The organism is Tepidanaerobacter sp. EBM-49 (assembly GCF_001896645.1).
Taxonomy (GTDB): domain Bacteria; phylum Bacillota; class Thermosediminibacteria; order Thermosediminibacterales; family Tepidanaerobacteraceae; genus Tepidanaerobacter; species Tepidanaerobacter syntrophicus.
Genome location: NZ_MPPE01000029.1, coordinates 1 through 54,379, shown reverse-complemented (window position 1 = coordinate 54,379; position 54,379 = coordinate 1). Strand labels below are relative to the sequence as shown.

The following is a 54,379-nucleotide window of genomic DNA, read 5'->3' as shown; positions in this document are numbered from 1 at the left end:
TGGGTCCTGAATTTTGAAAGCAGGCTTTTATCCGGAAGGGCATCTTCAGGATTGAGGCCTAAAAAATACAGGTAGGCAAGGTTTAAGCTTGCTTCCTCTGATAAAATGACAAAGGCATTTCATAAATTAACAAGAAGAAAATCTTTTGAAGGAGCAATTAAAGGCTATTTTAGAAGTTTGGAAATTATATACAATCATGGAGAAAACACTTATCACCCTCATTTTCATTTGATTTTAGCTGTTGCACCCAGTTATTTTAAAGACGGCAAGCAATATATTTCTCAAAAAAGATGGTGAGAGCTTTGGAAGTCTTGTTTAAAAGTCGATTATGAACCGGTGATTGATGTTAGAAAATTAAAAGAAAACAATAAAAAAGAAATCGCTGAAGTAGCTAAATATACAGTAAAAGAAAGTGATTATTTGATTAGAGATGAATTTGATAACATTGATAAAGAATCAACTGATGAAGTTGTAAAAACATTAGATAACGCACTTCATAGAAAAAGGCTTATAAGTTTTGGATTTAAGTTTAAAGAAGTTCATAAACTTTTAAATCTTGACGATAGTGAGGACGGAGATTTAATAAAAACGGATAACGAAGAATTAAGGGAAGATTTGACGGAAATTATTTTAAGATATCAATGGAATATTGGAATAAAGAACTATCAACTCATAGAAATTCTTGAAGAAAAAAAGATGACTCAAATTAAGGAGGGTTTTTAATGAAAAAAGCTTTTATTGCAATGGGATTAATGGCTTTATTAATGATTGTCGGTGGTGGTCTTATTAGTATGATATTTACTTCTTTAGTTGGTGGTGGCATAGAGCAGAGTTATATTTATCCAATTTATGGTGGGATAATTGTATTAACAGGTGTAGTTGTTGGTGCATCACAATCAGTTATTGAGGAAATTAAAGATTTAAAAGAATTGTTAAAAGATAATATTTAAGATTTTATAGCATGCCCATTACCAAGAAGAATACGACCGAAAGAAATTGATATAGAAATTGATATATCTAATCCACCACGGATAGAATATCCAATACTTGCCATTCCTTGTTGGTGACTAACACGAGATATAGTTTCTAAATGCGAACGGGATTGTCTTTTTAGTACAAAAATACTATATCCTTCGCTTGCGTAGAAATAATTATCTTGTAATGCAGCTGAATATTGGTATCCACTACCATAAGAAGTCATACCACCTTCAGGTGGTTGATAAGTAGGTGATTGCCAAAAAGAACTTTGTGGCCCGTATATATGGTTATATTTTACATTTGCGGTTTTCCCTGTAATTTCCCAATTATTCCAAGAGGTAATTAAGACACCTTTCATTTTGAAAGCAGGAACACCTTGCCATCTAAATTCACTTCTAACTCTTCTATTTGTACCTGTGTAATTATCAATTGATGAAGTAGTAATACAGGTAGCTGAAAGTAAAATTTTATCATTTGTAGTTGCTTCTAAAGGATTATATGATTATTACCAAAAACTATAGTTTTTGGTAATAATCATTGTTTAGCCTAATTAAAAAATGAACTCTTTTCGCCTGCAAATAGAGACCGCTACAGCATGTTAAATGTGAAGATAGAAGATATAAAATCCACCATTTTTCTCATGAGGATTTCATAAATTTTTATAGGCCAAGGCTATAAAGGAGAAAAAGGTGAAGGTAGAGGAGTTGGAAACTGCACTAGAGGCTTTACACAAAACGTGCCGGGATGTCCTCCTACGGCCAAGGACATACTTGAAGTATTAGAGAAGAACCTTTAGATAAAGTTTTATTTTGTATTGGCCTGTGCGAAAAATAACTCTTATGCAGTCGGAATGTTTTGCTAAAATTGTGACTAGACTGGTATAATATTAACAGGAGGGGTGCGCCAGTTCGGTGGCAGATATTTAACTGGTGGGAATCCAGTCTGGTAAGGTCTAGCAAACCGCCAGTACCGAGTCTTTGGAGCCTTAAAGGCTAACAATAAGGTTTAAGCGTAGGACAGGGAGCAGGAACGCCGTAATGCGAAAGCGTGAAGTGATAGAGTTCCGTCATAGAATCGATTGTATGGGATGGTCTGATACCTCCGAGGGTCATCAACAAGGAATAATCGTTAAAGCGAGATTATGAGAACATACCGGAATCCGAGAGCACGGCATACCTGACATCGTGATATCTGACATACCTGGGAGACCTGGGTGGTTCTGCCAAAGAGCAGTAGGAAGCATCGACCAATGCAATGGTGAGTGTGGACGAAGACCACTGAGGAGTCGGATTAGTCCATAGTACCAATGAAAGTAGTAATGACACTGGAGGAAAGGGACTAACAGTAAGAAGCTTCTGCAGACAAAACATAGGAGGCACTAAGAGGCAAAATGTCTATGGAAAAAGAGAAAGCGGAAATAGCCAAATTCGTAGAGAAACATGAAAAAGTACAATCGTTGATGAGATACGTCAACAAAGAAACACTGTCCGAAATATACCAAAAACAACCGAAGAACAAAGCCGTTGGAATCGACCAGGTAACGAAAGAAATGTATGGGGAAAACCTGACAGAAAATTTAGAAGACTTATTGGCAAGGATGAAGAAATTTTCCTATAAACCGTATCCGGTACGAAGAGCCTATATACCTAAGGGAGACGGCAAAGTCAGGGGACTGGGAATACCATCCTTTGAAGACAAACTCGTACAAGGGGCATTTAAGGAAATACTTGAAGCAATCTATGAGCCAAAATTCAAAGACTTCTCGTATGGATTCAGACCTAACAGAAGCTGTCATGACGCAATCCAGAAAGTGAATAAGCATATCATGGCAGATAAGGTGAACTATGTAGTTGATGTCGATATCAAAGGTTTCTTTGATAACATTAACCACGAGTGGATGATGGCATTTCTTGAACACGACATAGCAGATAAGAACTTTCTAAGATACATCAAGAGATTCTTAATAGGCGGTGTCATGGAAGACGGAAAACGATTAGAGACAGACAAAGGAACAGTACAAGGGGGGCTTATTTCACCAGTGATGGCAAATGTCTACCTACACTACGTACTAGACCTATGGTTTGACTGGGTTAAGAATCGGGAGTTCAAGGGCGAGATGTACATGGTTAGATACGCAGATGATTTTGTCTGCATGTTTCAATACGAAAATGAAGCACATAAGTTTTACGAACTTCTTAAAGAGAGATTGAAGAAATTCGGTCTGGAGATTGCAGAAGATAAAAGCAAGATAATCCCCTACGGAAAATTTAAAGGGACAAAAGAATCTTTTGATTTTCTAGGTTTTACGCATTACAATGCGACAAGTCATTGGGGTAAATACTGCCTTTTGCATAGGACAAGTAAAAAGAAGTTAAAGCTAAAGAGAAAGGCAGTCAAGGAGTGGCTAAGAGAACACATGCACGAAAGTATCCCTGAAACAATCAGGAAACTGAACACTAAGCTTTTAGGTCACTACAGGTACTACGGTATCTATGGTAACTTCATGGGAATGAAGAAGTTTTACTACTATGTAAAATGGGAGTTATACAGAACCAAAAGAAGACGTGACCAGTCTTGTTGGCTTACATGGGATAAGTTCAAGGCAATCCTCAAGATACACCCTATTGCCTACCCTAAAATATATCTTAAAAGTGCTTATTAGGCGAATGACTTACTGAAGAGCCGTATGCCTTAATTGGGCACGTGCGGTTCCGTGAGGGGCTTTTGAGACTCACCCTTCACATACAAAGAAATTTCCTTTGGAAGGAGGGAAGTCGAGACAGAGTCTACTCGACGCTGCCATGCAAAAATTACTTATAGTAGATGATAATAAACAGATAACCTCAATACTAGAGGAATATGCAAAAAAAGAAGGTTATAATACAATAATTGCCTTAGATGGGGAACAGGCAATAGAGTTATTTAATAAAGAAAACCCTGACATAATCTTACTGGATGTAATGATGCCTAAAAAAGATGGATTTACAGTAGTCCGAGAGATTCGCCGCACATCAAATGTGCCTATTATTATGATTACGGCCCGTGGAGAAGATTTTGAACGAATTATGGGCCTGGAAATTGGTGCAGATGATTATATCGTAAAGCCGTTTTCTCCGGGAGAAGTTATGGCAAGAATTAGGGCTGTAATGAGACGTATTGTGCGGGAAGATGCAAAGCCTCAAATTTTTACTTATGACAATCTGACTATTTCTCTTGACGATTATTCAGTTACTATTGGTGATGAAAAGATTTCTTTGACGAAAAAAGAAATTGAAATTTTGTGGACCCTTGCTACTTCAAACAAGGTATTTACTCGGGAAAACTTACTGGATATAGTATGGGGGCAGGATTATTTCGGCGATACCAGGACGGTAGACAGTCATATTAAAAGATTACGAGCGAAACTGGAAGAACACGATCATCCTTCTTGGGACATAAAAACAATATGGGGTGTAGGATATAAATTTGAGGTAAAATCAAATGAGAAAAAATAGAATTGCTATAAAGCTTAGTGTAAATTTTGCCATAGCTTTATTGACGTTTTCAATAATAATCGGAAGTATGTTTTTTTATCTTTTTAGGAATTATACAATAGAAATTCACAAAAATGAACTTCTTAAATATGCCACGTCCTTATCAAATATATTATCAACAGAGGAAAATCGCAATTTGTCAAGAGGCATGGGCGGCTACGGTGCATATCTTCGTTTTATTGTGGATGTTGCAGATACCGATGTTTGGATATTAGACAAAAATATGGAACTTACTACTGCCGGCAAAGGGCCGGGAATGATGAGCGGCAAATATAACTTATCTGCACTGCCGCCGAACGCAGAAGAACTTATTTTGCAAGTTCTACAAGGGAAAACAGCATTTAGCGAGGGCTTCAGCGAGACTTTGGCACAGCCTACTCTGACGGTCGGTACACCTATAAAAAATGAAAGCGGTGAAATTATTGGCGCAGTTCTGCTCCATTCGCCCATAGAAGGAACAAAATCAGCAGTAAATAAAGGGTTTTCCATTCTCATAACAAGCATGCTTTTAGCTCTTGCCATTACATCAGTGCTATCGCTTTTTTTCTCTTACTCATTTACCAAGCCGTTAAACAAAATGAAAGAAGTGGCATTGCAATTATCCGCCGGCGATTATGCCGCAAAGTGCAATATAAATCAAAATGATGAGATAGGGGAACTGGCCAATACCATAGACTCGCTTGCGGTTCGTTTAGATGAAGCAAGTAAAGAAAGCAGCAAACTTGAAAAACTGCGCCGTGAATTTGTGGCAAACATTTCTCATGAGCTCAGAACTCCTATAACTGTTATTCGAGGTTCGTTGGAGGCTTTGCATGATAAAGTGGTCACTGATTCGGATAAAGTTGAAGAATACCAGATTCAAATGATTAATGAAGCAAAATTTCTGGAGCGTCTTGTAAGCGACTTGCTTGATTTATCTAAACTGCAAAATGCGGAATTTGCAATAGATAAGAGCACTATTAATATTAATAATGTGATATCAGACGTAACAAGAAGCGCTACTCAGCTTGCAAATAAGAAAAACATAGAAATAAAAACAAAATTTGAATATGATACGATTAATATTCAAGGAGATTATGGCAGACTAAGACAAATGTTTCTGATTCTTATAGATAATGCCATAAAGTTTTCGCCTAATAATAGCACGATTGAAATTTTAGCTACAAAAGAAGAGATTTCGATTCGAGATAATGGGCCCGGTATAGATGATGCTGATCTTCCGTATATCTTCGACCGGTTTTTTAAGACCCATGGAGAAGATAATAAATCCGGCACAGGTCTTGGACTTGCTATTGCAAAACAGATTGCAGAACGACACAATATTATGCTTACAGCTGAAAACAATCCGGATGGTGGAGCAAAATTTATATGCAAATTACCAAGTGATTAGAAATGCTTGTAATGACACAACTATGAGCTTTAAATGCCCCTAAAATATTTAAAAAATGACATTGTTTTGCCATATATATCTTATATATTTAAATCACAGTAGAAGACATTCTACAAATAAAAAAATTGGGGGTAATGAAATGAAAAGCTTAAGAAAAATATTTATAGTGGGAGCAGTAGTTTTGTTAGCAGGAGCAACATCTTTGACCGCATTTGCAGCATCGAATTACGATACACCTGCACAAGCAGTTGCAGGTATAACCGGACGCACGGTTGAGAGCGTTGTGGAAGAAAGGATTAATTCAAACAAAACATATGGCGCAATAGCATCAGAGGCAGGGAAGCTGGATGAATTTAAATCAGAAATGCTAGAAATGAAGAAAGAAATATTAGCAGAACAAGTGGCTGAAGGGAAAATTTCCCAAGAAGAGGCAGACGAAATAATTGCAAGGATTGAAGAAAACCAAAAGAATTGCGATGGCACAGGCGGCGCGCGACTTGGACGCAATTTTGGTGCAAGCTTTGGATTTAACGGACAAGGTCTCGGTAGTGGTGGAACAAAAGGTGAAAATGCCACAGGCAGAAATCAAAATGGCACAGGCGGCATAGGAAACGGTGGAGCAAGATTGCGTGATGGTTCATGCAATACTGGTAATTAACAACAATATAAAAAAATACCTCTGGAATGTTCCAGAGGTATTTTTATGTGAATGATTTATGCTTATAGTCTAAATAAGTTAGAATTTTTATGGTGTTAGAAGGAATTATTTAAGTGAATGTAGAACTCTATAGTTGGAATGAGCCCTTATCTTTGGATTTTTAAAAAATAAATTATCAGAGGGAGGTATAAGCAAATGAAGGGCAGAACGAGAAGACATGAGCGAGCAACATCACCTGAGACTTTAGTGTTAAGCGTGCTTATGGCAGCTTTGTCCGCTATCATCTGTATGCAGATCATCGGCAGGATCGGAATTACTCCTAACACATCAATAATTGGGGCAGTAGTAGCTATGGCGTTGGCGAGAATTCCTGCTGAATCAATGAAAAAATTTCGTTCTCTAGAAAGGCAAAACTTAGTTCAGACAATGACATCAGCAGGAGGTTTTGCTGCTGCAAACTGCGGTCTTTTGGCGGTAGGTATAGTTTATTTGTTTGGTGAGCCCAATTTAGTTATTGCGATGCTGATTGGATCTACTATTTCAACATTAATTGGCATGAGTTTTGTATATAGCGTATTTGATTCGGATTTGTATCCGGGGGATTACCCGTGGCCGCCCGGAGTAGCTACAGCCCAAGCGATTATAGCGGGTGATGAAGGTGGGAAAAAGGCCAGGAGATTAATAGAAGGAATTTTAGCCGGCGTGATTGGAACGCATTTTAATCTTCCTATGGCTGGCATCGGTATTGTTTTTATTGCTAATATATTTGCTATGGCATCACTGGGGATAGGGTTAATATTGCGCGGATACTCTCAACAAATCTTCAGCATGGATTTAGGCCAAACATATATACCTCATGGCGTTATGATCGGTGCCGGAATAGTCAGCTTAATTCAAGCAATCCTTGTTATTCAGCGCGAATCTTCGTCAAAGACAGAAGAAAGGGAGGACTTGGCAAGACAAAGGACAGTTACTCCCCCTCAAGTAAAAAGAAATATGTCATTACATTTAGGACTTTATATCTTAGGTGCTATAATATTAGCGCTAATTAGTGGAATTTTTGCCAATATGACATTTGGCAGTATAGTACTTTGGACATTATGGTCTGGAGTTTCTGCGTTAATTGCAGCTATACTTGTGGGACTTGCAGCCATGCATTCAGGTTGGTTTCCGGGTTTTGCGATAACCATTATTTTTTTGACATTAGGTTTATTTATGGGTTTTCCCGGATTGCCCTTAGCACTTTTAAGCGGATATGTGGCAAGCTCCGGCCCATGTTTTGCTGATATGGGTTATGATTTAAAGACAGGTTGGATTTTGCGAGGAGAAGGCAAGGATACCGAATATGAGTTAGAAGGCCGCAAAGAACAAGTGATATCCGAATTAATCGGCGGCATTGTGGGAATGATTGTAGTCGGACTATTTATGAATATGCATTTTGAGTTGAACCTGCTGCCGCCTGTTAGCGGAGTTTTTGCTACAACTATTAAGGCAGGTGCAGAGCCTGGCATTGTTCGACAGCTAGCCCTTTGGGCTATACCGGGCGCGATCTTGCAAGGCATAGGCGGATCCGGCCGCAGCATGGGGATCCTTTTTGCTACAGGGCTGCTAATTAATAATCCTATTTATGGTATCGGAGTCCTAATTGCTGTAGCTGTAAGACTTATCATAGGCACTGAACCTATGGAAATCAGAGAAGCAGGATTAATTGCAGGTGATGGTCTGTATGGTTTCTTCTCGGCATTAGCGAAAACATTCTTTTAGAATTGAAACTATTTAACAAGAAAAGAGTTTAATATTGGAGGTCTTATTATGGCAAGGCTAAAACTTACCAAAGACTTGATAGACGCTGCCGTCTTAGGCGGATGCGTACTGGGAGGCGGCGGTGGGGGTTCGATGGAAGAAGGCAGGCAAATTGCAAATATCGCATTGAGTTTATCTTCGGTAGAGCTTGTAGACATAGAAGATATGAACGATGATAATATCTTAATAAATGTATCTGCGGTAGGCGCGCCTTCTGCTAAAGATGCTTACGCAGAACCGATTCATTATTTGCAAGCTGTAGAGCTTATGAAAAAAATAAGCGGTATAGAACCGGACGGAGTTATTACTAATGAAATGGGCGGTCTTGCAACGGTAAATGGATGGCTTCAAGCTGCAATGCTGCAAGTGCCAATTGTCGATGCGCCGTGTAATGGAAGGGCGCATCCCACGGGAGTCATGGGAGCTATGGGATTGCATAAGGATCCGAACTATAAATCTTATCAGGTGGCAGTCGGGGGAAGAAAAGAAAAATCTTCCTATATAGAAGTAATTGCAATGGGAACGGTGCAAAAAGCCTCGGCTTTAATAAGGCAGGCAGCGGTGCAGGCAGGAGGTCTTGTTACTGTGGTAAGAAATCCTGTAACTTGCAAATATGCAAAGGAGAATGCGGCATTAGGTGCAGTAAAACAAGCTATAGAGCTTGGAAACAGAATGCTTGAAGGCAAAAAAAGCGGTTCTTCAAAAGTGATCGAAAATATTTGCGACTTTCTCAAAGCAGATGTAGTAGCAACTGGCACTATAAAAAGCATTGAATTAAGCATGGAAGGCGGTTTTGACGTAGGAAAGTTTGAAATGAACGAAGATATAGAGGTAACTTTTTGGAATGAGTATATGACACTAGAAAAAGGTAAAGAGCGTATAGCAACTTTTCCGGACTTAATTATGACAATCGATGCAGAGACCGGAATGCCTTTAACGTCAGCTGAAATCAGAGAAGATAAAAAAGTAGCTCTCATTAAAACAGATAGAAAAAATCTAAAACTTGGCGCAGGAATGAAAGATCCGAAGCTTTTAGCTGATTGCAGCAAGATTATAGGTAAGACAATTTGTTAAATAGGCAGGTGGATAAATTGAATCTTAAAGTAGGCTTAATCAGGGTGCTTACAACTGAAGATAGAGATTTTTTAGACAAGCATGGCAAGATATTGCAAGAACTTTTTCCGAATTTACAGATTGAATCAAGATGTATTCCGGATCAACCGGAAGGAATACACGACGATGAAACTGAAAAACTTGCACTGCCTAAAATACTAAGTCTTGCTAAAGAATTTGAAGAAAGTGGTAAGGATGCAGTATTCATAAGCTGTGCAGCAGATCCCGGTGTTATAGAAGCAAGAAAAAGCTTGAGGATACCGGTAATTGGCGCAGGTTCTTCTTGCGCATCAGTAGCTTTAAGTTTGGGCAATAAGATAGGTGTATTGGGAATTACTAAAACAGCACCTGCGGTAATGGTAGAAATTTTAGGCAAAAGGCTTGTTAAATCAGTGAAACCTAAAGAAGTGGACACAACATTAGATTTGAACACATCTCAAGGAAAAAAGAATGCATTAATTGCCGCAAAAGACTTAAAAGATTCCGGCTGCGATGTTATTGCATTAGGATGTACAGGAATGACGACTATAGATATTGGAAAAGATATAGAGGAACAAGTTGGCATAAAAGTGGTTGATGCTGTAAAAGCTGCAGGTTTAATATTAGAATATCTGACTTTATAAAATAAAAATTATTGAGGTGATAAGCAATGTTAAAACAAGTAATAGAAATGATAGAACTCTTGGATGATTCCGGAGTAAATGGAGAAAAAGTAAAGGACTTTCTTACAAAAAGAGGATTGGAAGATATTTCAGTTAAAGAAATAAAAGGAAAAACCGGAAAAACAGATTTTATAAAAATCGTAATCCCGGGTAAAAATGGAAAAATAAAAGGAGGGGATTGCCCCACACTTGGTATTATAGGCAGATTGGGCGGAATTGGAGCAAGACCCGAAAGAATCGGCTATGTATCCGATGGTGACGGAGCATGCGCGGCTCTTTCCTGTGCATTAAAGCTTGGCGATATGAAGCAAAAAGGCGATATACTTGATGGCGATGTTATAATTTCAACACATATTTGTCCAAACGCCCCTACGGAACCCCATGACCCTGTTCCTTTTATGGGTTCTCCGGTAGATATGCAGACAATGAATAAAATGGAAGTCGATCCTTCGATGGATGCAATTCTGACAATAGATACCACAAAAGGAAATAGAGTTTTCAATCACAGAGGCTTTGCCATAACGCCTACTGTAAAGGATGGGTATATATTAAGAATAAGCGATGATTTAATAAGCACAATGGAAATCGCTACAGGAAAGCCTGCACAAGTCCTTGCAATAACTACGCAAGATATAACGCCATATGGAAATGACTTATATCATATAAACAGCTTAATGCAGCCTTGTACTGCTACTTCAAGCCCTGTAGTTGGCGTTGCCATTACAACAGAAACAGCAGTGCCGGGTTGTGCTACGGGAGCATCCCATGAAATAGATATAGAGGTTACCTCAAGATTTGCTTTAGAAGTTGCCAAAAGCTTTGGAAGAAATCAATGTAAATTTTATGATGAACAGGAATGGGAACGCATAATCAAATTATATGGTTCAATGGAGCACCTCAAGACATTAGGAAGAGGGAATTGAGATGGCTGATCTTGTAGAAATATCAAAAAACCTGCTAAAGGATTGTCTTGCATTAAAGCCGGGAGAACAACTTTTAGTGCTTACAGATGATATAAAAGAAGAATTAGCGCAAAATATGTATAAAGCAGGAAAAGTTCTGGGAGCAACTCCGATGCTTATAAAAATACCTACAATGGAAAAATCCGGCCAAGAACCCCCAAAAGCCGCGGCAGAAGCCATGAAAAACGCAGATGTGGTTGTGTGTATAACAGAGCATTCAGTGACACACACGAATGCTAAAAAAGCTGCGGCAGAAAGTGGCGCAAGAATTGCAACCATGCCGGGAATAACAGAAGAAATGTTCAGAGAAGGTGCCATAACCGCAGATTATGTAGAAGTGGAGAAACTTACTAAAAAAGTTGCAGATATTCTTACCCGGGGCAGTAGTGTGATAGTAGAAAAACAGGACTATAAGCTGGAAATTGATATAGCAGGGAGAAAAGGCATAGAAAGTCCGGGAAGATATACTAAAAAAGGTGAATCAGGCAACCTTCCATCCGGCGAAGCCTATATTGCTCCTGTTGAAGGTAAGTCTTCCGGCCAAATTTTAGTAGATGGCAGTATAGTCGGAATAGGAAAACTGGATGAACCGATTCTGCTTACTATAAAAGATGGGCTTTTAATAAGCGCTGAAGGAAAAGAGGCCGAAAAATGGCTCAAGATTTTAGGAGACTCTAAAGAAGCAAGAAATCTTGCTGAATTTGGCATAGGCACAAATCCTAATGCGCGTCTTACCGGAAATATTTTAGAAGATGAAAAAATACTGGGAACTATTCATGTAGCTTTTGGCAGCAATAATACATTTGGCGGCACAGTAAGCGCAGGAGTTCATCTGGATGCGGTTGTCTTAAATCCTACCGTGCATGTAGACGGAAAATTAATTATGAATGAGGGCAAACTGATATTAGAATAAAAGGTGGGGATGGTAGCGTGAAAAAAATAGGTCTTGTGACAATAGGGCAAGCACCGAGAACCGATCTTACCCCTGAGCTGAAAATGATTTTAGGAGAAGATGTGCACATAGAAGAAAAAGGTGCGCTGGATGGCTTATCGATGGAAGAAGTTAAAGAACTATATCCGAAGCAGACAGAGGAAGTTTTAGTAACTCGAATGGCAGATGGCACTGAGGTAAAAATTGCAGGAGAAAAAGTATTTCCACTGCTCAAAGAACGAATAATAGAGTTGGAAAAAAGTAATATCAATGTAATATTCTTAGCATGCACCGGCGAATTTCCCGATTTGGACACAGAAGCGTTATTAATAAGACCGCAAAAACTGTTATATTATACTATAAAAGCTATAGCGCAAGATAAGACATTAGGAGTTGCCATACCAAACCAAGATCAGGTGCAGTCAGCTTACGAGAGATGGCAAGAAGCAGCAGAAAAAGTAGTAGTGGAAGCTTGTTCTCCATATGGTGATATTGATGAAGTTACAGCGGCGGCAGACAAGCTTGCCCGATCAAAAGTTGATATAATAGTAATGGATTGTATTGGTTATACAATGAAGATGAAAGAGATGGTACATGACAAAACAAAAATACCGGTAGTCCTGGCGCGCTCGATATCGGCAAAAATAATAAGCGAACTTGTGTAAAATATCCTTAATTGAACTTATAGACATCCAAGATCTGAACTTGCAATAGATCTTGGATTTTTTTAAAGTAGATTAGGACGATCTCTTTAAGATGGAGGTATAAGCATGTTTAAAGATCGTACTGATGCAGGAAGGCAGTTGGCGGAAAGGCTAAAAGCATATAAGAATGACTCTGATGTGATTGTGTTTGCAATTCCCAGAGGAGGCGTTGTAGTAGCTGAGGAAATATGCAGCAAATTGAATCGTCCCATGGATGTAGTAATTACAAGAAAATTGGGTGCTCCGTTTAATGAGGAACTAGCTATTGGGGCAGTAGACCCTTTGGGTGAAGTGGTTCTAAACCAATATTCAATAAATATGCTGCGCGTGAGTAAAGATTATATAGAACAGGAATCACACATTAAGCTTCAAGAGGTAAAAGAAAGATTAAAAAAGTACAGAGGCAAAGACACATACGATGATTTAACAGACAAAAAGGTCTTGCTGGTAGATGATGGTATAGCCACAGGCTATACGGTAATTGCAGCTATAAATTTCCTTAAGGGATTAAACCCCAAAAAGATAGTGCTAGCTGTTCCCGTCATAGCTCCCGATACCCTTTTACAGCTCAAAAAGCTTGCAGATGAAGTTGTATGTATAATATCAGAAGAACCTTTTTATGCAGTAGGCCAATTTTACAAAAACTTTGCTCAGGTATCAGACGAAGAAGTCATGGAAATTCTAAGTAAGTATATATTGCCATCTCCTGATATGGCCTGAATGGCTCAAGATGCTTAACTTTGCCAAAATTATAGGCGGATTAAAAGGTGCCGCCTTATTTTCGTATATACATCCTTGAGATCTTTTGATAAAATTATTGATAATAAATTCTGAGTATAATCAAAATGGCATTATTACAATAAAGTTCAATAATTAGCCAAATACAGACCTATGAACTATATACTACTAAACCTTTTGAGAACGGAACAGATGCGAGGAAGGTGTTAGAAAAATCTTTGCTGGACAAGTCGAAAATAGATAGAGAAAAAGTTGTTCAGCTAATAGAGGAGGGTAGAAGCAGAGAAGTAGCAGTAAAGCAATTTGCAACAGATAAAAACTTTAATGAGTGGTTAAGGGGCTTAAAAATAGAATTAGAAGATAAGATAGAAAATAAGGGTGATCTTCGCATATGAGAAAAATGGGGCTTAAACGTAATTCCATAATAGTGAGATTACTTTTGTCCATGCTCGTGGTTTTATTGATACATACCTTGATACTTTCCGCAAATATACGGTATGGTGGTACAATTGAAGAAAAAAATCTTTTTCAACCCGCAGAACGAATAAGGTTTTATGTAGCAATATCCCTTATTTTTTCCCTTGTTTTAGGATTCATCGTCTCTATTTTAATAGGTATGTGGTTTATAAAGCCTATAACAAATTTAGTTAAAGAAGTTAAGAGCAGTGATCCCGAAATGCCTATAACTTTAACAAAAACAAATATAGCCGAAATAGACGAGCTGGCACGGTCGGTAGAGTTGCTTAGTACAAAAGTTGCTGAATCGGCGGCTGAGCTTTCGAAAATTGTCGGCATGATGGAAGTGCCTATATGCGCATTTGAGCATGATCTAAAAAATGACAAGGTATTATGTACGGATGCTTTTTTTGAGCTTACAGGAGCAGAAAGAGAAAAAAATGAAAGCGGATATATAAGTGCCGAATATTTCTATAAACTGCTTGATGAAATAAGAAGATGTCCGGAACCGGAATCAGAGGATGTATATTGCTGCGAAAAGGGCGGCTGTGATACTAGATGGCTTCGCATAAAGGTTCAAAAAAGCGATAGCAAAATACTTGGAATTATAGAAGACGTGACTCGCGAAATAATGGAAAAAAAGAAAATAGAATATGAACGAGATCGAGATTTGCTCACACATCTTCTTAATCGCCGTGCATTTCAGGCAAAAGTAATAAAACTTCTTAAAGGAGAAGAAGATGTTAAGACAGCCGCTCTTGTTATGTGGGATTTAGACAACTTGAAATTCGTAAATGATACTTATGGCCATGATTTCGGAGATCAGTATATTAAAACAGCCGCCTCAGTTCTAAATGAACTTTCTATTTATAACGGAATTGTCGGTAGAATGTCAGGTGATGAATTTTATGCCTTTATTTATGGATACGAAGATAAGCAGCAAATAAAAGAAATAATCAAGAGGGTGCAGAACAAACTCTGCAGCACTATCTTAAAGCTTCCAGACGGAAAAGACCTGAATATTACTGCTTCTGCGGGAATTGCATGGTATCCGGAGGATTCAACAAGTTATTATGAATTACTGAAATATGCAGATTTTGCCATGTATGAATCAAAAAGCGGAGACAAAGGAAGCATTGGCGAATTCGAGAAACCCGTTTACAATAAAAAGATACTATTTTTCAACGGCAAAAGAGAGATAAACAACCTTATTGAAGAAAAACTTTTTGACTTTGTATTTCAACCGATTGTAATTGCTAAAACAGGAGAAACATTTGCATATGAATCACTAATACGTTCCAAATCTGCAGTATTGATATCCCCTCGAGCCATTGTAACTCTTGCCGGGTCCCAATCAAGACTTTATGATATGGAGCGCATCACTTGGTTTAAGACTTTAGAGACATTTAAAAAATATGAACAGGATTTTGAAAATGCAAAGATATTTATTAACTCAATTCCAAACTATATTTTATCAGATGAAGATTTAGCAGAACTGGAAAATAAGTTTAAGACGGATTTGTCCCGTATCGTAATTGAGATAACTGAAAATGAACTGACAGATGAAAGAGTATTTATAAAGAAGCAAAGTCTTGCAAAAAGATGGGGATGCTCCTTGGCTTTAGACGATTTCGGCTTAGGATACAACATCGGCATTGCTTTTTTGACATTCTACCCCGACTTTGTAAAACTGGATATGGCGGTAACTAGGGGCATTGACAAAGATATAAATCGACAGAACTTTGTAAGGGCTATTTTGCAGTATACTAAAAGCCGAAAGGTTAAATTAATTGCCGAAGGCGTAGAGACAAAGGAGGAAATGGACACGTTAATTCGACTTGGAGCAGATTATTTGCAAGGATACTACCTGGGAAGACCTACCCCGCAACCTAAAAAAATCTCGCCAAAAATTACACAGGAAATACTAGAGAGTCAAATTAACATTTAGCTAAAACCTAAAATATTATGTATAATTGAATCCAGATATCGTTCTTTGACCTTATGAAAGGCCCCAAATAACAATTACAATTTCAGAAGTAATCACAGATATGAATATCCATATTTATTTCAAGATAAAGACGGCAATATTCATCTGAGCTTCTCATATCATAATAGGGTTGAAATAAAACATAAAAAAGCAATCTGTAGTATAATCTTATATAAAGAATAAAGCATGGTTGAAATTTTAGATGAATAGGAGTCTGCTGTAATGAGACTAAAAGGGGCACTATACACAATTTTATCCGCATTTTTATATGGGTTTACGCCAATACTGGCAAGCCTTACTTATGAGATGGGGAATAATTCGCTTTCTATGACATTTTACAGAAACTTATTCGCCATTCCTTTTTTGTATGTACTTTTAAAATACAATAAGCTTGACCTCAAAATTGAAAAACAAGATTTCAAATACATAATAATGGTTTCTGTATTTGGAATTACTGCCACGACGGCACTGCTTTACAGTTCATATCCATATATAGGGGTAGGGGCTACAACAACGCTTCATTTTATGTATCCGGTTTTTGTTGCAGTACTGTGCAGATATGCTTTTGGTGAAAATCTGAGCAGACAGAAGATTATAGCGCTCTGCCTTGCGTGCATCGGCGTTTTTTGTTTCATGGATTTTCAACATATCGAAAATATTTTAGGTGTTATTATGGCAGTGACTTCCGCTTTAACTTACGCTTTTTATATGGTAATGGTTGAAAAAAGCGGATTGGTTAAAATATCACCTTACAAGCTCTCATTTTATATCGCTATTTTTGCTGCAATTACCATGCTTATCGGAAATATTTTTTTCGGATATATTGTAGCCAATTTGCCGCTTAAGGCCTTTGTTTTTATGATTATAGTTGCATTTTTTACATCTTTTTTGGCAATGATACTTATGCAGGTGGGCATACGAGAAATAGGCTCAACATCAGCTGCGATTTTTTCGCTGTTTGAGCCTATTACCAGTGTAATTACAGGAGTTTTAATATTAAATGAAGCTGTAAGTATAACCGAAGTTATTGGATGTATAGTTATATTCTTTTCGATTTCATACTTAGCAGTAAGCGGAAAAAAATGAATTTATTCATTCAGCCAAGATTATTTTTCCTCATATATTTTTCCAGCGCCTGAGCATCTTTTATCTCAAGGCCTTTTTCCCCTGCCATGGACTCTAAGTGATGTGTAAATTCATGCAAAAGTACATCCTTTAATTTCTGTCTTAAAATCTGGCGGGGAATGCCTTGACAGATTTTTTTAAATGAACCGTAGTATATTCTGATTTGCCTGCCGGTAACATCAATGCTATATTCTCCCATAATATATAGCTTATCAGGTTTGCAACTGTTTTTGTGCAATTTATATTCAGGCAGCAGTATAATTCCCTTGTTTAATTTGCGAAAAAATTCTTTAGGAATTTCATCTGCAATATCGTTTAACATTTCTAAAGTTTCATCAAGAGATGGAAATTCATCTTTAGCATAATCCATTATAGAAGTTCCTTTCCATTTGATAACCTGTCAGATTTTTTTATCAGCAGGAAAAGTTACCCCAATCTGTTTTCTTGCCTCATCCAACACATTCATGACTGAAAGAGAAAGCTTGTGGGAATTAATATCTGATTCAATTTTTCCGGCTTTTATTAAATTAATAAATTCAGCTGCTTCATAATACATATCGTCTTCTATTTGGGGGCGAGAAATATCTTGAATGCTTCCGCCGCGATAATGTATTGTGATATTCCTGGGAACGGATATTTTGTTAATAACCATATTCCCGGCCTCGCCCTGAATTTCACTGCAAACTGCTGAATCGGTTATCTTAGAATGTATAACTACGCCTTCAATACCATCATATTGTAGGCAGAGGGTACCCTGTCCGTCCACGCCGGTGCCGAGAATTGTGCCTGTAGCAACCACATCTTTCGGCACTCCGAATAAACTCATTACAAAATATGTACAGTAAATACCAATATCCATCAGCGAGCCCCCGGAAAAAGCAGGATCAAAAACATTGCAGTGCCTGCCTTCTTTAAAACTATCATATCTGGAAGAATACTGGCAGAAATTTGCTACTATCCTTCGAATTTCTCCTAATTTATCCAGATTTTCTTTTACTGCCTTAAAATTAGGAAGAAAACCGGTTTTTAATGCCTCCATTAGCGCAACATTATTGTCGCGGGAGGCTTTAATCATATTCTTTACTTCATTGCTATTGGAAGCTAAAGGTTTTTCGCATAAAACATGTTTTTTGTAGTTCATAAAGAGCATAGACTGTTCAGCATGAAGCGAGTTTGGGCTTGCTATGTAAACTGCATCAATCAAGTTGCTTTTTGCCATTTCTTCCAAATCCGTAAATATATTTTCAACAGAGTATTTTTTAGCAAACTCTTTTGCTTTTTCCATGCTTCTTGAGTAAACAGCACAAAGCTTAAAGTCCTTATCTAAGCTAGCGCCCTTTATAAAAGCATCAGTAATCCATCCGGTGCCGACAACTCCAAATCTAATCATGGTTACCCTCCTCTTTTAAATCATCATATAGCAAATATTCTATAGTTTCAATACCCATGTTTAATTTTGATTCCTAATCATTTTACAAATTTGCACGATTAATGGTGCAATAGTAGATATGGAAATAGAATCAAATTCGTTTAAAATTTAATTAATATAGGAGGAGTTATGATGCTAACCTTGATGAATTGTATAGAGATGATACCAAATCGGCTTAAAAAGATAGTTGATAGCAAAGATGATTTATTTGTTAAAGTGAAAAATTACTGCGGGGACACGAAAATTCAAAAGCTGGTATTTGTGGCTTCAGGGACTTCGCTTAATGCGGCGCTTACCACAAAGATATTTGCAGAAAATATTTTAAAAATTCCAGTTGAAACAATATATCCGAATATTTTTGTAAACTACATGAATCATGAACTGCTGTCAGATAAGAATTTATATATCTTTATATCTCAGGGTGGTTCTACAAAACTGGTTTATAGAGCTTTAGAAATAGTCAAGACCAAACAACTTTTAAATATTTCAATAACTCAAGAACTGGATTCCCCCATAGCAAGGCTGGCTTCGCTGCCGATAGAAATGGGTTCCGTGCAGGAAGAATACAATTACAGGACAATTGGCTTTTCTGCAACTTGCTCAACTTTATATTGGCTATATATATCACTAGCCAAGATTAAAGGATTAATTACTGAAGAAATGGAACGAAAATACGTAGATGATTTTAATTCCACGATAAATAATCTTTCAAAAGTTAAAGATGTAACTCTTGCTTGGTATGAAAAAAACAGGGATCTTCTTTTAAGTTTAGACAGATTCATTTTTGCTGGAGCGGGTGAATTGTGGCCTGTTGCACAAGAAGCCGATATAAAGTACATGGAGATGCTGCCTATATTTACAAAGAGTTATGAACTGGAAGAACTCATTCATGGACCGCAAAATGCTTTTGATAAAGAAACAGGATATTTCCTCTTAAGCAAAAAAGGTGAGGATGAACTAAAGCTCGAGAAAATCGCTGAATTTATAAATACTGAAATAGGAGAAAACTGCTTCATTGTAGGAAATAATATAAAAAACAAGAGGGATCTTGAAATAAATATAATGGGTAGATTTTTCAACCCACTGGAGTATATTACAGTCTTTCAGGTTTTAGCATACAAAATGGCTACCGATAAGGGGAGGGATCTTACCGTAGGTGTATATCCTCAGATAACAAAGTATATAACAAAAACATTATAGTTAAAGAAGAAAGATTGGAGGATACCAGTGAAAAAGATATTAATTGCAGCGCATGGTAAGTTTGCAGAAGGAATAAGGAGTTCTGCGGAAATTATTTTAGGGAAGCAGGAAAACCTATATACTATCAATGCTTATTTAGATGAAACACCCGTAAAACAACAATTAGATGAATTTTTTAAAGGTGCAGATTTAGAAAAAGATACTTTACTGGTTATCACAGATGTTTTTGGAGGCAGTGTAAATCAAGCGATAATCAGTAATTACCAAAAAGATAACATAAAAGTAATTACGGGAGTGAACCTTCCATTATTATTGGAACTTATTATGTTAGATGAGGAAGATGTAACTGATGATAAAATTCGAAGCATAGTGAATAAGGCGAGAGAGCAGGTAATCTTAGTAAATGATGCTTTGAGCAAAGCTACAGGGGACGATTTTGATTTTTAAACAAGATATTTTATGAAAGAAGGCGATGGGTATGATTATTAAAATGAGAATTGACGACCGTTTATTACATGGTCAGGTGGCATATAGCTGGAAATCTGCATTAACCTTTGATGCCATAGTAATAGCAAACGATTCGGCAGCCAATAGCGATATAAGGAAAACTGCCCTTAAGCTATCATGTCCCGATGGTGTACATTTGGCCGTAAGAACTATAGAGGAAGCAGCAAAACTTCTAAAAAATCCTAAGCTTGATGACATGAAAGTTTTTGTCATCTGTGCAAACCCCAAAGATGCGTACCTATTACTAAATCTTATCGACGAAAGACCTGTTTTAAACTTAGGAGGGATGCAGAAAACCGAAGATAAAGTTTATTTTTCGCCGGCTGTATTTGTTTCAAAAGAGGATATAGAATATCTTGATAAGATTCTGCAACTAAACGTAAAAATCGAAGTAAGGCAAGTACCTTCAGAAAGTGCTAAGGATTATGTGCAATTAAAGAATAAAATAAAATTTTAAATAGGAGGTAACAAAGATGCAAACTGCAATTTTAGTAGGCCTAGTTTTGGCAGTATTGTGGTTCTTAGAAAAAATGTTAGGAACTCCAATGGTAATAAGGCCATTGGTAGTATCATCACTTATTGGTATTGTGCTAGGGGATGCTAAAACAGGTATTATCATCGGCGCGACGCTAGAACTCATTTTCCTTGGTGCAATACAGATAGGGGGAGCGGTGCCTCCGGATGTGCTAGTAGGAGCAGGCTTGGGGACAGCTTTTGCTATACTTACGGGCGAAGGGTCTGAAGTTGCTTTAGCTTTGGCGCTACCTATAGCGATACTTGCCCAATCACTCAAGGTTGCAGTGTTTATTATAAGAAGCTGGTTTATGGACTTTGCGGTAAAACTGGCTAAGGATGCTAATATAAAGGGGCTTGTGGCTCTGAACTTAGGTGGATTAATTTTACAGTGTTTCATGTACTTTATGGTTGGATTTGTTGCCATATTATTTGGATCATCGACGGTAGAAGCTTTTGTAGAAAATATTCCTGAAGTTATTATGAGAGGTTTAACCGTTGCAGGTGGATTACTGCCGGCGGTAGGATTTGCATTATTGTTGCAGCCAATGATGACTACCAAAAATATTATATATTTCTTGCTGGGATTCATTATGGTTTCATATTTAAATCTGCCCATACTTGCAATAACCATCTTAGGTGTGATATTGGCTTTTGTGATAACTAACGAGATGAATGGCAAAGACTCAGGTACGCATGATAAAACCCAAGAAAACGATGGTTTGGAGGGACTATTCGATGCTTAATAAAGCAAAAACTACAAAAGACGATAAGAAGATGTTTAGAGAAATATTTTTGTACTCATTTTTTCTGGAAAGCTCATATAACTATGAGCGCCAGCAGGGTTTAGGTTTTGCTGTAGGCATGTGGCCTACTATCAAAAGGTTTTACAAAACCAAGGCAGAAAGAGCCGATGCTTTATTAAGACATCTGTCAATATTTAATACCACACCTCATGTAGTAACGGCCATTACAGGAGTTGCAGCAGCCCTTGAGAAGCAAGCCAGTGAAAATGAGGATTTTGACAAAAACACAATAAACAGTGTCAAAGTGGGTTTAATGGGGCCCTTAGCAGGTATAGGAGATTCATTCTTTTGGGGAACATTAAGAATTATTGCCACAGGGATCGGATTACCACTGGCAGCCCAGGGAAATATTTTAGGCCCAATACTTTTTCTGCTAGTATTTAATATTCCTCATTTATTAGTAAGATATTATGGTGGAGTTTTAGGATATAAGTTTGGAACTAATCTTTTAAACAAAGCCAGTGATTCAGGTATCATGAATATATTGACAAAAGCCGCTACAATAGTAGGATTAATGGTAATTGGTGCCATGAGTGCTTCTATGGTAAAGCTAGAAACACCCCTTAAGTTTATGATAAGTGGCAAGGAATTTTTACTCCAAGACTATATAGACCAGATATTCCCGTTATTACTTCCGTTGCTTTATACATTATTCATGTTCAATTTGCTTAAAAAGGACCATAAATCAACAACTTTACTGCTAGTAACAATAGCCTTTGGTTTACTGGGAGTATTTCTTCATATTCTATAAATATGGTATAATAATGCTGTATTTCTTCGGAAATGCAGCATTTTTTAGGAGTAAAGTATATGGCAAGATTTGATTTAAACAGAAGACAATTGATAATAATCAATAGCCTTTACAATAAAGGTAATTTAACAGCTATGGATTTATCCTTGATTTTAAATGTATCTGTTAGAACCGTTAAAAGTGATATACGTGAGTTAAAGATGAAATTTAAAGACTCAGAGTTAAAAATTCTTTCAAAACCCGGTAAGGGTTACAGTATCAAAATCAAAAATAAAGAGCTCAGAGAATATCTGGAAAGCCTTAATACATCTAGCATAAGACAAATAAATGAGTTTTACAATAATAATTATGAGCGAATTTTTTACATCATAAGAAGGCTGCTGACGGCCCATGATTTTGTAAAGCTTGAGTCTTTGGCTGATGAAGTTTTTGTGGCAAGATCCACAGTCAATCAAGATATGAAAGAAGTAAAAAGACTTTTATCTCAATATGATTTAAAGATTATTTCTAAGCCTAATTATGGGATAATGCTTGAAGGAACGGAATCAAATAAGCGGCTATGTATGGCAGAATATTTATTTCACAATAAAGTAGGTTTAAAGAATCCGTATATAAATGATAGATTTGTTTTTGCTAAGAACGAATACAGCAAACTTAAGATAATTGAAAGGGTTTTAAGAGAAGTCTGTCAAGAGGAAAAAATAAATCTATCCGACTTTTCATATAAAAATATTTCTATTCATATATTGATTACCATATTGAGAAACAACTTGGGTTTTAATGTTACTATTTCTGACGCTTTTATGACAAGAATACAGTCTAACGAGATATATAAGGCAACACAAAAAATATGTACAAAACTGGAGAAAGAGTTAAATTTCGTATTTAAAGAGGAAGAAATAGCATATATTTTTATGCATATAGACAGTAAACAGATAATATATGACTTTAAAGATGATGACATGATCGAGACAGAAATAGTGCTAGATGAGATATTCAAGGAAATAAAAAACAATTTTGATATAGATATTTCCAAGGATATTACCCTTAGAAAGTATCTTTTGCTTCATATCCCACAGATGATAAAAAGGATAAAAAATCACTTAGTTGTAAGAAATCCCATAATACATGAGAACCTTAGAAAATATCTATATGCAACCAAGGTCACAATATCAGCGGCAGCAATCCTAGAAAGTCACTATAATGTTAATATCGGATTGGATGAATTTGGATATTTGGTGTTTTATTTTAATATGGCTCTCTCCAATATTAAAAAGGAAAAAGTAATAAAAATAGGATTTATCGGTGCAAAAGGGCGATCTGAATCAATAATGTACCAAAACGAACTAAATGAAAATTTTCCACCTCCAAAATATAAAATAACAACTTATGATTCCATAAATTCACCTTTGCTGGATCCAAAAGACATTGATATTCTGGTTTCAACGAATTACGTGGAATCCGATAAGTACAAATTGAAGGTTTCAATCGAAGAGGGGAACTATATTGAAAAAATTAAGGAATATTCCAGAAAGATGGATTTATATAATTTAAATCTGGATAAGTATTTCAACGAAAAATATATGCTCTTTAATTTAAAGGGAAAGTCCAGACAAGAAATATTGAGCAACATTTATAATGCCTTGATTGAAATGGATATAGCCCATAAAAAGAATGTAAATGCAGAGCCTTTCGTTTCTCATGAAATAGGCAATGGAATCGTGCATCTTCAGGATCTGTACAAGCTTTGTCATAAATCCGTTTGCTTGATAGCTGTTTTAGAAAATCCTATTCTTTGGGAGAAAAGTCTTATAAATGTTTTGTTTTTGATTAAAACCAAGCGAGGCGGAGATAAAGATCTCTTTATTTTATGTGATTTGTTTTCAAAATGGGCATCTGATAAAGAAAAAGTCACTAAGCTTTTTAACAATAAAAGCTATAAAGCATTTATGACTGATATTCTAGATTATTAATTAAAAGATTTTAAATGCCATAACCGGTGTTATCGCATTTGCATTATTATAAGTTTGAATTTGTATAATCAAGCATGGATGTTTTACCTTAAACTTTAAAAAACATCTTTGCTTTTTATTTCAATCTATATTGATAAATATTTGTCAATTAGGCTGAAATCTCAATTACAGTTTTGTTTTATTCCCATCACTATGATAACATAGTAAATCTTTGGCTTTTTTCAATATAGCAAAATATTCTTTGCCGTTTGCCGTAAATCATATTGACAAATATTTATCAATAATGTATTATGAACTCAGTAATTGTGAAAATAATAACAAATATAAAATATAAAAAGAAGAGGGGTATAAAGTATGGTAAAGATTCTTTTTGAAAAAGACCTTTGCCTTGGATGCAAGACCTGTGAACTTGCCTGCGCAGCGGCTCATTCTGACTCTGGAAGCCTATCTGGTGCGATAAAGGAAAGTAAAATTTCCCGGCTTAGAATAAAAACAAAGGGAGGAAAACTAAAACTCGAACAGTGTATGCTTTGCGCAAATCCTCGCTGTATTGCTGTATGTCCTACCGGAGCACTTTCTAAAGACGAGGAATTTGGAATCATAAAGGTTGATAAGATGTTATGCACAGGCTGCGGTCTTTGCGAGGAGGCCTGTCCTTTCGGTGCTATTGAGCTTCATACATTCCCAACTATGTGCGACAGATGCGCACACTCTGACAAGCCTTTCTGCGCTATGTCATGTCCTACAAGGGCTTTAAAAATAAAGATAGTATGAAACAACATGAGGTGAGATTATGTCATGCGATTTTGAATGTTTAAGCTGTGATGCAGCAAATTACAAACTAATGGAAAAAGCAAGGAATGAAAAGATAGAAACAGTATGGGACAGGGCAGAAGCTATGCAGCCTCAATGCGGCTTTGGTGAAATGGGTCTTTGCTGCACTAATTGTGCAATGGGACCTTGTAGAATAGTAAAAGTAAGCGAAGATGGACCTAAAAAAGGAATATGCGGAGCAGATGAGGATACCATTGCATCGAGAAACCTCGCCCGTTCTATCGCTGCAGGTTCTTCTGCTCATTCCGACCACGGCCGCGATATTGCCCACGCTCTTTACCATGCGGCAAAAAATCCTGAATCAGGTTACAAAGTAAAAAACCATAAAAAACTTATCTCTCTTGCAAAAGAATGGGGAATCGATACAGAAAACCAGGATATAAAGGACATAGCTGCTAATGTTGCTAAAACAGCCCTTGAAGAATTTGGCAAGCCTTTTGGCAATTTAAGATTTATCCAGAGAGCCCCGGAGGATAGAAAGAAAATCTGGGATAAAACTAACGTAACGCCCAGGGCTATAGATAGAGATATTGTGGAAGTTTTACACTCAACACATATCGGCTGTGATGCAGACTATAGGAATATTATGGTTGCGGCCACAAGGGCGGCGCTTAGCGATGGATGGGGCGGTTCCATGATAGGAACGGAGCTTTCGGATATATTGTTCGGAGTTCCCGAGCCTCATGAAATTGAAGCAAATCTTGGTGTTCTTAAAGAGGACGAAGTAAATTTGGTAATTCACGGCCACGAACCTACACTTTCAGAGGCAATACTTATTGCGGCAAACGACCCGGAGTTAATTGAACTAGCCAAAAAACAAGGGGCAGAAGGCATAAATCTTGTAGGTATGTGCTGCACCGGAAATGAAATTGCCATGCGCCACGGAATACCCATGGCAGGCAACTTTTTCCAACAAGAGCTGGCAATAGTTACAGGGGCAGTAGATGCTATGGTGGTTGATGTTCAGTGCATAATGCCTGCATTGTCTCAAGTTGCAAAATGTTATCATACAAAACTTATAACCACATCCCCCAAAGCCAAAATTCCCGGCGCAATTCATATGCAGTTTAATGAAGAAAAGGCTATAGAGTCTGCAAAAAGAATTGTTAAAGAAGCTGTAATGAACTTTAAAAACAGACAGGGGAATATTTTTATACCTCAAGAAAAATCAAAAGGATTTGTGGGTTACAGTAATGAAGCGATTATAAATGCCTTGGATAAAGTTACAAACAGCGCTGCCCATCCCTCCGGAACAGTAAAACCCTTGGCAGACGCCATAAAGTCGGGAGTGCTCAGGGGAGCAGTAGCTATCGTCGGATGCAACAATCATAAGGTTTTACATGATAAAGGCCATGTAGAACTGGCGAAAGAATTAATAAAAAACGATGTGCTTGTGGTGACAACCGGATGCGGTGCTTATGCATGCATAAAAGCAGGCCTTATGTCAAAAGAGGCTTGTGGCCTTTGCGGCAAAGGACTTGCTACTGTTTGCGAATTAGTGAATATACCGCCGGTACTGCATATGGGTTCGTGTGTAGATATAAGCAGGATACTGCTACTGTTATCAGAGCTTGCTAAGTTTATGAATGTAGATATAAAAGATCTGCCGGTGGCAGGAGCAGCCCCTGAGTGGATGTCAGAGAAGGCGCTTTCCATAGGAACCTATGTTGTTACCTCCGGAGTGTATACTATGCTGGGTGTTGCACCTCAAGTAACAGGCTCCGATAATTTAACAAGGTTTCTCACAAATGATGTTAAAGAGATATATGGCGGCTATTTTGATATAGAATCAGATCCTAAAGAAGCAGCAAAGAAAATCAACAGCTATATTGAAGAAAAACGGAAAATACTTGATATATAAAGTCTATTGAGAAAGTAAAGGATGTGCTGGCGGTGAAGATAGCGATTACAGGTAAAGGCGGCGTAGGCAAAACCACATTTGCAGGAGTTCTTGCAAAAGTAATGGCAGAAGAAGGATGCAAAGTTCTAGCTGTGGATGCAGACCCTGATGCAAATCTTGCAATGGCTTTAGGATTTCCGGAAGAAAAAGTTATGAACATAACACCCCTTTCCGAAATAAAAGATTTAATAGCTCAACGGACACAAGCTGTGCCTGGTATGATAGGGCAGATGTTCAAACTTAATCCTAAAGTGGATGATATACCTGAAAAATATTGCATTGAGCATGAAGGCGTAAAGCTTCTGGTTATGGGTACTGTAAAAGCCGGCGGCTCAGGGTGTATATGCCCGGAACATGCTTTCTTAAGGGCTTTAATGCAGCATCTTCTTATAGCCCCTCAAGATGTGCTAATAATGGATATGGAAGCAGGGATAGAACATCTTGGAAGAGCTACCGCAGATTGTGTAGATGCCTTTATCGTTGTAACCGAGCCGGGCAAGAGAAGTATTCAAACATTGTCTGCCATCAAAAAGCTGGCAGGGGATATAGGGGTAAAGAATGTATTTGTTGTAGGCAATAAAATTAGCAGCGATGAGGAAGAAGAATTTATTAAAAAAGCCTGCGAAGGTACTCAGGTTTTAGGATTTTTACCTTATGATGATGAGCTTGTAAAAGCTGATAGGTTGGGACAAGCACCTTTTAAGTCTTGTATAAACTATACAAATGAAGTCAGGTTGATTAAAGATAATATCTTAACACTTATAAAAAACTCAAATCCAAGGGAGGAAGTAAAGTGATCTATAAAAGCGATATTGAAATTGCCCAGGAAGCTAAACTTGAACATATTAAGGATATTGCAGCGAAAGTCGGCCTTTCTGAGGATGAGATAGAATATTATGGTAAATATAAAGCTAAAATCAACTACAATTTGTTAAATGGCCTTGAAAACAAGAAAGACGGCAAGCTGATACTTACCACTGCAATAAATCCAACGCCTGCAGGAGAAGGCAAGACCACAACGACAGTAGGATTGGGCGATGCCTTAAGAAGACTCGGCAAAAATGCCATGATAGCCCTTAGGGAACCTTCCTTAGGACCGGTGTTTGGGATAAAGGGAGGTGCCGCAGGCGGAGGATATGCCCAGGTAGTGCCTATGGAAGACATAAACCTTCATTTTACCGGAGATTTTCATGCCATCGGTGCAGCTAATAACCTTTTAGCTGCCATGATAGACAATCACATTTATCAAGGAAATGAACTCAATATCGATCCTCGCCGTATAACTTGGAAGAGATGTGTAGACATGAACGACCGGCAGCTCAGATTTGTAGTTGACGGTCTGGGCGGAAAAACAAATGGTATGCCTCGGGAAGACGGATACGACATTACGGTTGCATCTGAGATTATGGCAGTATTTTGCCTCGCAACTGACATGGAAGATTTAAAAAATCGTCTTGGGCGAATAATAATCGGCTATACCTATGACGGAAAACCGGTTACGGCTGAGGATTTAAAGGCACATGGAGCGATGGCAGCGCTTTTAAAAGACGCTTTTAAACCGAACTTGGTTCAAACCCTTGAGGGGACACCTGCATTTGTACATGGAGGACCTTTTGCAAACATTGCTCATGGCTGCAACAGCATTATTGCAACAAAAATGGCATTAAAACTTGCGGATTATGTAGTAACAGAGGCAGGATTTGGCGCAGATCTTGGAGCGGAAAAGTTCTTAGATATAAAATGCCGCACGGCAGGCATAAAGCCGGATGCTGTGGTAATTGTTGCAACTGTCCGTGCTTTAAAATATAATGGCGGAGCGAGCAAAGAAGATCTTAGCAAGGAAAACTTGGATGCATTAAAAAAAGGACTGCCCAATCTATTAAAACATGTAGAAAATATCACTAAAAAGTATAAAATTTCTGCAGTTGTGGCTATCAATAAATTTCCTACAGATACTGAAAATGAACTCAAATTGGTTCAAGAAGAATGCAATCATCTTGGTGTGAATGCGGTGCTTTCAGAAGTCTGGGCAAAAGGTGGAGAAGGCGGCCTGGAGCTTGCGAAAGAAGTCGTAAAGATTATAGATGAGGGCAAAAATGAATTTAAACCGATTTATGATTTAGAGATAGGCATTGCAGATAAAATAACTACTATAGCCAAAGAAATATATGGTGCAGATGGTGTAGAATTTGCTCCGGCTGCATTAAAAGAAATAGATAATTTGGAGAAACTCGGATTTAGAAACGTTCCGGTTTGTATTGCTAAGACTCAGTATTCTCTTACAGATAATCCTAAATTACTTGGTCGTCCAACAGGCTTTAAGATAAATGTAAGAAATGTAAAAATTTCAGCAGGAGCAGGATTTGTTGTAGCGCTTACCGGCGACATAATGACAATGCCCGGACTGCCGAAGCGGCCTGCAGCAGAAAATATTGATGTAGATGCCAGCGGAAGAATTACAGGATTATTCTAAGACTTAGATACCAAAGGTGGTCTTTTTATGGAAAAACAGTTAAAACTCCTGGTAGCTGCAAGCCATGATACACCGGATTTGCCTGGATTTTTTCAAGTAAAATATGGAGGGGAATTTGCAGCAAGGAAATTTTTACCACACTTGACAAATTTTAAAGATAATCCTGATTATTGTTCGAAAAGATGTTTTAAGTTCAGGCAGAAGTTAAATCTTAATTTTAGTAAAGATATAGCAGGCGTCATAAGATTTCCCTCCGTTCTGCCTGAACTTATAGATGATGCCGAGCTTTATATACAAGGCCCTATTGCCGAACATGATATTTTAATTGCACCAGGAGTGCATCCCGACATACTTGTGGAGCTGGTAAAACAGTCTGCAAAGGCAGGGTGCAAAGCGGTAATAGTTCCCAGAGAAGATCCTGCCTGGCTTTCATCTTCTTTTGCAAATAAGCTTAAAGCTTTATGCGAACAAATGAATCTGGAATATGCCTTTCCTCGGCCGTTTTGTTCCCTTACAAAGGGAAAGTTTAGATACATCAATTCTTTTATAGATCAGTTTAAAATAGGAAGACCTAATTACACTGTTTTTGTTGATGATAATGAAAAAGTAGCCGCGGTAGACGTTTCTTACTCGTCTGCCTGCGGTGCTACCTACCATGTAGCAGCCGGACTTATAGGTGTCGACAAAGAAGATATTGTAAATGTTGCAAATAGACTGTGGCATGCTTATCCGTGCCTTTCCAGCAGTCATATGGATCCTGAGATTTGCGACTCCCCTATGCATATCGCAGCTTATATCAATTTGAATGCGGCAAAAGATGCTCAAAAGAATATAAGGAGGATTGCTGATGGCAAAGATACTTGATGGCAAGGAAGTGGCTGCAGCCCTAAAGGACGAACTTGTCGCAGAGGTTGACCGGTTAAGAAAGCAGGGCAGCATACCCGGACTTTGCTTGGTAATGGCAGGCAGCAGACCTGATTCACAATCTTATATCAACAGTGCTGTAAAGCGTTGCAGCAGCATAGGGATAGATTGCCAAGTAAAAAGACTTCCGGAAGATGTGACTCAAGAAGATTTTTTAAAGACTATAGATGATTTAAATACCAATCCAGAAATAAACGGCATTATGGTTATGAGGCCCCTTCCTCAGCACATCTCGGAAAATATAGTCAAATATAAAATAGCGCCGGAGAAGGATGTGGATTGTCTCAATCCCATCAACGTCAGCAAAGTAATAAGCGGAGACGATGATGGGTTTGCTCCATGTACACCCGCTGCAGTCATTGAAATCCTGGATTATTATGGGATAAAAGTAGAAGGAAAGCGAACTGTAGTGATCGGAAGAAGTATGGTAGTGGGGCGTCCCCTTGCTATGATGCTGCTTGCACGCAATGCTACTGTAACGATTTGCCATACGAGGACAACAAACCTGGCCGAAGAGACAAAAAAAGGTGAAATACTTATTGCTGCAGCAGGAAAGGCTAAGATGGTTACAAAGGATATGGTAAGCAATGGTGCTGTGGTAATTGATGTGGGAATTAATTTTGACGAGAGCGGGAAGATGTGTGGTGATATGGATTTTGATAGCGTGTATCCGGTTGCGGGCTCTATAACTCCAGTTCCCGGCGGAGTAGGCGCTGTGACATCTACAGTGCTTGCAAAACATGTAATCGAAGCTTTGAAGCTTCAGAAAGGCATATATTAAAAAGCCGCAGCAATAGCGCAAAAGCGTTATATTGCGTAAATGCAAGGAGATGAATTAAATGGCTTATACTATAGCAGTAGCAGGAAAAGGCGGCACAGGCAAAACAACACTGGCCGGTTTCCTAATTGATTATTTAATAGAAAAAAAAATTACGCCGATACTGGGCGTAGACGCCGACCCCAATGCCAATTTAAATGAAGTGCTGGGCGAAGATGTAGAAATAACCCTGGGCGATATAAGAGAAGACATAAGTGTTAAAAACAGAGATGGAAATTTGCCGGGAGGTATGAGCAAGACCGATTATATTAATTATAAGCTTCAGCAGGCGATTATCGAAGGTCATGGCTTTGATTTACTGGTTATGGGCAGGCCTGAAGGAGCCGGCTGCTACTGTTTTGCAAACGGTATTTTAAGGGAAGCAACTGATAGACTTTCCGATAATTACAAAGTAATGGTTATCGACAACGAAGCCGGGTTAGAACATTTAAGCAGGCGCACTACAAAAAGTGTTGACATTATGTTTGCGGTAAGTGAATGTTCGAAACGAGGAATAGAAGCCGCCTCAAGAGTGAAGGAACTCATAGAAGAACTGCAGCTTGATGTAAAGGAACTCTACCTCATAGTAAATCGCGTTCCTAAAGAAGGGCTTTCAGACGATATAAAGCAGACAATAGAAAACTATGGCTTAAAACTTGCCGGAACTATTCCGCAGGATAAGTTAGTATTTGAATATGATAACAAAGGCACCCCGCTGGTTCGCTTGCCCAAAGACAGCGATGCCGTAAAAAGCGCAAGAAAAATTTTTGACGATATAATAATTCCAAACGTGAAAGCATAATTTATTATTCGGAGGCGATATATATGGCTTACAAAATGCCTACACAGAAATATTCCGGAAAAATTCTAGAAGTAACAGTAGGCTCAGATCTGAAACTCGGAGGAGAATCTGTTCTGCCATTTTACGGTTTTGATGGAAACATCGGAAATAAGCCGGCTATAGGCATGGAAATATGGGATATCTTTCCTGAATCCTGGCCTGCCGCAGCACTTAATGTCTTTAAAGACGCCGCAGATAATCCGTTAAAATGGGCAGCATATTGCGTAGAAAAGTATAAACCGGATTTTATATGTATTAAGTTTGAAGGAGCAAGCCCCGACGGCCTTAACAGATCTGTGGAAGAATGTGCGGAAATTGCAAAAAAATTAGCTGACAATTTAACAGTACCACTGGTTATAGCAGGATGCCAAGACAATGATAAAAATGCCAAACTCTTTACTAAGGTTGCTGAAGCCCTTACAAATAAAAACTATGCGTTCTTGTCGGCGATAGAAGCAAATTACAAAGAAGTTGCCGCTGCAGTGGGACTTGCTTACGGCAATATTGTAGTGGCTGAGTCTTCGGTAGATTTGAACCTTGCAAAACAGCTTAATATTTTAATTACACAATTAGGAATAAAACCTGACAAAATGCTTATGAACCCAGGCTGCGCAGCTGTTGGCTACGGTTTTGAGTATGTGATTACGACTTTAGACAGAATAAAACTTGCCGCTTTGGAACAAAATGATGAAACACTTCAAATGCCTATAATTTCACCGGTATCCTTCGAAGCATGGAAGGTAAAAGAGTCTGTTGTTACTCAAGAAGATATACCTGAATGGGGACCGCAGGAAGAAAGAGGAGTAGCTATGGAGATATCCAGTGCAGTAGGAGTTTTGGCTGCCGGAGCTAATGCAGTAATACTCAGACACCCGCGCTCGGTAGAAGTTATCCGAAACTTCATTACAGAAATAACTGAATAAACAAAAGGAGAGATGAATTATGGCACTTAATGGAATGCAAATATATAAACTGCTTCCTCGCAAAAACTGCAAGGAATGCGGTTTCCCCACATGTTTGGCTTTTGCCATGAAACTTGCCCAGGGCGGAACCGAAGCTGAAAAATGCCCCTATATGTCAGAAGAGGCAAAGGCTCAACTGGCCGAGGCTACTGCACCACCTATGAAGACAGTAAAATTTGGCAGAGGCGATACTGAATATACATTAGGCGGTGAAACAGTCCTTTTTAGGCATGAAAAAACCTTTGTAAACCGGCCCAGGTTTGCGATATTATTTTCCGATACCATGACTGAAGATGAAATAAAGACGCGAATAGATCATATTAATGCAATTGATTATACGCGAATTAATGAAGAAATGTATATAGAAGTCGGGGCCTTCAGATGTGAAAGCCAAGATAAGGATAAATTCACAGCCCTTATTAAAAATGTCACAGAAAGCTGCCCCAAAATAGTGCCCATGATAATTACAGAAAATCCTGAGATTGCAAAGGCGGCGCTAGATATCTCCGCCGAAAAAGGACCTATACTTTTTGGGGCTACTGCTGACAACTACGAAGATATGGTAAAGCTTGCAAAAGAAAACAATTTGCTTTTAGGAGTTACGGCAGATGGTAAGGAAAATCTATACGAGATTGTTCAAAAAATCCAAAATGCCGGATATAAAGAACTGCTGCTGGATGCCAAAAGCCGAAACTTAAAGGGAGCATTTGATGACATGGTAAATATCCGCAGGACGGCACTTTTGTCAGGCGATAGAACCTTTGGATATCCTACAGCAGCCTTTGTATGCGATATGTCAGCTGATAAAATGATGCAGCTTGCATGTGCATCACTGTTTGTTGAAAAATACGCCTCAATAATTGTACTCAGCGACATGGATTATGCTATGGCACTTCCGCTATTTGCTTTAAGACAAAATATTTACACAGACCCGCAAAGGCCCATGCGCATAGAACAAGATGTATACAAAATCGGTCCTGCTGATGAAGAATCACCACTACTTGTAACCGTCGATTTTGCCTTGACATATTTTATCGTGTCAGGGGAAGTTGAGCGGTCTAAGGTTCCTGCATGGATTTTAATACCTGATGCAGGAGGTTATTCAGTGCTTACGGCATGGGCTGCAGGCAAGTTCAATGCTAAATCCATTGCAAAGGCCTTGAAAGAATTTGACATAGAAAATAAAGTAAAGACAAGAGAAATGATAATTCCCGGAAAAGTTGCGGTACTTAAGGCTGATATTGAAGACGAACTACCCGGCTGGAAAGTCATCGTTGGGCCGGAGGAAGCAGCTGCCTTGCCGAATTTCTTGAAGAAATATAGGGAACAAAATATAGCAAGCTAAGAAAAGGAGGAACACTAAGTGGCGAGATTTTTAACTATCGGTGAAAGAATACATGTTATTTCCCCTACAATCAGAAAGGCACTGCATGAGAGAAATCCGGAACCGATTCTTGCAAGAGCCCGGGAACAGATTGAAGCAGGAGCTAATTATCTTGATGTAAATATTGGTCCTGCAGACAGGGACGGAGAAGAATTGATGCCCTGGGCAGTTAAGATTTTGCAGGAAGAATTTCCTAATACGCCTTTATGTCTTGACACAGCTAATACGAAAGCAATAGAAGCCGGAATGAAAGTTTACGACCGCACGGCAGGCAAACCCATTATCAATTCTGCTGATGCAGGTCCAAGACTTGATATGATAAACCTTGCAGCGGAATATGATGCAATGGTTATAGGATTATGTGCAAAAGAAGGTATTCCCAGAGACAATGATGAGCGGATGATGTACTGCACCCAGATTTTGGAAAGAGCAATGGAAACCGGTTTGGATCCTGAAAACATCCTTTTTGACCCCCTCTTTGTAGTCCTAAAAGGTATGCAGGACAAACAACAGGAAGTCTTAGAGGCAGTGAGACAGATTTCAGAGATGGGACTTTTTACAACCGGCGGACTTAGCAATGTATCTAACGGTTGTCCCAAGGAACTTAGAGGCTTAATCGAAGCTACCTTTTGCGCTATGGCTATTCAGTGCGGTCTAACTTCTGCTATAATAAATCCACTGGATAAACTGGTTATAAATGTGATTAAAACGGCGGATTTGATAAAAGGAAGAACCTTGTACGCCGATTCCTACTTAGACCTATAATTTTGCCTGAAGGCGAAAAAACATCCTTGGAGGGATATGCATGACATTATTCGACATTATTTTTACCGGCTCCGAGCAAGCATTAGAGGCTTGCAAATCTGTGCTGGGGCAGACCATAAAGGAGTATGGGGAAAACGAGAAAGTAAGTTTTCCCAACACTGCCTACAGCCTCCCTACTATTTACGCTGCTACCGGACAAAAAATTAATACTCTGGCGGATTTAAAAGGTGTTATTGGAGTTATTGAAAGCCTTATAGTAAAAGATCAGAACCTCGAAAAGGCTTTAAACGCAGGACTTGCAACGGCAGTTGCGGCAGAAGTTATTGAGGCCTGCAAATATGTGGGCGGAAAGAATCCCTATGAAGAGCCATGTGCCGGGTTTATTCCGGATACCGTCATCCGCTCCCTTGGCGTGCCCCTGGTTACAGGAGATATTCCGGGTGTAGCCGTTGTTATCGGAGAGGCTCCAACAGCGGAAGATGCAGCAAAAGTCATTAAAGACTATCAATCAAAAGGTATCCTGGTAACATTAGTAGGAAAAATAATTGACCAGGCAATTGAATCAAAAGTAAAAATGGGCCTGGAACTCAGAGTTGTGCCGCTAGGATATGATGTGACATCGGTTACACATATAGTGTCTTTTGCTATAAGAGCAGCACTAATCTTTGGAAATATAAAACCCGGAGACCTTCCGGAATTGCTAAAATATACTAAAGAAAGAGTACCTGCTTTTGTAAATGCTCTAGGACCTTTAAACGAATTAGTTGTATCTGCCGGTGCCGGAGCCATTGCACTGGGATTTCCTGTAATTACCGATCAGGACGTTCAGGAAGTGCCGATGAATCTTATAGTTCAAAAAGACTATGATAAACTGGTTCAAACATCATTAGAAGCTCGGGGTATAAAGATTAAAATAACAGAAATTCCGATCCCTGTAGGTTTTGCTCCGGCCTTTGAGGGGGAGAGAGTCCGCAAAGATGAAATGTTTGCGGAATTTGGCGGTGGGCGCACAACTGCCTGGGAACTTGTGAGAAAGCGCGATCTTTCAGAAGTTGAGGATCATAAGATTGAAGTAATAGGACCGGATATTGATACATTAGGCCCTGACGGGGGAAAACTTCCTTTGGCAATTATTGTAGATGTAGCGGGAAAGAACATGGAGGAAGATTTTGAGCCTGTAATGGAGCGCCGAATCCATTATTTTGTAAATTATATTGAAGGCGTTATGCATATAGGGCAGAGAGACATTGCATGGGTAAGAATAAGCAAACCTGCATATGAAGCAGGCTTCAGGCTGAAACATATCGGTGAAGTTCTATACGCTAAGATGCTTGATGAATTTGGGAATATTGCCGATAAGGTTCAAGTAACTATAATTACAGATAAAGAGCAAGTAGAAAGACTTTTGAATGAAGTTGCCCGGCCAAAATATGAAGCAAGAGATGCAAGACTTGCAGGCCTTACCGATGAAAGCGTCGATACTTTCTATTCGTGCTTGCTGTGCCAATCTTTTGCACCTGCCCATGTGTGTATAGTGACACCTGAAAGGCTTGGATTGTGCGGTGCCGTGAGCTGGCTTGATGCAAAAGCAACATATGAGCTAAATCCCACCGGTCCATGTCAGCCTATTGTCAAAGGCGAGTGTCTCGATGAGACCAAGGGCAGCTGGGAGTCTATAAACAAGCGAGTCGCGGAGCAATCCCACGGCGCTACAGCTAAAGTCAATATATACACAATAATGGAAGATCCCATGACATCCTGCGGATGCTTTGAATGTATTTGCGGTATTATGCCTGAGGCAAACGGTGTGATTATTGTGAACCGTGAATACCACGGTATGACCCCGCTTGGAATGACGTTTGGTGAGTTGGCATCTACCACCGGTGGCGGTGTTCAAACACCCGGATTTATGGGACACGGCAGACAATTTATAACAAGCAAGAAATTCTTGTATGCTGATGGAGGATTGAAGCGCGTTGTTTGGATGCCTAAGGAATTAAAAGAAGCTCTAAAGGATAAACTTATAGAAAGAGGCAAAGAAATGGGCATAGAAAATTTCTATGACATGATTGCTGATGAAGAAGCCGGCACAGATCCGGATTCAGTAGTGGAGTTTTTGACAAAAGTCGGCCATCCTGCTCTTAGCATGGATCCTATGTTTTAAATATTCGACACCATTGCCCCACAAGCCACTTTCCTAAAGTGGCTTGCACACTTATAAGCCAAGAATAGGGTGATTACTTATGGAAAAATGCACTATAACTTTTCAACCGACAGGAAAGACTGTGGAAGTAACCAGAGGCACTAATTTGATGGAAGCAGCGCGAAAGGCAGGAGTATTCATGGATGCTCCTTGCGGAGGCAAGGGGGTATGCGGTAAATGCAAAGTCAAAGTAAAATCCGGTGCCCACAAGCATGAATATAATCCGCTTCTTTCGCCTGAAGAAATAGAACAGGGTGTCAGACTTGCTTGTATGACATGGGTTCAAGGCGATATGACCGTTGAAATTCTCCAGATAGATGTTATAAACGACATAATGGTAGAAGATATAACATCAGGCTCTAAAGGAAAATTTATAAAAAGGACTGTAGAAACACTAACCTCATCAGGCGTAAAAACGGGAACAAAGTTTGAAGCAGTAAGCCTTAAACTTCCAAAACCTACAATCGATGATAATATTCCCGATTTTGAAAGAGTCGAAAGGGAACTAAGGCAGGTGCTGGGGTGCAAAAATGTAAAATGCTTTGTTGAAGTCCTTAAAAAACTGCCCCAGGCTTTAAGAAGAAATAATTTTGAAATTAGACTTTTTGTTTCAAAAAATAGTGATGATTGTAATATCGTAAGCATTGCCGAGAAAGAAGAAGCCAGGCCTTTAGGTCTTTGTACGGATATCGGCACCACAACTGTTGCTGCCTGTCTTGTCGATATTCAAACAGGAGAAATAATGGCGTCTGCAAACAGCGGCAACTTGCAAATGCAGTACGGCGCAGATGTTATAAGTCGAATAATTTATTCTACGAAAAACAGTGGCCTTAAAAAATTGCAGCAGGCTATAGTTGAAGGTACATTGAATCAACTAATTAATAATATGACAAGCAAGATAGGTATTGATAAAAATGACATTATATTTTCGGTTTTTGCAGGCAATACAACCATGACTCATTTTCTGCTCGGAATATCTGCCGAGAATATTAGAATTGAACCTTATATACCGGCGTTTAGACATGCTCCCATATTTAGAGCCGGGGATATTTTACTTGATATCAACAAAAATGCACCTGTATTTACTCTGCCCAATGTTGCAAGCTATGTAGGAGGCGACATAGTGGCAGGAGTTTTGGCATCGGGGATCTGGAACAGTGATGAAACTATATTATTTATGGATTTAGGCACAAACGGTGAAATAGTCTTAGGAAACAGGGAATGGATGCTGACATGTGCGTGTTCTGCAGGGCCTGCCTTTGAAGGAGGAGAAATCAGCTGCGGCATGAGAGCTGCTATAGGCGCTATTGATGAGATAAAAATTAATAGATATGACTTAAGACCTGAAATAAAGGTTATAGGTAATGTTAAGCCAAAAGGTATTTGCGGTTCCGGAATAATCGATGCTATTGCCGAAATGTTTTTAACAGGTATAATAGATATGAAAGGAAAACTCAATACGACAATCAAATCAGACAGGATAAGATATAATACATATATTGGATGCAGCGAATATGTGATAGTCTTTGGAGATGGAACAGAAAGCGGCCGAGATATAACAATAAATGAAATCGATATAGATAATTTCCTGCGTGCAAAAGGTGCCGTATATTCGGGCGCAAGAACTCTTTTAAACAATGCAGGAATGACTCCGGAAGATATTGACAAAGTTATAATAGCAGGGGGAATAGGGCAGAATCTTGATATTGAAAACTCAATTATGATCGGTTTACTTCCTGATATACCCCTTTACAAATTTGATTTTGTGGGCAACAGTTCCCTTGCCGGAGCTTATGCATGCGTAATCAGCGATGAAGCAAGAAAAAAGGCAGCAGAAATTGCAGATAATATGACCTACATCGAGCTTAGCGCAGATCCCTCATATATAGAAGAGTTTATCAGCGCTTGTTTTCTTCCCCATACGGATGTCAGTCTGTTTCCAAGCCTGAAAGATGTTATGAATTTATAATTTGAAAATAAAATGTTATTTACAAAATTTACCAAAGGAGGAATTGCAATGGGAGAAAATAACTGCTGCAAATCAGATAAAGAAAAAGATATAGAAACATTAAAAATCCTTTTAGCACACTGGATTGAGCATAATAATTCCCATGAAGAAGGTTTCAGAGAATGGGCAGACAAGGCCAAGAACTTTAGAAAAACAGAGGTTTCAGAGCTGATATCAAAAGCCGCTGATTCTCTTAAAGCTGCCAGTGATTATTTACTTGAAGCTAAAAAACATATGTAAAACGAGAAACGGAGGTGCCTTAAAATGTGCGAATCAAAAGTCTACCTTTTAGAAGACGGCGAAGAGAAAAAGATAATGGATAATGTTATTCACATAGAGCCCCAAGGCGGCAAATTATTTATGTATGATCTTTTAGGCGAGCAAAAAATTGTCGATGCTGCAATTAAAGAAGTTCGACTTCTTGAACACAAGATAATACTTGAAAGAGAGAAAGCCAAATGAATATCGCCGTAGTAGACGGCATGGGAGGAGGAATCGGCAGTCAGATTATATCTCTTTTGAGACAAGATCTGCCGGCTGATATTACCATTTATGCCTTAGGCACTAATTCTGCTGCAACTTCAGCTATGATGAAAGAAAAGGCCAATAAAGGCGCCACAGGTGAAAATGCAATATCTTTTGCGGTAAAAAAAGCAGATGTAATTGTAGGGTCGCTTGGAATTGTTATTCCGAATTCTATGCTGGGAGAGATAACACCGCATATCGCTGAAGCTATAGCGTCTTCCTGCGCAAAAAAAATTCTTATCCCTATCACAGACAATGAGGACATAGTGCTTTTGGGTATAGAAAAAAAGCCATTATTTCTTGCCATAAAAGATGCCATAGAAAAAATTAAAGAATTAAATCAATGATAGAAGTTAAAAAACTAAATCAAGATAAAATTTCCAATTAACTCAAGAACGAACTTAAAGCCGCATACAAAAGTGCGGCTTTTTGCACATTAGCGCAATCAAAGGGTCTTTTTTATTAAAATATATACAAAATATGTAAACCGGGCAAATATAAGCTGAGAAGTATATAAATAGACCTAGAGCAATTAAAAAGCAAAAATAGCTATTTGACTTTTTGCCTCATATGCTGTACATTGTAAAGTGAATTGGAAATTGTTAAAAATATTTTGAAGGGTGGGTAGCTATGCTAAAAACCATCATCTTTATAATTTTAAGTTATTTAGTGGGCTCTATTTCTTCAGCCTCTGTGATCTGCAGTAAATTTTATTCAACAGATATAAGAAAATATGGCAGCGGAAATCCCGGCTCGACTAACGTGTTAAGAGTACTTGGCCCAAAAGCGGCTGCTTTGGTATTTATGGCGGATTTCGCGAAAGGTTTTGTTATGGTACTGCTAGGAAAACTTATTGGCGGTGAAAGCTTGGCATTGCTATCTGCCATTGCGGTTGTGATTGGGCATGATTGGTCTATATTTTTAGGCTTTAAAGGCGGAAAGGGAATCGCAACGAGTTTCGGAGCCATTTTGGTTCTTACTCCAAAAATAACACTTATACTTTTTGTGATAGGGGTAGTCGTAATTGCTCTATCACGTTATGTTTCTTTAGGTTCTGTTACTGCAGCTGTTTTATATCCTATCCTTGTCATAGCCTTTGGTTATCACCTAAACTACATAATGACAGGGCTTGTCTTGGGGCTTATTGCTATATACAGACATAAAGATAATATCAAAAGATTAATGGCCGGCAAAGAAAATAAGCTTGTATTAAAAAAGCGATAAAAATGAGTAACATTGGTAAAAAGTATCAAGAGATAGTGTTAAGTTGATATTTTTTACCAACGTAAAAGTACTTAAACTCAAGAAACACAGGCAAATATGATTGGCATATTTTTTGCAGTAGTATAATAATATAAATGAGGAAATTTCTAAATAAGGAAATTTTAATAATCTATAAATAATATTCAGAAAAAATATGAGGTGGTTATTTGATTGATCAAAAGATAATTCAAGACCTAAAGAGCTTTCCGGTAATACCGGCTATAAGAGATATTGAAAGAGTCAACATAGCTTTATCAAAAAAACCTAAGTGCATATTCCTTCTAACTGGTAATATATTAAATATTAAGAAGATCGTGGATCGAGTAAAAGAAAGCAATAAAACCGTCTTTTTACATTTAGATCTTCTCGAAGGTATTAGCAAAGATAGTATGGGAATAAAATATATTGCTCAGGAGATAAAACCGGACGGAATTATAACAACGCGAGCAAACCTTATAAATTGCGCAAAAAACGAAGGATTATTTACTATTCAGCGAATATTTATTCTAGATAGTCTTGCTCTTGATACTGCTGAAAAAACAGTTAAAAGCCTAAACCCTGATGCCATAGAAATTCTCCCGGCTGTAATACCTAAAGTTATCGGAAGGATATGCCGAACTGTAAGACATCCTGTTATAGCTGGGGGACTGATTGAAAATACAGCTGAAGTTGAAGCCGCTATCAAAGAGGGGGCCTGGGCTATATCAGTTACAAAAGAAGATATCTGGAACTATACCTTTTAAGGACTTGGAGAATAGGAGAAAGTCCTTCCTAGGTTAGTAATTACAGTACCTTTGTACTAATTACTAAGCTCGGAAGGACTTTTTAGTTTATAAAGGGGGTGATTGAACAGCTGCTTGTAATTTATTTCTATAAAATTTACTACAATAAGTCCACTAAAGACTAGAAAGAGTAGTATTAGTGAAAAAGTGGGTTCGATTTTAGGTTTTGCAATCGCAGGTGCTGCAGATGGAAACTGAAACAAAAGAAAGGCTTTATGCGGGTTGGAAAAAAGCTGTTAAGTGCTCTATAAATTGGGAAGATAAAGAGGTATAATGAAAATATAGTAGAATAGAATTTAAATTTGATTTTAGCTGTGGTGGAGAATATGGAGAACCACACCTTTATAGAGGTGTGGTTTTTCCATTTTTAAGGAGGAAAAAAATGGAAGATATAGTAATTATCGGAGCAGGAGTGACGGGATGCGCTATCGCGAGAGAGCTTGCTCGTTACGATGTTAATATTACATTAGTTGAAAAAGAAGAAGATGTAGCCTGCGGCACAAGTAAAGCAAACAGTGCAGTAGTCCATGCAGGATTCGATGCTGAGCCGGGCACCTTAAAAGCAAAATTTAATGTAATAGGAAATAAGCTATATCCTGAGTTGTGCAAAGAGCTGGATGTACCGTTTAAAATGAACGGAACATTGGTAGTTGCTGTAAATGATGAAGAAGTTCAAGTGCTTTATGAACTTTTAGAAAGAGGGAAAATTAATGGAGTAAATCCCCTTAGAATAATAGGCAAAGATGAGCTTTTAACACTTGAACCAAATTTGAATCCTGAGGCAAAGGCAGCTCTTGATGCCCCGACAGGAGGTATTGTTTGCCCTTATGAACTGACTATTGCACTAGCTGAAAATGCCAGCCAGAACGGCGTAAAATTTTGGCTCAATTCTCCTGTAACAGATATAGAAGTATTGGGCAATCACCACTTTTTAATAAAAACTCCAAAAGGAAATATAGAAACAAAATATATTGTAAATGCCGCAGGGCTTTTTGCAGATGAAATATCAAAAATGGCAGGAGCCGAAGAATATACAATAACTCCTCGAAAAGGCGAATATTTAATTTTCGATAAACAGTTTGGAAGTTTAGTTAAAAAAGCCATATTCCCTACACCGACTAAAATATCAAAAGGCATTTTAGTCTGCCCTACAGTCGATGGTAATATCTTTATAGGACCAAATTCCCATGATATAGGAGATAAATATGATACAACTGTAAATTCTGATGGCATAAAAGAAATTGTAGCAGGCGGAAAAAAGCTTATTCCAAATTTACCTATGAGAAATATCATAACGTCTTTTGCGGGATTAAGAGCAGTTTCCAATACTAATGATTTTATAATCGAAGCATCGAAAAAAATTAACGGATTTATCAATGTTGGCGGTATACAATCGCCGGGACTTACATCAGCGCCTGCGATAGCTCTTACGGTAAAAGACATTTTACAAGATATAGGCCTTAAGCTAAAAGAAAAAAGAGATTTTCTACCGCATAGGCCCAAAAAATTCAGGTTCAGAGAAATGGATAACGAAGAACGAAAAAGGCTTATTGAAGAAAATCCGGCCTTTGGACATGTAATCTGTCGATGCGAAACTGTTACCGAAGCAGAAATAATTGATGCAATAAAAAGACCTATAGGAGCACAAAACATTGATGCAGTAAAAAGAAGGACTAGAGCAGGCATGGGAAGATGCCAGGGAGGTTTTTGCTCGCCCAGAGTAGTAGAAATAATTACTCGGGAACTCGGTATAGATCCCTTGGAAGTTACAAAAAAAGGTCCCGGGTCCAATATTCTTATTGGCCGGATAAAAGAATTCTTGGAGGATGAAGGCGGTGACCAAAATGTTAAATAAGCAACTTGTAGTAATTGGCGGAGGTCCCGCGGGCCTTGCTGCTGCAATAGAAGCCAAAAAGAGCGGAGCAGAGGATATTTTACTTATAGAAAGAGATTCAGGGCTTGGCGGAATACTGCAGCAATGCATTCACAATGGTTTTGGACTTCATGTATTTAATGAAGAACTTACAGGACCTGAATATGCTGATAGATTTATTGAAGAACTTAAAACAATAGGCATTGAAACCTTGCTTGATACCATGGTGATAGAACTTGGAGCTGACAAAACAATAACTGCGGTAAGCCCTAAAAAAGGACTGCTTCAAATCAAAGCTGATGCAGTAATTTTGACTATGGGATGCAGAGAAAGGACAAGAGGCGCCATAAACATTCCGGGATACCGGCCTGCAGGAATCTTTACAGCAGGAACAGCCCAACGTTTTGTAAATATTGAAGGATATATGCCGGGAAGTGAGGTTGTTATTTTAGGCTCTGGCGATATAGGACTTATTATGGCAAGACGATTTACACTAGAAGGAGCAAAAGTAAAGTGCGTAGCAGAAATTATGCCCTATTCAAACGGACTTACAAGAAATATTGTTCAATGTCTAAATGATTTCGACATTCCACTACTCCTAAGCCATACAGTCACATATATTCACGGAAGAGATAGGGTCGAAGGCGTGACTATTGCAGAAGTAGATGAGAATATGAACCCTATCCCGTCTACTGAAAAATTTGTAAGTTGTGATACGCTGCTTTTGTCCGTAGGACTTATACCTGAAAATGAGCTTTCTAAAATGGCTGATATCAAAATTGACAATGTTACAGGCGGACCTGTGGTAAACCAAAGAATGGAAACTTCTATACCTGGAATTTTTGCATGCGGCAATGTGGTTCATGTTCATGATTTAGTTGATTTTGTTACGATGGAATCAAGACTTGCAGGCATGGGAGCTACAAATTATTTGAAAGACAAGCTTCCTGATAAAAACTATATTTCAATTTTAGCTGGTGATGATATAAGATATGTAGTGCCGCAGCTTGTAAATCCTGAAAAAATTCTAGGTGAAAAACAAAACTTTTTTATGCGCAGCACAAGACCAATGGAAAAAGCGCGGCTTTTTATAGAGTCCGATAGCGAACTGATTCGTGCAAGAGTACTACAGCATATAAAACCCAGCGAGATGATAAATATTAAGATTAAAAAAAGTGAGCTTGAAGGCAGAGATATTAAGACATTAAAACTTTCTCTTCGAGAAGAGGTGTAGATAATGGAATCAGTTAAAATTAATAAAACGGTAACATGCATTATTTGCCCAAAAGGGTGCCAAATAGATGTGAAATTAGTAGACGGCAATATTGAGAGTATAAAAAATTATGGATGTAAACGAGGAATAGAGTATGCAAAAAATGAAGTTTTAGATCCTAGAAGAACTCTTACAACAACACTAAAATTAACAGACGGCAGGATGTTGCCTGTCAAGACAAAACAACCCATTCCTAAAAAGTTGTTAAAAAGAGCTATGGTAGAGCTGAAAGATGCTGTAGTGTCTTCGCCTGTTAAAATCGGCGATGCCGTTGTAAGCAATGTTGTAGGCACTGGAATCGATATAGTAGCAACAGGCAATGCCGAAAAAAAGTAAATTTAAACCGAGGTGAAAAGCCATGTGCCAAAACGGTAAATTATTTGTAAAAATTACAAATGAAAAAGTTTTTGACAGCTTGCCCTTAGGTATCATTATAACGGATCATGAGGGAACTATTACCCTGTGCAATAAGGCAGCAGAAGAATTAATCGGGTCTGAAAAGGGATTAATAGTAGGTAGCCCGCTGCAAGAAATAATTCCCGATGTAACTTTAGGAAATGGCTCATTTACCAGAATTCGAGTCAGAGAAAATCTAAGTTTTGATGAAAGTAAAATTATATCAGCTGAAGTTAATCCCATTTCAGACGAAAGTGAAATTTTAGGGTATTCAGTGGTCTTTAACAGGCATTTCCTCCAAACAGAGGCAATGCCTCGTCTGCGCTCTAAAGACTTAGGCAGGGACAGTGATTCAGAGATTACCGATGAAGCCTTTAAGAATATTATTGGCAGCAGCAAAAGGTTACTTTCAGCTTTAAAAATTGCCGCAAAGGCGGCTAAAACTTCTTCTACAGTTCTATTACAAGGAGAAAGCGGTACAGGAAAAGAGCTTGTAGCAGAGGCAATACACTATGCAAGCAAAAGATGTGATGGTCCGTTTATAAAAGTAAATTGTCCCGGAATTCCGGCTGATCTTATGGAGAGCGAGCTTTTTGGCCACGAAAAAGGTTCTTTTACCGGAGCCATATATCAAAAGATTGGAAAATTCGAACTGGCAAATGGCGGCACCATATTTTTAGATGAAATAGGTGAACTTGATAAAAATTTGCAGTCAAAACTTCTCAGGGTTTTACAGGAACGTGAATTTGAAAGAGTCGGTGGCAATCGCGTTTTAAAAACAGATGTAAGAATAATAGCTGCAACACATAGAAATTTACAAGAAATGGTAAGTTTTGGGGATTTTCGTGAGGATTTATACTACCGCTTAAATGTAGTGCCTATAGTGCTTCCCAGTTTAAGAGAAAGAAAAGAAGATATCCCGCTGCTTGTTGAGCATTTCCTTAGGAAATTGTGCATGAAATTAGGAGTAAAAAGTAAATCGATAACAAAAAGAGCTGTTGAATCTTTATATAATTATGATTGGCCAGGAAATGTAAGGGAACTTGAGAATATAATTGAGCGTGCTATCAACCTTGCAGAAACAGACATAATCGATATTTCAGATTTACCGCAAGGCATAGCCAACAGGACAAGTGAGGCAAAGCGACTACTAATTAATCTTGAGCCGGACGGTGAGTTGGCAAGCTATGATGATTATGAAAAGGCAATAATAAAAGTTGCACTAAACAAATATAAAAGCTTCAATGCTGCAGGCAAAGCCTTAGGCATTACTCATAAAACTGTAGCGGCAAAAGCTAGAAGGTATGGCATAATAGAGTAAGTTTAAAGGAGTTTTAAAATGCCGAACTTAAAATCATTTAAAGGAAATGATATTCAAAACTATTTGATTGATCAAAGTGAAATGCTTCATTAAAAAAGAAAACGAAATAATTTTTGGAATAAATCCCGCACTAAGTCCGGAAATTATAAAATCGCTGTACCTGCCGGTTATTAACATGGTGTGTAAGAATATGAATCTTATTCCTCATGTTCTAGTTGCTACTGATTATGATGCACTGTCAAATAGTTTGATTGATGGTATTATTGATGTAGGATGGTTTTCACCACTCGCTTATGTAAATGCAAAAAGCAAAGGTCCTATTGTTCCGCTTGTAACGCCTATAGTAAACGGTTCACCGAGTTACCTGGGCTATATTATTACAACTGTTGATTCCGGAATAAAAAATCTGTCAGATATAAAAGGCCAGCGAATGGCTTTTGTAGATCCAAAATCAGCTTCGGGCTATGCTTATCCTCGTATGCTGCTGAAAAAAGCAGGAATAGATCCTGATAGAGATTTAGAAGAGCAATTATGTCTTGGAACCCACAGCAACGTTGTTGAAGCAGTGCTTTCAGGCTCAGTTAAAGTAGGAGCTACTTATTCTGAAGCTATAGAAGAAGCGAAACGCCAAGGTTTAGATATAACAAAACTTGTATATTTGGCAAAAACCGACCCGATTCCTAAAGACTGTATAGCTGCCCGAGCAAACATGGATCAAGAGATTTTGGATAAACTCAAAAACGCCTTTATCAATTACAGAGACAATAAGAAGGGGAGTTCAATAATTAACGGATTTGTCATTGCTGATGACAAAAACTACGATATAATCCGGGAAGTCGCAAAAGATGCAAACTGACAAATATTTAATTAAAATATGTAAACTGCCATGAATGTAGTATAATAAAATTAAACAGCTTTTAGGAGGTGATGATTTAATGAAAAAGGCCATAAATAATCCTGAAAATGTAGTTGAGGAAATGTTAGAAGGCATGGCTGCAGCCTATCCTCAGTATGTTAGAAAGCTTGATGGCTTTGATGTTATGGTAAGAACTAATGCACCGATAAAGGGTAAGGTTGCTTTAGTGTCCGGAGGAGGAAGCGGACATGAACCTTCTCATGCAGGTTTTGTAGGTAAAGGCATGCTGGATGCAGCAGTAGCAGGAGCTGTTTTTACATCACCAACACCTGATCAGATATATGAAGCAATAAAAGCAGTGGACGGAGGAGCCGGGGTTCTGCTGATAATAAAGAACTACACCGGCGATATAATGAACTTTGAAATGGCGGCGGAAATGGCTGAGGGCGACGGAATAAATATTGAAAAAGTAGTTGTAAATGATGATGTTGCTGTTGAAGACAGCCTTTATACCACCGGCAGGCGCGGCATTGCGGGAACGGTTTTTGTACATAAGATTGCCGGAGCAAAGGCTGAAGCAGGCGGGACTTTGGTAGAAGTAAAAAATACAGCAGAAAAAGTTATTAATAATGTGCGAAGCATGGGATTTGCCCTTACGCCATGCACCGTCCCTGCTGCGGGTAAACCCAATTTTACCCTGGGCGAAGATGAAATGGAAATAGGCATAGGCATTCACGGAGAACCGGGGACAATGAGGACTTCTATCATGAAGGCAGATGAAATCGTGGATCACTTACTTGATAAGATAACAATGGATCTGCCTTATGAAGCAGGCGATGAAGTAGCCGTAATGGTAAACGGCCTTGGTGCAACACCTTTGATGGAACAATTTATAATGAACCGAAGAATAAGCGAGGTTTTAAAGGAAAAGAAAATTAAGGTGTACAAGACATTTATCGGTGAATTTATGACTTCACTTGAGATGGCGGGAGCATCTATTACTCTTTTAAAATTAGATAAGGAACTAAAGACTCTACTAGATGCATCTGCAGATACACCTGCTTTAAGACAGCTTTGATTGGGCGAGAAAGGAAGAGAACATAATGGCAGTTGACAGTGCACAACTTATCAAAATAATAAATCATATGGCACAGCATATTGAGGAAAATAAGGATTTTTTAACAGAGCTTGATGCGGCAATTGGTGATGCCGATCATGGCATAAATATGGCAAAGGGCTTTAGAGCGGTCAGCGAAAAAATTTCGTCGATGGAAGATAAGGACTGCGGCACTATCTTAAAAACAGTTGGAATGACATTGGTATCTACGGTAGGTGGTGCATCAGGTCCTTTATACGGGACGGCATTTATGAGGGCATCTCAGGCAGCCGGGGCAAAAGACAAGATCGCCTTTGAGGATTTGCCTGCCATATTGGACGCCGCCCTTGAAGGCATTAAGACGCGAGGCAAAGCGGAAAAAGGCGAAAAAACCATAATAGATTCTCTAGAACCTGCTGTCAAAGTCTTAAAAAGTTCTTCACCTGCAGACCTTGATCTTTTAAAAAAAGCGGTAGATGCGGCAAAAGATGGTGTAGAATATACAAAAGGCATTATCGCAAAAAAAGGAAGGGCAAGCTATCTTGGCGAAAGAAGCATCGGCCATCAAGACCCCGGAGCTACATCCTGCTATATTATGCTAAAAGCCCTATATGATGCACTGGAAAATATACAAAAATGAGGTGTTCTTTTGGTTGGAATTGTTCTTGTCTCACATAGTAAAAAGTTGGCACAAGGAGCCAAAGAGCTTATAGAGCAGGTTGTAAGAGAGAAAATAAAAATTGAAGAGGCTGCAGGAACATCAGATGGCAGACTAGGCACTGACGCCTTCCTAATCGAAGAGAAAATTATCGATGTCTTTGATGGAGACGGAGTATTAATTATACCGGATCTTGGTAGTGCGGTAATGAGCGCCGAGATGGCCATTGAAGATTTAAGAGAAGATGTAAGAAAGAAGGTTTGCATGGCAGATGCCCCCTTTGTAGAAGGTGCTATGGCGGCGGCTATGGAAGCAAGTTTCGGTAAAAATCTTGAAGAAGTAAAAAAGGCTGCCGAAGATACACGAGGCATGAAGAAGATAATGTAGAATTATAAGGAGCTTTCGAATGACGAAAGCTCCTTATGCATGCTTTATTTTAACTTAAATTAAGTCTAGTTAAAACCTTCATTATTTTTTATGAAGGATTTTTAAGCAAAACAGCGAAATATAAAAGCATATATATTTTAAATATAAAATCGGAGGTAGATATCATGCAAAAATATACTATTAGAACAGAAGAACATAACCAAATGCTTGATATAACTACAATTGTTCAAAAAAGTGTAGATGAGTCAGAAGTAAGGGATGGTATGTGTTACATTTTTATTCCTCATACTACAGCAGGAATTACTATAAATGAAGGAGCAGATAAAGATGTGTCCATTGATATTCTAGAAACCCTGGATAAACTTGTTCCTCATAATGGTGATTATCGCCATTTAGAAGGAAATTCGGATGCCCATATTAAAGCTTCCCTGGTTGGAGATAGTTTAACACTTATAGTCAGAGAAGGTAAATTATTACTAGGTACATGGCAGAGAATATTTTTCTGTGAATTTGATGGACCTAGGACAAGAAATATTATAGTTAAGGTTGTGGAGGACAAATAATAGGCGCAATAAAATCCGAAAGTGTTGACAATAAAGAGCGGGTTTGCTATTTTATAAGTATTGGAAATAAAAATGTATTACGGTAGGTATAAAAAAATTGTGATAAAAATGTAGCACGGGAGGATGGATAATGTTCAGATTTGCAACAACCTCCCTCCTGCGTTTATCGGACAAAATACCAGCTTAATCATAAATAATGAAAGCAGTACAAAAGGAGGAGGGCTTAATTGCCGATAATTTGGAACAAGCAATGGGAATGTGCCTCAAGAAAAGATATTGAGGAGATTCAACTCGAAAGATTAAAATCAACAATAAAAAGAGTTTACGACAATGTTCCGTATTATAGGAAAACATTGGATTCAATGGGGATTACGCCTGCTGATATTAAGAAATTAGAGGACATAAGGCGCTTACCATTTACAACCAAGGACGTGCTAAGAGATAACTATCCCTTTGGTATTTTTGCTGTTCCCAGAAATAAGTTGCTGAGAATACATGCTTCTTCAGGCACTACAGGAAAGCCTACAGTGGTAGGATATACGAAAAATGATCTTGATACATGGGCAGAAGTCGTTGCAAGGGTAGTAACTCAAGCAGGAGTAACAGATGAAGATATGGCTCAAGTGGCTTTTGGGTATGGACTTTTTACAGGCGCCTTTGGCCTTCACTACGGTCTTGAAAAAGTTGGAGCGGCTGTAGTGCCTGCATCAGTCGGTAATACCGAGCGGCAGATAATGCTTTTACAGGATTTTGAATCTACAGCCCTTATTTCAACTCCTTCATATGCCCTTTATATGTCGGAAGTTGCTGAAAAAATGGGGATTGACATAAAAAATTTAAAACTAAAATATGGTCTTTTTGGTTCAGAAGCATGCACAGAAGAAATGCGGCGGGAGCTTGAAAAGCGCTGGGGAATTTTGGTTACTGATAATTATGGTCTTAGTGAAGTAATGGGACCCGGAGTTTCAGGAGAGTGTCAGTATCAAGACGGTATGCACATAGCCGAGGACCATTTTCTAATAGAAATTATTGATCCGCTAACCGGAGAACCAAAAGATTACGGCGAAGAAGGGGAAGTAGTTATAACAACACTTACTAAAGAAGCCCTTCCCTTGATACGCTACCGCACAAGAGATATATCTTCCTTAAATCCCGAGCCTTGCAAATGCGGCAGAACAAGTACTCGAATGAAGAAAATCTCCGGAAGAACCGATGATATGCTTATAATTAGAGGTGTGAATGTTTTTCCATCTCAAATAGAAGGCGTTTTAGTTCAATCTGAAGGTCTTACGCCTAACTATATGCTCGTTGTTACTAAAAATGGTTATATGGACGAATTGGAAGTCCAGGTTGAGGTTACAGAGGAGATTTTTACAGATCGATTTAGAGAACTGGAAGCCATGGAAAAACGAATAGAGCATAAACTTCACACAGTTTTAGGCATTAGCGCAAATGTAAGACTTATAGCACCAAACTCGCTAGAACGATTTGAAGGAAAAGCCCGCAGAGTAAAAGACTTAAGAAAACAAAATTAATATTTAATTATAGCGCCACCTGCAAAAAACGGGTGGTTTTTTAGTTAGAATTGATTTTTATCTTTTCTCATGATAAGATTAAACCAAACATACGTTCGGAGATGATTAGATGCTTTCGATTTTACATGTGGATATGAATGCGTTTTATGCTTCATGCCATCAAGCAAAAGATCCTTCCCTTAAAAATAAGCCCATAATGGTAGCAGGAGATCCAAAAAAGAGGACCGGCATTATACTTACAGCCTCTTATGAGGCGCGCAGATATGGAGTAAAGACAGGAATGCCAAAATGGCAGGCGGAAAAACTTTGTCCTCAAGGTACATTTATAAAGCCGGATTATGAATTATATGTAAATGCCAGTCAAAAGGTTATGAATATCCTTAGAAATTTCACTCCACAAGTGGAAGTATTCAGCATCGACGAAGCATGGCTTGATGTATCAGGCTGTGAAAAACTGTTTGGAGATTCGCTTAATATAGCTAAAAAAATTCAGTGTGAAATTTATAAAAAATTAGACCTTCAGTGCTCAATTGGAATATCCTCCAATAAACTTTTAGCCAAAATGGCCTCTGACATGAAAAAGCCTAATGCAATTACTGTGCTTTATCCCGAAGATGTTCCAAAACTGCTTTGGCCCCTTCCTGTCGACAAATTATTTGGAGTAGGCAGGCGGATGAATGAGCGTTTCAGTCATATGAATATTAAAACTATAGGGGATTTGGCAATTACTCCAAAGAATGTTTTGGAAAAAGCTTTTGGTTTAAATGGTACATATTTACATCTTTGGGCAAATGGAATAGATAACAGCAAGGTAAATCCCCACATATCAGATGATGCAAAATCTATGGGACATTCTATTACTATGCCGGCAGATATCACATCTTTTGATGAGGCAGAAAAGGTCCTTCTTTTTTTAGCCGAACAAGTAGGGCGCAGAGTGCGGCGAGAAAACTATTTAGGTCGGACAGTTAGTATAACATTAAAAAATAATTTGTTTGATGTGGTTACCCGTTCAAGCACCACCTTTTATACCAACAGCACAGAAGATATTTATAATACGGCCAAGAAGCTGCTTTATTCAAACTGGGACGGCAAAATGCCATTAAGACTTGTAGGCGTCAGTCTTTCTAACCTTGTTAAAGAATTTGAACAGATTTCTCTTTTTGATGAAGAAAAGAGGAGAAAGAAACTTAATATGGTAATAGATGAAATAAAAGACCGCTTTGGCGATGATGCAATTTTTCGTGCAAGACTTCTGCAGGATAAAGAATTAAATGAAAGAAAATTAAGTAAAGCGCAAAAAATGAGCGAAAATAAGAGAAGCCAGTTTTAATTGAAAAAATTTCAAAGTAATTATATAATTAAGATGCATAAAAGGTTTTAAAGAAAAGGATTGGAATTCATGAAAACGATAATTAGAGATAGTAATTTATTTAAGGGAAATTATAAGTTAATAGCATTAGATATTGATGGTACCCTTATCAATAGCCATCATATCATAACTTTGCGCACGAAAAATGCAATTAAAAAAGCAAAAGATGCGGGGATAAAAGTTACAATATCTACAGGACGACACTATAGAAGTGCTTTAAGCAGGGCAAAAGAAATAAATATAGATGCCCCTCTTATTTGCAGCGATGGAGCGCTTATAAAAGATTTTTATACAAATTCTTCCGTGTGCCATTCTCTTTCTAAAGAAATTGCCGCAGATATCATGAAAGCCGCATCACAATATGATGATTTTAAGATTCAAATCTTTACAGAAGAAAGTAAAATTAATATAGGTTCAGATTACCGCAGCAAATATTTTAAGCGCTTTTTAAGGGAGCCGCTAAAGCATTCACCTATAGGATATTTTAATTTGATGCGAGATTTTGCCTTTATACCGGTAACAAATGTAAAAAATGTGGATGAGGCTATTAAAATCATGAGAGAAGAACCTCTTAAAGTGGTAGTTTATGGAAATGAGATACAAGAAGATCTGAAAATTTTTACAGAAGAAATAACAAAAAAGTACAGAGATGCAATTTCAATAACATCAGCCATAGATAACTGCATAGATATACTAAAGGGTGGGGTATCAAAGGCGAAAGGCCTTGCTGTTGCGTGTGAAAAACTAGGTATAAGACCTGAAGAAATAATAGCCGTAGGTGATAACATAAATGACATTAAAATGATTGAATATGCGGGACTTGGAGTTGCTATGGGCAATGCCCCGGAAAGGGTAAAAAACAAAGCAGATTATGTAACTGCAGACAATGATAGCGAGGGTCTTGCGATATTTTTTGAAAAACTTCTTGCAGGAGAAATACAGATAAAGGAAACATTATATCAAACAAAACTTTGCCAAAGCGAAAGATAGGAAAATAAAAAAGAAGAGAATGAAGAAATAAGGAGGCAACCTGCCGCCTTATTTTTATGAGTGCGCCCGGCACGGGCACAGTCTAATGGGTGAAAGTCCCTAGTGCGGGTCGATAGTGCCAAGCACATAGCCAAGGACAAGGGTGTCCATCGAGAGATG

The 54,379-nt window shown here is 38.2% G+C and carries 53 protein-coding genes and 2 pseudogenes; 51 read left to right on the top strand and 4 right to left on the bottom strand.

Translation table 11 applies throughout. The features are described from left to right. Nucleotides 1-104 (bottom strand): annotated as a pseudogene (locus BUE08_RS04935) (transposase); the annotation flags it as partial. A 1-nt stretch (nt 105) separates the two neighbouring features. On the opposite strand from BUE08_RS04935, the pseudogene BUE08_RS04930 reads away from it, so the two are divergent. Next, nucleotides 106-723, top strand: a pseudogene (locus tag BUE08_RS04930) (protein rep). Beyond that, nucleotides 723-950: a hypothetical protein gene (locus tag BUE08_RS04925; protein WP_286680501.1), complete on the top strand. Its 228-nt coding sequence runs from the start codon at nt 723-725 to the stop codon at nt 948-950. Before BUE08_RS04930 ends, BUE08_RS04925 begins: the two are co-directional and overlap by 1 nt. Here BUE08_RS04925 and BUE08_RS04920 read toward each other — a convergent pair. Further along, nucleotides 947-1,336 carry a hypothetical protein gene (locus BUE08_RS04920; RefSeq protein ID WP_286680500.1) on the bottom strand — a complete coding sequence of 130 codons (390 nt, stop codon included), beginning with the start codon at nt 1,334-1,336 and terminating at the stop codon, nt 947-949. The genes BUE08_RS04925 and BUE08_RS04920 overlap by 4 nt on opposite strands. Nucleotides 1,337-2,374: 1,038 nt before the next feature. On the opposite strand from BUE08_RS04920, the gene ltrA reads away from it, so the two are divergent. The 14 genes from ltrA (at nt 2,375) to BUE08_RS04850 (ending at nt 17,001) form a co-directional block, all read left to right on the top strand. Beyond that, nucleotides 2,375-3,640, top strand: a complete 1,266-nt coding sequence (gene ltrA, locus BUE08_RS04915) for a group II intron reverse transcriptase/maturase (protein ID WP_286680499.1) — start codon at nt 2,375-2,377, stop codon at nt 3,638-3,640. 139 nt (nt 3,641-3,779) lie between these two features. Further along, the gene (locus BUE08_RS04910) at nt 3,780-4,472 is read left to right on the top strand and encodes a response regulator transcription factor (RefSeq protein WP_286680498.1); all 693 of its coding nucleotides are present in this window, start codon (nt 3,780-3,782) and stop codon (nt 4,470-4,472) included. Next, nucleotides 4,459-5,901 (top strand): HAMP domain-containing sensor histidine kinase, encoded by a 1,443-nt coding sequence (locus BUE08_RS04905; RefSeq protein WP_286680497.1) that lies wholly within the window; start codon nt 4,459-4,461, stop codon nt 5,899-5,901. The genes BUE08_RS04910 and BUE08_RS04905 overlap by 14 nt, the downstream gene beginning before the upstream one ends. A 139-nt stretch (nt 5,902-6,040) precedes the next feature. Next, nucleotides 6,041-6,559, top strand: coding sequence for a DUF2680 domain-containing protein (locus tag BUE08_RS04900; RefSeq protein ID WP_286680496.1), 519 nt, complete (start codon nt 6,041-6,043; stop codon nt 6,557-6,559). A gap of 195 nt (nt 6,560-6,754) precedes the next feature. Beyond that, complete coding sequence (locus BUE08_RS04895) at nt 6,755-8,323, top strand: OPT/YSL family transporter (RefSeq protein ID WP_286680495.1); 1,569 nt, start codon at nt 6,755-6,757, stop codon at nt 8,321-8,323. Between the two features lie 48 nt (nt 8,324-8,371). After that, nucleotides 8,372-9,436 (top strand): S-methyl thiohydantoin desulfurase family protein, encoded by a 1,065-nt coding sequence (locus tag BUE08_RS04890; RefSeq protein ID WP_286680494.1) that lies wholly within the window; start codon nt 8,372-8,374, stop codon nt 9,434-9,436. Nucleotides 9,437-9,453: 17 nt separating this feature from the next. Beyond that, nucleotides 9,454-10,098, top strand: a complete 645-nt coding sequence (locus BUE08_RS04885) for an aspartate/glutamate racemase family protein (protein WP_286680493.1) — start codon at nt 9,454-9,456, stop codon at nt 10,096-10,098. 26 nt (nt 10,099-10,124) lie between these two features. Continuing rightward, nucleotides 10,125-11,060, top strand: a complete 936-nt coding sequence (locus BUE08_RS04880) for a DUF1177 domain-containing protein (protein WP_286680492.1) — start codon at nt 10,125-10,127, stop codon at nt 11,058-11,060. Nucleotide 11,061: 1 nt separating this feature from the next. Then, complete coding sequence (locus BUE08_RS04875; RefSeq protein ID WP_286680491.1) at nt 11,062-12,012, top strand: aminopeptidase; 951 nt, start codon at nt 11,062-11,064, stop codon at nt 12,010-12,012. 17 nt (nt 12,013-12,029) lie between these two features. Then, nucleotides 12,030-12,695, top strand: coding sequence for an AroM family protein (locus tag BUE08_RS04870; protein WP_286680490.1), 666 nt, complete (start codon nt 12,030-12,032; stop codon nt 12,693-12,695). A 105-nt stretch (nt 12,696-12,800) separates the two neighbouring features. Then, nucleotides 12,801-13,454, top strand: a complete 654-nt coding sequence (locus tag BUE08_RS04865) for a phosphoribosyltransferase (RefSeq protein WP_286680489.1) — start codon at nt 12,801-12,803, stop codon at nt 13,452-13,454. A gap of 236 nt (nt 13,455-13,690) precedes the next feature. Then, a complete protein-coding gene (locus BUE08_RS04860) occupies nt 13,691-13,867 on the top strand; it encodes a hypothetical protein (protein ID WP_286680488.1) in 177 nt (58 codons plus the stop codon). After that, nucleotides 13,864-15,876, top strand: a complete 2,013-nt coding sequence (locus BUE08_RS04855; protein ID WP_286680487.1) for an EAL domain-containing protein — start codon at nt 13,864-13,866, stop codon at nt 15,874-15,876. The genes BUE08_RS04860 and BUE08_RS04855 overlap by 4 nt, the downstream gene beginning before the upstream one ends. Nucleotides 15,877-16,137: 261 nt before the next feature. Continuing rightward, nucleotides 16,138-17,001: a DMT family transporter gene (locus BUE08_RS04850; RefSeq protein ID WP_286680486.1), complete on the top strand. Its 864-nt coding sequence runs from the start codon at nt 16,138-16,140 to the stop codon at nt 16,999-17,001. A gap of 10 nt (nt 17,002-17,011) precedes the next feature. On the opposite strand, the gene BUE08_RS04845 is transcribed toward BUE08_RS04850, so the two are convergent. After that, complete coding sequence (locus tag BUE08_RS04845) at nt 17,012-17,410, bottom strand: metallopeptidase family protein (RefSeq protein ID WP_286680485.1); 399 nt, start codon at nt 17,408-17,410, stop codon at nt 17,012-17,014. A 30-nt stretch (nt 17,411-17,440) separates the two neighbouring features. Beyond that, a complete protein-coding gene (locus BUE08_RS04840; protein WP_286680484.1) occupies nt 17,441-18,430 on the bottom strand; it encodes a Gfo/Idh/MocA family protein in 990 nt (329 codons plus the stop codon). A 168-nt stretch (nt 18,431-18,598) separates the two neighbouring features. On the opposite strand from BUE08_RS04840, the gene BUE08_RS04835 reads away from it, so the two are divergent. The 35 genes from BUE08_RS04835 to BUE08_RS04665 all read left to right on the top strand — a co-directional run bounded on the left by BUE08_RS04835 (nt 18,599) and on the right by BUE08_RS04665 (nt 54,220). Continuing rightward, nucleotides 18,599-19,669 carry an SIS domain-containing protein gene (locus tag BUE08_RS04835; protein WP_286680483.1) on the top strand — a complete coding sequence of 357 codons (1,071 nt, stop codon included), beginning with the start codon at nt 18,599-18,601 and terminating at the stop codon, nt 19,667-19,669. Nucleotides 19,670-19,696: 27 nt separating this feature from the next. Continuing rightward, nucleotides 19,697-20,116: a PTS sugar transporter subunit IIA gene (locus BUE08_RS04830; RefSeq protein WP_286680482.1), complete on the top strand. Its 420-nt coding sequence runs from the start codon at nt 19,697-19,699 to the stop codon at nt 20,114-20,116. A 31-nt stretch (nt 20,117-20,147) separates the two neighbouring features. Continuing rightward, complete coding sequence (locus tag BUE08_RS04825) at nt 20,148-20,633, top strand: PTS sugar transporter subunit IIB (RefSeq protein WP_286680481.1); 486 nt, start codon at nt 20,148-20,150, stop codon at nt 20,631-20,633. A 16-nt stretch (nt 20,634-20,649) separates the two neighbouring features. Then, nucleotides 20,650-21,435 carry a PTS mannose/fructose/sorbose/N-acetylgalactosamine transporter subunit IIC gene (locus BUE08_RS04820; RefSeq protein ID WP_286680480.1) on the top strand — a complete coding sequence of 262 codons (786 nt, stop codon included), beginning with the start codon at nt 20,650-20,652 and terminating at the stop codon, nt 21,433-21,435. Further along, on the top strand, nt 21,428-22,246 hold the full coding sequence (locus tag BUE08_RS04815; RefSeq protein WP_286680479.1) for a PTS system mannose/fructose/sorbose family transporter subunit IID: 819 nt from the start codon (nt 21,428-21,430) through the stop codon (nt 22,244-22,246). Before BUE08_RS04820 ends, BUE08_RS04815 begins: the two co-directional genes overlap by 8 nt. Before the next feature lie 59 nt (nt 22,247-22,305). After that, nucleotides 22,306-24,219, top strand: coding sequence for a BglG family transcription antiterminator (locus tag BUE08_RS04810; RefSeq protein WP_286680478.1), 1,914 nt, complete (start codon nt 22,306-22,308; stop codon nt 24,217-24,219). 354 nt (nt 24,220-24,573) lie between these two features. Beyond that, a complete protein-coding gene (locus BUE08_RS04805; protein WP_286680477.1) occupies nt 24,574-24,993 on the top strand; it encodes a 4Fe-4S binding protein in 420 nt (139 codons plus the stop codon). 19 nt (nt 24,994-25,012) lie between these two features. Further along, nucleotides 25,013-26,914, top strand: a complete 1,902-nt coding sequence (cooS, locus tag BUE08_RS04800; RefSeq protein ID WP_286680476.1) for an anaerobic carbon-monoxide dehydrogenase catalytic subunit — start codon at nt 25,013-25,015, stop codon at nt 26,912-26,914. 32 nt (nt 26,915-26,946) lie between these two features. After that, nucleotides 26,947-27,750 carry an ATP-binding protein gene (locus BUE08_RS04795; protein WP_286680475.1) on the top strand — a complete coding sequence of 268 codons (804 nt, stop codon included), beginning with the start codon at nt 26,947-26,949 and terminating at the stop codon, nt 27,748-27,750. Further along, a complete protein-coding gene (locus BUE08_RS04790; RefSeq protein ID WP_286680474.1) occupies nt 27,747-29,426 on the top strand; it encodes a formate--tetrahydrofolate ligase in 1,680 nt (559 codons plus the stop codon). Before BUE08_RS04795 ends, BUE08_RS04790 begins: the two co-directional genes overlap by 4 nt. 27 nt (nt 29,427-29,453) lie before the next feature. Beyond that, entirely contained in the window at nt 29,454-30,290 is an 837-nt protein-coding gene (locus BUE08_RS04785; protein WP_286680473.1) for a DUF166 domain-containing protein, read from the top strand. Then, nucleotides 30,274-31,131, top strand: coding sequence for a bifunctional 5,10-methylenetetrahydrofolate dehydrogenase/5,10-methenyltetrahydrofolate cyclohydrolase (locus BUE08_RS04780; RefSeq protein WP_286680472.1), 858 nt, complete (start codon nt 30,274-30,276; stop codon nt 31,129-31,131). Before BUE08_RS04785 ends, BUE08_RS04780 begins: the two co-directional genes overlap by 17 nt. Nucleotides 31,132-31,189: 58 nt before the next feature. Further along, on the top strand, nt 31,190-31,969 hold the full coding sequence (locus tag BUE08_RS04775) for an ATP-binding protein (protein ID WP_286680471.1): 780 nt from the start codon (nt 31,190-31,192) through the stop codon (nt 31,967-31,969). Between the two features lie 23 nt (nt 31,970-31,992). Then, on the top strand, nt 31,993-32,931 hold the full coding sequence (gene acsD / locus BUE08_RS04770; protein WP_286680470.1) for an acetyl-CoA decarbonylase/synthase complex subunit delta: 939 nt from the start codon (nt 31,993-31,995) through the stop codon (nt 32,929-32,931). 19 nt (nt 32,932-32,950) lie between these two features. Beyond that, a complete protein-coding gene (gene acsC / locus BUE08_RS04765) occupies nt 32,951-34,315 on the top strand; it encodes an acetyl-CoA decarbonylase/synthase complex subunit gamma (RefSeq protein ID WP_286680469.1) in 1,365 nt (454 codons plus the stop codon). Nucleotides 34,316-34,333: 18 nt separating this feature from the next. Beyond that, nucleotides 34,334-35,119: a carbon monoxide dehydrogenase/acetyl-CoA synthase methytransferase subunit gene (gene acsE / locus BUE08_RS04760; RefSeq protein WP_286680468.1), complete on the top strand. Its 786-nt coding sequence runs from the start codon at nt 34,334-34,336 to the stop codon at nt 35,117-35,119. 40 nt (nt 35,120-35,159) lie between these two features. Then, complete coding sequence (acsB, locus tag BUE08_RS04755) at nt 35,160-37,283, top strand: acetyl-CoA decarbonylase/synthase complex subunit alpha/beta (RefSeq protein ID WP_286680467.1); 2,124 nt, start codon at nt 35,160-35,162, stop codon at nt 37,281-37,283. Between the two features lie 79 nt (nt 37,284-37,362). Then, nucleotides 37,363-39,291 (top strand): corrinoid activation/regeneration protein AcsV, encoded by a 1,929-nt coding sequence (gene acsV, locus BUE08_RS04750; RefSeq protein WP_286680466.1) that lies wholly within the window; start codon nt 37,363-37,365, stop codon nt 39,289-39,291. Nucleotides 39,292-39,339: 48 nt separating this feature from the next. Beyond that, nucleotides 39,340-39,570, top strand: coding sequence for a DUF8180 domain-containing protein (locus BUE08_RS04745; protein ID WP_286680465.1), 231 nt, complete (start codon nt 39,340-39,342; stop codon nt 39,568-39,570). A gap of 24 nt (nt 39,571-39,594) precedes the next feature. Next, nucleotides 39,595-39,792, top strand: a complete 198-nt coding sequence (locus tag BUE08_RS04740; protein ID WP_286680464.1) for a CooT family nickel-binding protein — start codon at nt 39,595-39,597, stop codon at nt 39,790-39,792. Continuing rightward, on the top strand, nt 39,789-40,202 hold the full coding sequence (locus tag BUE08_RS04735) for a DUF3842 family protein (protein WP_286680463.1): 414 nt from the start codon (nt 39,789-39,791) through the stop codon (nt 40,200-40,202). Before BUE08_RS04740 ends, BUE08_RS04735 begins: the two co-directional genes overlap by 4 nt. Nucleotides 40,203-40,485: 283 nt before the next feature. Beyond that, on the top strand, nt 40,486-41,079 hold the full coding sequence (plsY, locus tag BUE08_RS04730) for a glycerol-3-phosphate 1-O-acyltransferase PlsY (protein WP_286680462.1): 594 nt from the start codon (nt 40,486-40,488) through the stop codon (nt 41,077-41,079). A 206-nt stretch (nt 41,080-41,285) separates the two neighbouring features. Beyond that, nucleotides 41,286-41,861 carry a glycerol-3-phosphate responsive antiterminator gene (locus BUE08_RS04725; RefSeq protein ID WP_286680461.1) on the top strand — a complete coding sequence of 192 codons (576 nt, stop codon included), beginning with the start codon at nt 41,286-41,288 and terminating at the stop codon, nt 41,859-41,861. A 421-nt stretch (nt 41,862-42,282) separates the two neighbouring features. Further along, on the top strand, nt 42,283-43,755 hold the full coding sequence (locus BUE08_RS04720; protein ID WP_286680460.1) for an NAD(P)/FAD-dependent oxidoreductase: 1,473 nt from the start codon (nt 42,283-42,285) through the stop codon (nt 43,753-43,755). Beyond that, nucleotides 43,745-45,007, top strand: a complete 1,263-nt coding sequence (locus tag BUE08_RS04715; RefSeq protein ID WP_286680459.1) for an NAD(P)/FAD-dependent oxidoreductase — start codon at nt 43,745-43,747, stop codon at nt 45,005-45,007. Before BUE08_RS04720 ends, BUE08_RS04715 begins: the two co-directional genes overlap by 11 nt. 3 nt (nt 45,008-45,010) lie before the next feature. Beyond that, a complete protein-coding gene (locus BUE08_RS04710; RefSeq protein WP_286680458.1) occupies nt 45,011-45,382 on the top strand; it encodes a DUF1667 domain-containing protein in 372 nt (123 codons plus the stop codon). A 22-nt stretch (nt 45,383-45,404) separates the two neighbouring features. Next, a complete protein-coding gene (locus tag BUE08_RS04705) occupies nt 45,405-46,763 on the top strand; it encodes a sigma-54 interaction domain-containing protein (protein WP_286680457.1) in 1,359 nt (452 codons plus the stop codon). A 76-nt stretch (nt 46,764-46,839) separates the two neighbouring features. Further along, nucleotides 46,840-47,619, top strand: coding sequence for a phosphate/phosphite/phosphonate ABC transporter substrate-binding protein (locus BUE08_RS04700; RefSeq protein ID WP_286680456.1), 780 nt, complete (start codon nt 46,840-46,842; stop codon nt 47,617-47,619). 79 nt (nt 47,620-47,698) lie between these two features. Then, complete coding sequence (gene dhaK / locus BUE08_RS04695) at nt 47,699-48,697, top strand: dihydroxyacetone kinase subunit DhaK (RefSeq protein ID WP_286680455.1); 999 nt, start codon at nt 47,699-47,701, stop codon at nt 48,695-48,697. Between the two features lie 25 nt (nt 48,698-48,722). Next, nucleotides 48,723-49,355 carry a dihydroxyacetone kinase subunit DhaL gene (gene dhaL, locus BUE08_RS04690; RefSeq protein WP_286680454.1) on the top strand — a complete coding sequence of 211 codons (633 nt, stop codon included), beginning with the start codon at nt 48,723-48,725 and terminating at the stop codon, nt 49,353-49,355. Nucleotides 49,356-49,364: 9 nt separating this feature from the next. Next, a complete protein-coding gene (gene dhaM / locus BUE08_RS04685; protein WP_286680453.1) occupies nt 49,365-49,760 on the top strand; it encodes a dihydroxyacetone kinase phosphoryl donor subunit DhaM in 396 nt (131 codons plus the stop codon). 164 nt (nt 49,761-49,924) lie between these two features. After that, on the top strand, nt 49,925-50,323 hold the full coding sequence (locus BUE08_RS04680) for a secondary thiamine-phosphate synthase enzyme YjbQ (RefSeq protein ID WP_286680452.1): 399 nt from the start codon (nt 49,925-49,927) through the stop codon (nt 50,321-50,323). Nucleotides 50,324-50,556: 233 nt separating this feature from the next. Next, complete coding sequence (locus BUE08_RS04675; protein WP_353682086.1) at nt 50,557-51,858, top strand: phenylacetate--CoA ligase family protein; 1,302 nt, start codon at nt 50,557-50,559, stop codon at nt 51,856-51,858. Between the two features lie 109 nt (nt 51,859-51,967). Beyond that, on the top strand, nt 51,968-53,191 hold the full coding sequence (locus BUE08_RS04670; protein WP_286680450.1) for a DNA polymerase IV: 1,224 nt from the start codon (nt 51,968-51,970) through the stop codon (nt 53,189-53,191). A gap of 69 nt (nt 53,192-53,260) precedes the next feature. Then, a complete protein-coding gene (locus tag BUE08_RS04665; RefSeq protein WP_286680449.1) occupies nt 53,261-54,220 on the top strand; it encodes a Cof-type HAD-IIB family hydrolase in 960 nt (319 codons plus the stop codon). The last annotated feature ends 159 nt before the right edge of the window (nt 54,221-54,379 follow it).

What these genes read in the sequence shown, in the direction of transcription:
- BUE08_RS04925 (WP_286680501.1), top strand. Translation starts at nt 723, where the DNA reads ATGAAAAAAGCTTTTATTGCAATGGGATTAATGGCTTTATTAATGATT.
- BUE08_RS04920 (WP_286680500.1), bottom strand. Translation starts at nt 1,336, where the DNA reads ATGAAAGGTGTCTTAATTACCTCTTGGAATAATTGGGAAATTACAGGG.
- ltrA (WP_286680499.1), top strand. Translation starts at nt 2,375, where the DNA reads ATGGAAAAAGAGAAAGCGGAAATAGCCAAATTCGTAGAGAAACATGAA.
- BUE08_RS04910 (WP_286680498.1), top strand. Translation starts at nt 3,780, where the DNA reads ATGCAAAAATTACTTATAGTAGATGATAATAAACAGATAACCTCAATA.
- BUE08_RS04905 (WP_286680497.1), top strand. Translation starts at nt 4,459, where the DNA reads ATGAGAAAAAATAGAATTGCTATAAAGCTTAGTGTAAATTTTGCCATA.
- BUE08_RS04900 (WP_286680496.1), top strand. Translation starts at nt 6,041, where the DNA reads ATGAAAAGCTTAAGAAAAATATTTATAGTGGGAGCAGTAGTTTTGTTA.
- BUE08_RS04895 (WP_286680495.1), top strand. Translation starts at nt 6,755, where the DNA reads ATGAAGGGCAGAACGAGAAGACATGAGCGAGCAACATCACCTGAGACT.
- BUE08_RS04890 (WP_286680494.1), top strand. Translation starts at nt 8,372, where the DNA reads ATGGCAAGGCTAAAACTTACCAAAGACTTGATAGACGCTGCCGTCTTA.
- BUE08_RS04880 (WP_286680492.1), top strand. Translation starts at nt 10,125, where the DNA reads ATGTTAAAACAAGTAATAGAAATGATAGAACTCTTGGATGATTCCGGA.
- BUE08_RS04875 (WP_286680491.1), top strand. Translation starts at nt 11,062, where the DNA reads ATGGCTGATCTTGTAGAAATATCAAAAAACCTGCTAAAGGATTGTCTT.
- BUE08_RS04865 (WP_286680489.1), top strand. Translation starts at nt 12,801, where the DNA reads ATGTTTAAAGATCGTACTGATGCAGGAAGGCAGTTGGCGGAAAGGCTA.
- BUE08_RS04855 (WP_286680487.1), top strand. Translation starts at nt 13,864, where the DNA reads ATGAGAAAAATGGGGCTTAAACGTAATTCCATAATAGTGAGATTACTT.
- BUE08_RS04850 (WP_286680486.1), top strand. Translation starts at nt 16,138, where the DNA reads ATGAGACTAAAAGGGGCACTATACACAATTTTATCCGCATTTTTATAT.
- BUE08_RS04845 (WP_286680485.1), bottom strand. Translation starts at nt 17,410, where the DNA reads ATGGATTATGCTAAAGATGAATTTCCATCTCTTGATGAAACTTTAGAA.
- BUE08_RS04840 (WP_286680484.1), bottom strand. Translation starts at nt 18,430, where the DNA reads ATGATTAGATTTGGAGTTGTCGGCACCGGATGGATTACTGATGCTTTT.
- BUE08_RS04835 (WP_286680483.1), top strand. Translation starts at nt 18,599, where the DNA reads ATGATGCTAACCTTGATGAATTGTATAGAGATGATACCAAATCGGCTT.
- BUE08_RS04825 (WP_286680481.1), top strand. Translation starts at nt 20,148, where the DNA reads ATGATTATTAAAATGAGAATTGACGACCGTTTATTACATGGTCAGGTG.
- BUE08_RS04820 (WP_286680480.1), top strand. Translation starts at nt 20,650, where the DNA reads ATGCAAACTGCAATTTTAGTAGGCCTAGTTTTGGCAGTATTGTGGTTC.
- BUE08_RS04815 (WP_286680479.1), top strand. Translation starts at nt 21,428, where the DNA reads ATGCTTAATAAAGCAAAAACTACAAAAGACGATAAGAAGATGTTTAGA.
- BUE08_RS04810 (WP_286680478.1), top strand. Translation starts at nt 22,306, where the DNA reads ATGGCAAGATTTGATTTAAACAGAAGACAATTGATAATAATCAATAGC.
- BUE08_RS04805 (WP_286680477.1), top strand. Translation starts at nt 24,574, where the DNA reads ATGGTAAAGATTCTTTTTGAAAAAGACCTTTGCCTTGGATGCAAGACC.
- cooS (WP_286680476.1), top strand. Translation starts at nt 25,013, where the DNA reads ATGTCATGCGATTTTGAATGTTTAAGCTGTGATGCAGCAAATTACAAA.
- BUE08_RS04785 (WP_286680473.1), top strand. Translation starts at nt 29,454, where the DNA reads ATGGAAAAACAGTTAAAACTCCTGGTAGCTGCAAGCCATGATACACCG.
- BUE08_RS04780 (WP_286680472.1), top strand. Translation starts at nt 30,274, where the DNA reads ATGGCAAAGATACTTGATGGCAAGGAAGTGGCTGCAGCCCTAAAGGAC.
- BUE08_RS04775 (WP_286680471.1), top strand. Translation starts at nt 31,190, where the DNA reads ATGGCTTATACTATAGCAGTAGCAGGAAAAGGCGGCACAGGCAAAACA.
- acsD (WP_286680470.1), top strand. Translation starts at nt 31,993, where the DNA reads ATGGCTTACAAAATGCCTACACAGAAATATTCCGGAAAAATTCTAGAA.
- acsC (WP_286680469.1), top strand. Translation starts at nt 32,951, where the DNA reads ATGGCACTTAATGGAATGCAAATATATAAACTGCTTCCTCGCAAAAAC.
- acsB (WP_286680467.1), top strand. Translation starts at nt 35,160, where the DNA reads ATGACATTATTCGACATTATTTTTACCGGCTCCGAGCAAGCATTAGAG.
- acsV (WP_286680466.1), top strand. Translation starts at nt 37,363, where the DNA reads ATGGAAAAATGCACTATAACTTTTCAACCGACAGGAAAGACTGTGGAA.
- BUE08_RS04745 (WP_286680465.1), top strand. Translation starts at nt 39,340, where the DNA reads ATGGGAGAAAATAACTGCTGCAAATCAGATAAAGAAAAAGATATAGAA.
- BUE08_RS04740 (WP_286680464.1), top strand. Translation starts at nt 39,595, where the DNA reads ATGTGCGAATCAAAAGTCTACCTTTTAGAAGACGGCGAAGAGAAAAAG.
- BUE08_RS04735 (WP_286680463.1), top strand. Translation starts at nt 39,789, where the DNA reads ATGAATATCGCCGTAGTAGACGGCATGGGAGGAGGAATCGGCAGTCAG.
- plsY (WP_286680462.1), top strand. Translation starts at nt 40,486, where the DNA reads ATGCTAAAAACCATCATCTTTATAATTTTAAGTTATTTAGTGGGCTCT.
- BUE08_RS04720 (WP_286680460.1), top strand. Translation starts at nt 42,283, where the DNA reads ATGGAAGATATAGTAATTATCGGAGCAGGAGTGACGGGATGCGCTATC.
- BUE08_RS04715 (WP_286680459.1), top strand. Translation starts at nt 43,745, where the DNA reads ATGTTAAATAAGCAACTTGTAGTAATTGGCGGAGGTCCCGCGGGCCTT.
- BUE08_RS04710 (WP_286680458.1), top strand. Translation starts at nt 45,011, where the DNA reads ATGGAATCAGTTAAAATTAATAAAACGGTAACATGCATTATTTGCCCA.
- BUE08_RS04705 (WP_286680457.1), top strand. Translation starts at nt 45,405, where the DNA reads ATGTGCCAAAACGGTAAATTATTTGTAAAAATTACAAATGAAAAAGTT.
- dhaK (WP_286680455.1), top strand. Translation starts at nt 47,699, where the DNA reads ATGAAAAAGGCCATAAATAATCCTGAAAATGTAGTTGAGGAAATGTTA.
- dhaL (WP_286680454.1), top strand. Translation starts at nt 48,723, where the DNA reads ATGGCAGTTGACAGTGCACAACTTATCAAAATAATAAATCATATGGCA.
- BUE08_RS04680 (WP_286680452.1), top strand. Translation starts at nt 49,925, where the DNA reads ATGCAAAAATATACTATTAGAACAGAAGAACATAACCAAATGCTTGAT.
- BUE08_RS04670 (WP_286680450.1), top strand. Translation starts at nt 51,968, where the DNA reads ATGCTTTCGATTTTACATGTGGATATGAATGCGTTTTATGCTTCATGC.
- BUE08_RS04665 (WP_286680449.1), top strand. Translation starts at nt 53,261, where the DNA reads ATGAAAACGATAATTAGAGATAGTAATTTATTTAAGGGAAATTATAAG.